General features: G+C 65.6%; 52 protein-coding genes (2 of these 52 only partly in view). 19 read left to right on the top strand and 33 right to left on the bottom strand.

Annotation, left to right across the window (positions count from 1 at the left end; translation table 11 throughout):
• The 7 genes from G467_RS15730 to G467_RS0106635 all read right to left on the bottom strand — a co-directional run.
• Positions 1-32: the start of a DUF4340 domain-containing protein gene (locus G467_RS15730; protein ID WP_162140743.1), read on the bottom strand. It extends 973 nt beyond the left edge of the window; the window shows 32 of its 1005 coding nt (coding positions 1-32); its start codon is at positions 30-32; the stop codon falls past the left edge of the window.
• 21 nt (positions 33-53) lie between these two features.
• Positions 54-1934, bottom strand: coding sequence for a GldG family protein (locus G467_RS0106610; RefSeq protein WP_022968946.1), 1881 nt, complete (start codon positions 1932-1934; stop codon positions 54-56).
• A gap of 4 nt (positions 1935-1938) precedes the next feature.
• Positions 1939-2673 carry an ABC transporter permease gene (locus tag G467_RS0106615; protein ID WP_022968947.1) on the bottom strand — a complete coding sequence of 245 codons (735 nt, stop codon included), beginning with the start codon at positions 2671-2673 and terminating at the stop codon, positions 1939-1941.
• Positions 2670-3599 carry an ABC transporter ATP-binding protein gene (locus G467_RS0106620; RefSeq protein WP_022968948.1) on the bottom strand — a complete coding sequence of 310 codons (930 nt, stop codon included), beginning with the start codon at positions 3597-3599 and terminating at the stop codon, positions 2670-2672. Before G467_RS0106620 ends, G467_RS0106615 begins: the two co-directional genes overlap by 4 nt.
• Positions 3600-3762: 163 nt before the next feature.
• On the bottom strand, positions 3763-4830 hold the full coding sequence (locus tag G467_RS0106625) for an SRPBCC family protein (RefSeq protein ID WP_022968949.1): 1068 nt from the start codon (positions 4828-4830) through the stop codon (positions 3763-3765).
• 251 nt (positions 4831-5081) lie between these two features.
• Positions 5082-5723 (bottom strand): response regulator, encoded by a 642-nt coding sequence (locus tag G467_RS0106630; protein ID WP_022968950.1) that lies wholly within the window; start codon positions 5721-5723, stop codon positions 5082-5084.
• The gene (locus tag G467_RS0106635; RefSeq protein ID WP_022968951.1) at positions 5720-6889 is read right to left on the bottom strand and encodes a sensor histidine kinase; all 1170 of its coding nucleotides are present in this window, start codon (positions 6887-6889) and stop codon (positions 5720-5722) included. Before G467_RS0106635 ends, G467_RS0106630 begins: the two co-directional genes overlap by 4 nt.
• Before the next feature lie 170 nt (positions 6890-7059).
• Here G467_RS0106635 and G467_RS0106640 point away from each other — a divergent pair, with 170 nt between their 5' ends.
• From G467_RS0106640 to G467_RS0106680, 9 genes are all read left to right on the top strand, one after another.
• On the top strand, positions 7060-7656 hold the full coding sequence (locus G467_RS0106640; protein ID WP_022968952.1) for a GNAT family N-acetyltransferase: 597 nt from the start codon (positions 7060-7062) through the stop codon (positions 7654-7656).
• 2 nt (positions 7657-7658) lie between these two features.
• Positions 7659-8435, top strand: a complete 777-nt coding sequence (gene minC, locus G467_RS0106645; protein ID WP_022968953.1) for a septum site-determining protein MinC — start codon at positions 7659-7661, stop codon at positions 8433-8435.
• 42 nt (positions 8436-8477) lie between these two features.
• Complete coding sequence (gene minD / locus G467_RS0106650) at positions 8478-9287, top strand: septum site-determining protein MinD (RefSeq protein ID WP_022968954.1); 810 nt, start codon at positions 8478-8480, stop codon at positions 9285-9287.
• A gap of 3 nt (positions 9288-9290) precedes the next feature.
• Positions 9291-9560, top strand: a complete 270-nt coding sequence (gene minE, locus G467_RS0106655) for a cell division topological specificity factor MinE (RefSeq protein ID WP_022968955.1) — start codon at positions 9291-9293, stop codon at positions 9558-9560.
• Positions 9560-10024, top strand: a complete 465-nt coding sequence (locus G467_RS0106660) for a hypothetical protein (RefSeq protein ID WP_026802439.1) — start codon at positions 9560-9562, stop codon at positions 10022-10024. The genes minE and G467_RS0106660 overlap by 1 nt, the downstream gene beginning before the upstream one ends.
• A gap of 50 nt (positions 10025-10074) precedes the next feature.
• Complete coding sequence (locus G467_RS0106665) at positions 10075-12036, top strand: M2 family metallopeptidase (RefSeq protein WP_022968957.1); 1962 nt, start codon at positions 10075-10077, stop codon at positions 12034-12036.
• A gap of 89 nt (positions 12037-12125) precedes the next feature.
• Positions 12126-12584 (top strand): GNAT family N-acetyltransferase, encoded by a 459-nt coding sequence (locus G467_RS15735; protein WP_022968958.1) that lies wholly within the window; start codon positions 12126-12128, stop codon positions 12582-12584.
• Between the two features lie 64 nt (positions 12585-12648).
• Positions 12649-13734, top strand: coding sequence for an aromatic ring-hydroxylating oxygenase subunit alpha (locus G467_RS0106675; protein WP_022968959.1), 1086 nt, complete (start codon positions 12649-12651; stop codon positions 13732-13734).
• Positions 13731-15008: an amino acid permease gene (locus G467_RS0106680; protein ID WP_022968960.1), complete on the top strand. Its 1278-nt coding sequence runs from the start codon at positions 13731-13733 to the stop codon at positions 15006-15008. The genes G467_RS0106675 and G467_RS0106680 overlap by 4 nt, the downstream gene beginning before the upstream one ends.
• Positions 15009-15041: 33 nt before the next feature.
• Here G467_RS0106680 and G467_RS0106685 read toward each other — a convergent pair whose 3' ends face one another.
• Complete coding sequence (locus tag G467_RS0106685) at positions 15042-16298, bottom strand: multidrug effflux MFS transporter (RefSeq protein ID WP_022968961.1); 1257 nt, start codon at positions 16296-16298, stop codon at positions 15042-15044.
• Between the two features lie 79 nt (positions 16299-16377).
• Here G467_RS0106685 and G467_RS15740 point away from each other — a divergent pair, with 79 nt between their 5' ends.
• Entirely contained in the window at positions 16378-18180 is a 1803-nt protein-coding gene (locus G467_RS15740; RefSeq protein ID WP_022968962.1) for an ABCB family ABC transporter ATP-binding protein/permease, read from the top strand.
• Here the strand turns inward: G467_RS15740 and G467_RS18025 are convergent, their stop codons facing one another.
• Entirely contained in the window at positions 18181-18333 is a 153-nt protein-coding gene (locus tag G467_RS18025; RefSeq protein ID WP_022968963.1) for a hypothetical protein, read from the bottom strand. It lies immediately after the preceding gene.
• A gap of 204 nt (positions 18334-18537) precedes the next feature.
• Here G467_RS18025 and G467_RS17405 point away from each other — a divergent pair, with 204 nt between their 5' ends.
• Positions 18538-19995 (top strand): GGDEF domain-containing protein, encoded by a 1458-nt coding sequence (locus tag G467_RS17405; protein ID WP_081644592.1) that lies wholly within the window; start codon positions 18538-18540, stop codon positions 19993-19995.
• 42 nt (positions 19996-20037) lie between these two features.
• The gene (gene parC / locus G467_RS0106705) at positions 20038-22287 is read left to right on the top strand and encodes a DNA topoisomerase IV subunit A (protein WP_022968965.1); all 2250 of its coding nucleotides are present in this window, start codon (positions 20038-20040) and stop codon (positions 22285-22287) included.
• 381 nt (positions 22288-22668) lie between these two features.
• Here the strand turns inward: parC and asnB are convergent, their stop codons facing one another.
• Positions 22669-24339: an asparagine synthase B gene (asnB, locus tag G467_RS0106710; RefSeq protein ID WP_022968966.1), complete on the bottom strand. Its 1671-nt coding sequence runs from the start codon at positions 24337-24339 to the stop codon at positions 22669-22671.
• Between the two features lie 300 nt (positions 24340-24639).
• Between asnB and G467_RS0106720 the strand changes: the two genes are divergently transcribed.
• Complete coding sequence (locus G467_RS0106720; protein ID WP_022968968.1) at positions 24640-27027, top strand: penicillin acylase family protein; 2388 nt, start codon at positions 24640-24642, stop codon at positions 27025-27027.
• 65 nt (positions 27028-27092) lie between these two features.
• On the opposite strand, the gene dapE is transcribed toward G467_RS0106720, so the two are convergent.
• The 5 genes from dapE to map form a co-directional block, all read right to left on the bottom strand.
• The gene (gene dapE, locus G467_RS0106725) at positions 27093-28235 is read right to left on the bottom strand and encodes a succinyl-diaminopimelate desuccinylase (RefSeq protein WP_022968969.1); all 1143 of its coding nucleotides are present in this window, start codon (positions 28233-28235) and stop codon (positions 27093-27095) included.
• A gap of 141 nt (positions 28236-28376) precedes the next feature.
• Positions 28377-28736: a Spx/MgsR family RNA polymerase-binding regulatory protein gene (locus G467_RS0106730; RefSeq protein ID WP_026802440.1), complete on the bottom strand. Its 360-nt coding sequence runs from the start codon at positions 28734-28736 to the stop codon at positions 28377-28379.
• A 2-nt stretch (positions 28737-28738) separates the two neighbouring features.
• Positions 28739-29650 (bottom strand): 2,3,4,5-tetrahydropyridine-2,6-dicarboxylate N-succinyltransferase, encoded by a 912-nt coding sequence (gene dapD / locus G467_RS15750; protein WP_425386827.1) that lies wholly within the window; start codon positions 29648-29650, stop codon positions 28739-28741.
• Complete coding sequence (gene glnD, locus G467_RS0106740; RefSeq protein ID WP_425386828.1) at positions 29568-32198, bottom strand: [protein-PII] uridylyltransferase; 2631 nt, start codon at positions 32196-32198, stop codon at positions 29568-29570. The genes dapD and glnD overlap by 83 nt, the downstream gene beginning before the upstream one ends.
• A gap of 2 nt (positions 32199-32200) precedes the next feature.
• Positions 32201-32977, bottom strand: coding sequence for a type I methionyl aminopeptidase (gene map / locus G467_RS0106745; RefSeq protein ID WP_022968973.1), 777 nt, complete (start codon positions 32975-32977; stop codon positions 32201-32203).
• Between the two features lie 230 nt (positions 32978-33207).
• On the opposite strand from map, the gene rpsB reads away from it, so the two are divergent.
• Both rpsB and tsf read left to right on the top strand, forming a co-directional pair.
• Entirely contained in the window at positions 33208-34053 is an 846-nt protein-coding gene (gene rpsB, locus G467_RS0106750) for a 30S ribosomal protein S2 (protein ID WP_022968974.1), read from the top strand.
• 121 nt (positions 34054-34174) lie between these two features.
• Positions 34175-35050 carry a translation elongation factor Ts gene (gene tsf / locus G467_RS0106755; protein ID WP_022968975.1) on the top strand — a complete coding sequence of 292 codons (876 nt, stop codon included), beginning with the start codon at positions 34175-34177 and terminating at the stop codon, positions 35048-35050.
• Positions 35051-35127: 77 nt separating this feature from the next.
• Here tsf and G467_RS0106760 read toward each other — a convergent pair whose 3' ends face one another.
• The 5 genes from G467_RS0106760 to surE all read right to left on the bottom strand — a co-directional run bounded on the left by G467_RS0106760 (position 35128) and on the right by surE (position 38949).
• On the bottom strand, positions 35128-35823 hold the full coding sequence (locus tag G467_RS0106760; RefSeq protein ID WP_022968976.1) for an AIM24 family protein: 696 nt from the start codon (positions 35821-35823) through the stop codon (positions 35128-35130).
• 77 nt (positions 35824-35900) lie between these two features.
• Positions 35901-36872, bottom strand: a complete 972-nt coding sequence (locus tag G467_RS18455; protein ID WP_022968977.1) for a peptidoglycan DD-metalloendopeptidase family protein — start codon at positions 36870-36872, stop codon at positions 35901-35903.
• A gap of 33 nt (positions 36873-36905) precedes the next feature.
• Positions 36906-37499: a YqaA family protein gene (locus G467_RS0106770; RefSeq protein ID WP_022968978.1), complete on the bottom strand. Its 594-nt coding sequence runs from the start codon at positions 37497-37499 to the stop codon at positions 36906-36908.
• Entirely contained in the window at positions 37496-38173 is a 678-nt protein-coding gene (locus G467_RS0106775) for a protein-L-isoaspartate(D-aspartate) O-methyltransferase (protein WP_022968979.1), read from the bottom strand. The genes G467_RS0106770 and G467_RS0106775 overlap by 4 nt, the downstream gene beginning before the upstream one ends.
• The gene (surE, locus tag G467_RS0106780; protein ID WP_022968980.1) at positions 38170-38949 is read right to left on the bottom strand and encodes a 5'/3'-nucleotidase SurE; all 780 of its coding nucleotides are present in this window, start codon (positions 38947-38949) and stop codon (positions 38170-38172) included. Before surE ends, G467_RS0106775 begins: the two co-directional genes overlap by 4 nt.
• A gap of 87 nt (positions 38950-39036) precedes the next feature.
• Here surE and G467_RS0106785 point away from each other — a divergent pair, with 87 nt between their 5' ends.
• Both G467_RS0106785 and G467_RS0106790 read left to right on the top strand, forming a co-directional pair.
• Entirely contained in the window at positions 39037-39576 is a 540-nt protein-coding gene (locus G467_RS0106785; RefSeq protein ID WP_022968981.1) for a Smr/MutS family protein, read from the top strand.
• Positions 39573-40022, top strand: coding sequence for a hypothetical protein (locus G467_RS0106790; protein WP_022968982.1), 450 nt, complete (start codon positions 39573-39575; stop codon positions 40020-40022). The genes G467_RS0106785 and G467_RS0106790 overlap by 4 nt, the downstream gene beginning before the upstream one ends.
• An 11-nt stretch (positions 40023-40033) precedes the next feature.
• Here G467_RS0106790 and truD read toward each other — a convergent pair whose 3' ends face one another.
• From truD to G467_RS0106830, 8 genes are read right to left on the bottom strand one after another with little or no spacing between them, the layout of a single operon-like run.
• Complete coding sequence (gene truD, locus G467_RS0106795; RefSeq protein ID WP_022968983.1) at positions 40034-41053, bottom strand: tRNA pseudouridine(13) synthase TruD; 1020 nt, start codon at positions 41051-41053, stop codon at positions 40034-40036.
• Positions 41050-41523 carry a 2-C-methyl-D-erythritol 2,4-cyclodiphosphate synthase gene (ispF, locus tag G467_RS0106800; protein ID WP_022968984.1) on the bottom strand — a complete coding sequence of 158 codons (474 nt, stop codon included), beginning with the start codon at positions 41521-41523 and terminating at the stop codon, positions 41050-41052. Before ispF ends, truD begins: the two co-directional genes overlap by 4 nt.
• 38 nt (positions 41524-41561) lie before the next feature.
• The gene (gene ispD, locus G467_RS0106805; RefSeq protein ID WP_022968985.1) at positions 41562-42248 is read right to left on the bottom strand and encodes a 2-C-methyl-D-erythritol 4-phosphate cytidylyltransferase; all 687 of its coding nucleotides are present in this window, start codon (positions 42246-42248) and stop codon (positions 41562-41564) included.
• On the bottom strand, positions 42245-42577 hold the full coding sequence (gene ftsB, locus G467_RS0106810) for a cell division protein FtsB (protein WP_026802442.1): 333 nt from the start codon (positions 42575-42577) through the stop codon (positions 42245-42247). Before ftsB ends, ispD begins: the two co-directional genes overlap by 4 nt.
• A gap of 13 nt (positions 42578-42590) precedes the next feature.
• A complete protein-coding gene (gene eno, locus G467_RS0106815; RefSeq protein ID WP_022968987.1) occupies positions 42591-43877 on the bottom strand; it encodes a phosphopyruvate hydratase in 1287 nt (428 codons plus the stop codon).
• Positions 43874-44491 carry a hypothetical protein gene (locus G467_RS0106820; RefSeq protein WP_022968988.1) on the bottom strand — a complete coding sequence of 206 codons (618 nt, stop codon included), beginning with the start codon at positions 44489-44491 and terminating at the stop codon, positions 43874-43876. Before G467_RS0106820 ends, eno begins: the two co-directional genes overlap by 4 nt.
• 22 nt (positions 44492-44513) lie before the next feature.
• The gene (gene kdsA, locus G467_RS0106825; protein WP_022968989.1) at positions 44514-45347 is read right to left on the bottom strand and encodes a 3-deoxy-8-phosphooctulonate synthase; all 834 of its coding nucleotides are present in this window, start codon (positions 45345-45347) and stop codon (positions 44514-44516) included.
• Positions 45344-47002, bottom strand: a complete 1659-nt coding sequence (locus G467_RS0106830) for a CTP synthase (protein ID WP_022968990.1) — start codon at positions 47000-47002, stop codon at positions 45344-45346. Before G467_RS0106830 ends, kdsA begins: the two co-directional genes overlap by 4 nt.
• 129 nt (positions 47003-47131) lie before the next feature.
• Here G467_RS0106830 and parE point away from each other — a divergent pair, with 129 nt between their 5' ends.
• Both parE and G467_RS0106840 read left to right on the top strand, forming a co-directional pair.
• Positions 47132-49021 carry a DNA topoisomerase IV subunit B gene (gene parE, locus G467_RS0106835; RefSeq protein ID WP_022968991.1) on the top strand — a complete coding sequence of 630 codons (1890 nt, stop codon included), beginning with the start codon at positions 47132-47134 and terminating at the stop codon, positions 49019-49021.
• A gap of 66 nt (positions 49022-49087) precedes the next feature.
• Complete coding sequence (locus tag G467_RS0106840) at positions 49088-51028, top strand: alpha/beta hydrolase family protein (protein ID WP_022968992.1); 1941 nt, start codon at positions 49088-49090, stop codon at positions 51026-51028.
• Positions 51029-51109: 81 nt separating this feature from the next.
• Here the strand turns inward: G467_RS0106840 and hutG are convergent, their stop codons facing one another.
• The 5 genes from hutG to G467_RS17410 all read right to left on the bottom strand — a co-directional run.
• The gene (gene hutG / locus G467_RS0106845) at positions 51110-51895 is read right to left on the bottom strand and encodes an N-formylglutamate deformylase (RefSeq protein ID WP_022968993.1); all 786 of its coding nucleotides are present in this window, start codon (positions 51893-51895) and stop codon (positions 51110-51112) included.
• A gap of 8 nt (positions 51896-51903) precedes the next feature.
• Entirely contained in the window at positions 51904-53160 is a 1257-nt protein-coding gene (locus G467_RS0106850; protein WP_022968994.1) for an NAD(P)/FAD-dependent oxidoreductase, read from the bottom strand.
• Positions 53161-53199: 39 nt separating this feature from the next.
• On the bottom strand, positions 53200-54501 hold the full coding sequence (locus tag G467_RS0106855) for a DUF418 domain-containing protein (protein WP_022968995.1): 1302 nt from the start codon (positions 54499-54501) through the stop codon (positions 53200-53202).
• An 86-nt stretch (positions 54502-54587) separates the two neighbouring features.
• The gene (locus G467_RS15755; RefSeq protein ID WP_022968996.1) at positions 54588-56297 is read right to left on the bottom strand and encodes a DUF418 domain-containing protein; all 1710 of its coding nucleotides are present in this window, start codon (positions 56295-56297) and stop codon (positions 54588-54590) included.
• A 163-nt stretch (positions 56298-56460) separates the two neighbouring features.
• Positions 56461-57671 carry the 3' portion of a DUF418 domain-containing protein gene (locus tag G467_RS17410; protein ID WP_022968997.1) on the bottom strand. 241 nt of this gene lie beyond the right edge of the window, so only the last 1211 of its 1452 coding nucleotides appear in the window; the start codon falls outside the window, past its right edge — the gene reads right to left on this strand; the stop codon is at positions 56461-56463.

Raw genomic sequence — 57671 nt, forward strand, 5'->3', positions numbered from 1 at the left:
CCAGCAAGCAACGCCGCAAACAAGCAACCCACCCGTTGCCCCAAGGCCATCGGCTAAGCGCCGCCGCTGCGACGCTGTTGCCGGCGGCGCAAAGCGATCAGTCCCGCCACCACCACGACCAGCAAGGGCATGCCGAGGATATTGATGAGCTTGAGGCGACGGCCGAGGCTCTCGATATCGGCATTGAGCTGGTGCTGCACATCGCGCAGCTCGCGACGCGTGGTCAGTTTCTGTTCCTGCAATTTCAGCAGGTCGGCCTGCTGTTCGCGGGTGAGTTTCGGCGCTGGTTCGCCGGGCGCCGCCGGCTGCAACTGCGCAAGCTTTTGTTCGAGCTCGTCAAGCTGCTGACGCAGCTGCTTTTCCTTGGCCTGGTAGCGCTGTTCGGCGGCGCCACGGATCGCGTCGACGCGTTCGAACGGCCGATTGGCCGAGGCACGCGTGCGCACCGCGATCAGGTCCGCATTGCCGACCAGATTGTCGACGGTGTTGTAGACGAAGTCGGCATTGTTCGCGAACGGATTGAAGATCTGCTGGCCCATGAAATCCTGTACCTGGACCCAGAGCCGATCGCTGAGCAGGTCGGTGTCAGCGACGATCACGATGTTGACCGGCTGCTTGCTGGCGACGAGCTGTCCCGCGGCACGGCGCGCGGGGAATGCTGTTTTCAGCACACCGCTCAGACGGGCCGCGATCACCCGCACTTCCTGACCGTCCTCCTTGAAGCCTTCGGCCAACGAGCCCGGATCGGCGACCGCGGCGCGCACGGCGGCGGCATCGGCCAATCGCGACGAGGACGAACTCTGCACCAGCGCTTCCATCTTCAGCGGCGAATCGGCGGCGACGCTCAAGGCGCCCGCGCTCGACAGGTTCAGCGTTTCGATGCCGGCGGTGATCACGTCGTGGGCATTGAAGGCCGTCTTGCGCAGCCCGAGCAGGGCCGGATTGCGCACGGGCGGCTGGTTCGGATCCGGCTGCACCTGCAGGGAATTCTGCGGCGCTTCCAGCACGACCTTGCCCGGGTCGTATTGCACGCCCCAGGCCTGGAAAAGCGTGTGCAGGTCCGAGGACACCGGCTGGGTCTGACCGCTCAGGTCGATGCGCGTACCGGCCGGATCGGCCTCGGCAACCGGATCGACGAACACCAGCAGATGACCGCCGCGCAACACGTACTGATCGATCGCATACAGCGTGTCGTCGGAAAGATTCTTCGGATGGATCAGCATCAACAGATCGACGTCCGGACCGATCGACGTCGGCTCCGGCTGCAGGCGACGCAACTCGAACAGTTCCACCAGTTGCCGGTCGAGCACCCAGCCCATCGTCGGCTGGTTGGTCAGTGGATCGAGACCCGGACCGGTCGGCAGATCGCTGAGCACAGCGACGACCGGCTTCTTGTCGATCGCCAGGGTCGAGATGAGTTTGGCCAGATCGTATTCGAGGAAAGCTTCCTTGTCGGGCTGGATGAACGGCATCGTGGTCTCGCCGTCCGTGCTGTTGGTGCCCACTAACCCGAAATACAGCGTGTCGCCGGACGCCCCGAGCGGCACGCCCTGCAGACCATGCGCGGCCGCGTTTTCCTCGTCCTTGGAGAACGGCTCGGGATCGATGACCTGCAAGGTGACCTTGCCGTGCGAGCGCGCCGCGACTTCCTCAAGCAACTCGCGCACGCGCTGGGCATACACACGGAATTGCGGCAGGTCGCGCGCGGCCTTGTCGGAGTAGTACAGCTGCAGCTTCACCGGCTCCTCGATGCGGTCGAGGATGCGCCGGGTGCCGTCCGACAGCGTGTACTGGCGGTGCTCGGTCAGGTCGATGCGGGCGCCACGCAGGAACATCGCCGACAGCGTGACCAAGGCGAGAAATGCGAGCGCGAGCAGCGGCAAGGCGTAGACCGGAGCGCTGCGACGATTGAACAGGCGGTTGAGCAAGGTCATGGTGTCAATCCGCTTTCTTGATATCGATGACCAGCACGGTCGCCAGCAGCCAGGCGCCGATGCCCAGGCCGAAGAAGGCCACGTCGCGCAGGTCGAGCACGCCGCGCTGGATCGCCTGGAAATGCGTGAGGAAACTCAGGCCGCTGATCGCGTCGACGACCGGTTGCGAGAACATCGCGCGCACACCGTCGAGCGCAAGCGGAAACCCGGCGAGCAAGAGCAGCAGGCAGACCACGACCGTGAGAATAAAAGCGACGACCTGGCTGCGCGTCACCGCCGAGAGGCAGCCGCCGATCGCGAGCATCGCGCCGGCCATGAGCCAGCTGCCCAGATAACTGGCGATGATCACGCCGTTGTCCGGATTGCCCAGCCAGTTGACCGTCACCCAGATCGGAAAGGTCAGCGCGAGCGCGAAGCCCAGGAAGAGCCACGCCGCAAGGAACTTGCCCAGCACCGCCTGCCACAGAGTCACCGGCTGGGTCAGCAACAACTCCAGCGTGCCGGTCTTGCGCTCCTCGGCCCACAGGCGCATCGCCACCGCCGGCACCAGCAAAAGATACAGCCAGGGATGGAAGCGGAAGAACAACTGCAGGTCGGCCTGCCCCACTTCGTAGAAATCGCCGAGGTAGAAGGTGAAGGCACCCGCGAGCATCAGGAAGATCACGATGAACACAGCCGCGAGCGGCGTGGCGAAATAGCTGGCGAGTTCGCGCTGGAGAATGGCGATGACCGGGCTCATGCCTTTGCCTCCGGCGTGGTGATGCGGCGAAACACTTCGTCGAGCCGGCCGTGTTCGAGGCGCAGGCCGCGATAGACGACGTTGCGCTGGCGCAGACGATCGGCGACAGCATCGACAAGCTTGGCCTGGCCTTGCGGGAAGACATACAGACGCTGTTCGCGTTCGTCCTGTTCGAACCCGCTGACGCCGGGCATGCCGTCCAGCGCGGCGCGGGCGGCGATGCTGTCGTCGGCGTTCAGGGACACGGCATTGTGGAATCGCGAGCGCGCCAGCAAGGCAGCCGGCGTCGCATCGGCGAGGATCTTGCCGTGGGCGATGATGATCGCGCGCGTGCAGACCGCTTCGACTTCCTCGAGGATATGCGTGGACAGGAGCAGCGTGCGCTCACGCGCGAGTTCGCTGATCAGTCCGCGCACTTCATGCTTCTGGTTCGGATCCAGGCCATCGGTGGGCTCGTCGAGGATCAGCGCCGCCGGATCGTGCACGATCGCTGCCGCCAGACCGACGCGGCGCTTGAACCCCTTCGACAGGGTCTCGATCGACTGCGCGAGCACGCCGTCGAGGTTCAGACGCGCGATGACGAAGTCCAGGCGCTGACGACGCAGCGGCCCGCGCAGGCCGCGCAGGTCGGCGATGAAATCCAGGAACCGCTTCGGCGTCATTTCCGCGTAGCCGGGGGCGCCTTCGGGCAGGTAGCCCAGCGCGCGTCGCGCCGCGAGCGCATCGGATTGCACGTCGTGTCCGCAGACCCGTGCGGTGCCTTCGGTGGGCGCGAGAAATCCCGCGATCATCTTCATCGTGGTCGACTTGCCGGCGCCGTTCGGGCCCAGGAAACCGAGCACCTCGCCCGGTTCGGCCTTGAAACTGACACCGTCCACGGCGACGAGCCGGCCGTAACGTTTGCGCAGGGCGGTTGCCTCGATCATCGATAGTCCCGGGGAAAACCTGCTGGAGAGGATGGCGGGAAACGCCGTAAAAAAATACCGCGGAGAAACCGGTGAAGTTCCTGCGCGGCGATCGGCGGGGCCCACAACGCAAGAGCGGGCCATTGGCCCGCTCCGCGTGTTGCTGCTGTGTCCCGAACGGTCATTACTTGACCGGCCAGTACACCTTGAACTGTGCATCTTCCGCGAGCATCGTGGTGATGCCGCCGATGTAGTCCTCGAACGGACGGTCCTGCGTGTCGGAACCATGGGCCATCGCCCAGGCACGCAACACGTCGCGCTCGCGCGGCAGGCCCGGGGCCGGACCGACGTAGGTCGTCGTGGCGACGCGGCGAGCCGGAATCTGCTCGTACACGACCGTGCTTTCCAGCGTGACATTGAGCTTCTCGCCAACCGGCGCGTCGGCGGGCGCATCGGCCTTGCGGACCGGCTGCACGACGTCGAAACCGTAGGTGTCGCCGGTGAACTCGTTGGTGACAATGCGCAGTGGACCGGCAGCGACCAGACCATTCGCGGTCATGACCTTGTTGATCCACTGGACCTGGCTGGACATCGCCTGGGCGATTTCGTCGTTGCTGCGCTTGGAGGCGGTCGTCACGACGAGCACGTCCTGAGCCGGCAGGTCCTCGAACGCGAACGGGGTCGCGTGGCTGGAATAGTCGAACTTGGGCACGGTCGCCAGGAAAGTGGTGAACTTGTCCAGGCCGCGCTTGATGTCGTCGCCGACGTTGCGCGTGACGTACAGGCCGGCGTAGCGGCCGAGCAAGTCCCAACCGTAATCGACGGTGTACTGCTGGGTGATCTTGACATTCTTGTTGCCCTGGCCGGTGCGCTCGAGCTTGAAGGTCATGAACTTGTCGCTGCCGCGGGCGTCGTTGGTCAGCTTGTACTTGATGCGCTCGCCGGGAACGCTTTCGACGATCTCCCAGCTGCCCTGACCGATGATCTTGTCGCGGGAGTTGTAGTTGAACTTGGCGCCCACGCCTTCAGCCGGACCCGACAGGCTGGTCTGCATGCGCGGGTCATGGCGCAGCAGCGGATTCCAGTCCTTGAAACGGGTGAAACCGTTGAGCAGGTCGGTGACCGTGCCCATCGGGCGGTTGGTCTCGGTGCTGAAGCTGAAGGTACGTTTGGCCGGCAGGAACAGGCCGATAACCACGAACAGCGCGGCAACAATCAGCAGGGAAATCAGGAACTCGATAACTCGGGTCATTCGGGGTCTCTCCGGGAACGGCCTGCACCGGGGGCACTTGCCCCGCCGCAGGAACGGGAGAGGATAGCAGGTCGGAACCGGGCCCGGCAGGGGCCTGTTCACAGTCTGGGAAACTGCCCGGCGGACCGCCGCAAACCTTTGCGCGACGGGGTCGCAGACGCGATCGGACGGCGCCGGCCACAGCGCGGCCCGGGCCGCGGGACCGCCGCGGGCTCGGTGTCCGGCGGACCGTCACGGCCCGCCGCGAGATATCAGACCAGCTTGAGCTCGAAAGCCTTGAGCACCGCGCGCGTACGATCGCGCACGCCGAGCTTGGACAGGATGTTGGACACGTGATTCTTCACCGTGCCCTCGGCCACGCCGAGCGAATTGGCGATTTCCTTGTTCGAGAAGCCGCCGGCCATCAGGCGCAGGATTTCGGTTTCCCGGTCGGTCAGCGGATCGGGCTGTTCGAGGCTGACGAAATCGTTGTTCAGACCTTCCAGGCCCGACAGCAGACGCTGGGTCACCGCCGGCTGCACCAGGGAGCCGCCGTCAGCCACGGTCTGGATCGCCGACACCAGCTGGTCCAGGGAGACGTCCTTGAGCAGGTAACCGCGCGCACCGGCCTTGATGCCGGCCAGCACCAACTGGTCGTCGTCGAAGGTGGTCAGGATGATCGTCGGCGGCAGTTGCCCGAGCGCGGCCAGGGCCTGCAGGGCTTCCAGTCCGGACATCACGGGCATGCGCATGTCCATGAGCACCACGTCGGGCTTGATCTGCGGGATCAGCTCGACGGCTTGGCGACCATCGCCGGCTTCGGCGATGACCTCGATGTTCTCGGCCAGCTCCAGCAGCGAGCGCACACCCTGGCGCACCAGGGTTTGGTCATCGACCAGGCAGACACGGATCATGGGGCAACCTCCAGGGGTAAGCGGATGTCCAGGGCGAATCCCTGCCCGGGCGACGTGATGATATCGACCTTGCCGCCACAGGCAGCGAGGCGTTCGCGCATGCCATTGAGCCCGTTGCCGGGTTTGGCCTGCGCGCTGCCGCGACCATCGTCGCGGGCCGACAGACGGATCATGCCCGGCTCGAGCTCGACCCGCAGCCACAAATGGCTGGCGCCGGCATGGCGGACGGCATTGGTGACGATTTCCTGCGTGCAGCGCAACAGCACCTGCGCGCATTCGGGGTCTTCGACCTGCAGATGCTCGGGCAGGTTGAGCACCACATCGAGCGCCGGCACGCCTTCCACCAGGGTGCGCAGGGCGACGCCGAGATCGATGCCGCGCTCCTCGCGCATCTCGCTGACCGCTTCGCGCACATCGGTCAGCAGCAGCTTGGCCAGGGTATGGCTTTGCTTGACGTGGTCGTGGGCGCGGCCCTCGGTGAGGTGGCCGGCGACTTCCAGGTTCAGGCTCAGGGCGGTGAGATGGTGGCCGAGCAAATCGTGCAGTTCCCGGGAGATGCGCAGGCGTTCGCTCATGCGCGAACTTTCCGCGAGCAGCGCGCGGGTGGCGCGCAGTTCCGAATTCAGGCGGCGCTGGTCTTCGCGGGCTTGCGCCTGCTGCTTGGCGACCAGGCCGGTGATGAAGGTGAAGCTGGAATAGCCGGCATAGAACATCGCCTGCAGGGCCGCCGCCATCGGCGTGAACCCGCCGATGCCCTCGAAGACCGGCACCAGGGCGACATGCTGCAACACCAGCCAGGCGACGCCGATCCACAGCGGCATCAGCCAGGGAATCACGCCCGACACGACCATCAGCAGGATGCTGCCGAGGCCGGTGCCGGTGAGCTTGCTCACTGCGATCGCGGAGATCGTCAGCGCGCCGAGCAGGAGGATGTCGTACCAATGCGTCCGGCGTACACCGAAACCTCGCGTGACCAGCCAGTACGCGGCGCCGAAAATGAAATACGCGATCGTCGCGCCGAGCATGTCCGGCGCCGGCCCCACCAGTTCCTCGGCGTCGCTGACCGGGAAGTACAGGGTATTCAACACCAGCGGAATGCCGACGACGGCCCAGGTGAACAGGCCGGCGTATCGGAGCAGCTGCGTGTGGGACAGGCGCGTGAGCATGCCCCATCTTAGGCGACCCGGGACCGGGGCATGCAGCCCGAAAGTCACGGATAACCCCCCGTTAACCTCGTGCGGACCGGTCGCAGCAGGCCGGAGGCCATGCGATAATCGCGCATTGATTGTGGCCGCGCCGGTTTGGCGCGCCCCCGACCCCGGGAGTCAGCAGGACAATGTCGATCATCATCCGCGACGTGCGCGAGCACGAGCTGGATTTGGTTCTAGCGCTCAACAATGCGGCAGGCCCCGGCATCCTGCCGATGGATGCCGCCAAGCTCCGCTTCTTCTGGGAAAACGCCGATTACTTCCGCGTCGCGGAGAAAGACGGTCTGATGGCCGGCTTCCTGGTCGCGCTGTCGCACCAGGCCCCGCACGACAGCAGCAACTTCCTGTGGTTCCGCGAGCGTTACCCGCAGTTCCTGTATGTCGACCGCATCGTCATCGCCAGCAGCCGCCGTGGCGCGGGCGTGGGTCGCGTGTTCTACGGCGACGTGCAGAGCTTCGCGGAAATGCGCGTGCCGCAGCTTGCGGCCGAGGTGTTCATGGAAGGCAGCAGCCACCCGGCCCTGCTCTTCCACGGCAGCTTCGGTTTCCGCGAGGTCGGCCAGCACGTGATGCCCGACCACGGTCTGCGCGCGTGCATGCTGGTCAAGGAACTGTGCAGCTATCCGTACGTGCAACAGACCTACGGCAACGCACTGCCTGACGTGTCCTGGCTGTCCGCCCGCACCGTTCCCGGCCGCAAGGCACATCTGGCGACCGGAACCTGAGCATGTCGGCAACGCTTCCCGATTACGAACAGGCCGGCGAACTGAAGATCGGCCAGGTGGGCATCGCCAACCTCCGCATCCGTCACCTCGATGTCGCCAAACTCTCGGCCGAGATGAGCGAACGCGTGCGCAGCGCGCCCAAGCTCTTCGACCGCGCGGCGGTGATCCTGGATTTCGGCGGATTGTCGGAAACGCCGTCGGCGACCACCGTCAACGCGCTCGTCGCCGGCCTCAAGTCCGCCGGCGTGCTGCCGGTCGCGATCGCCTACGGCACGCCGGAAATCGAAGCGCTGTCGCGCGATGTCGGTCTGCCGCTGCTGGCGAAATTCCGCGCGTCCTACGAACGCGTGGAGGCCGGCGAACCGGCGCCCGCGCCACCCCCGAGCAAGAAGCAAGCCGCCGCGGAAGCCGCTCCGCCGGCAAAACCCGCTGCTGCCGCCGCGAAATCCGAACCCGGCCTCGTGCACACGATGCCGGTGCGCTCAGGCCAGCAGGTGTATGCGCAGGGGCGCGACCTCACGGTCTGCGCCACGGTCGGCGCTGGCGCGGAAGTCATCTCCGATGGTTCCATCCATATCTACGGCGCACTGCGCGGGCGCGCGCTCGCCGGCGCCGGCGGCGTCGCAACGGCGCGCATCTTCTGCCGCGAATTCCACGCCGAACTGGTCGCCGTCGCCGGCGTCTACAAGGTGCTGGACGAAATACCCAAGAATCTGCACGGCAAGCCCGTGCAGATCTGGCTTGAAAACGAACAGCTGCGTATCGAAGAGCTGGCCTGAAAACAATAATTCGAATCGAAACGACAGGAACGGAGAACAACATTGGCTGAAATCATCGTAGTGACCTCGGGCAAGGGCGGCGTCGGCAAGACCACCACCAGCGCCAGCCTCGCATGCGGCCTGGCGAAAGCCGGCAAGAAAACCGCCGTCATCGACTTCGACGTCGGCCTGCGCAATCTCGATTTGATCATGGGCTGCGAGCGCCGCGTGGTGTACGACTTCGTCAACGTCGTGCACGGCGAGGCCTCGATCAAGCAGGCCCTGATCAAGGACAAGCGCTTCGAGAATCTCTACGTGCTCGCCGCTTCGCAGACGCGCGACAAAGACGCGCTGACCACCGAAGGCGTCGAGAAAGTGCTCAAGGACCTCGCCGACGACGGTTTCGACTTCATTGTCTGCGACTCCCCGGCCGGCATCGAGAAAGGCGCCTTCCTGGCGATGTATTTCGCCGACCGCGCCGTCGTCGTGGTCAATCCGGAAGTGTCCTCGGTGCGCGACTCCGACCGCATCCTCGGCCTGCTCGCCTCCAAGACCAAGCGCGCCGAGAACGGCGAGCGCGTCAAGGAACATCTGCTTCTGACCCGCTACAGCCCCGAGCGCGTCGAGAAGGGCGACATGCTCTCGATCGCCGACGTCGAGGAAATCCTCGGCCTGAAGGTCATCGGCGTGATTCCCGAATCGCCCGAAGTGCTGCAGTCGTCGAACTCCGGCGTGCCGGTGATCCTCGACGACGCCTCCAACGCCGGCATGGCCTACGTCGACGCGGTCGCCCGCATCCTCGGCGAGGACAAGCCCCTGCGCTTCGTCACTGTCGAGAAGAAGGGTTTCTTCTCCAAGATGTTCGGGGGCTGAGCCATGGGCATCTTCGATTTCCTGAGTCAGCGCAGCAAGAACACCGCCAACGTCGCCAAGGATCGTTTGCGCATCATCATCGAGCAGGGTCGCCGCGAACGCGGTGCGCCGGATTATCTGCCGATGCTGCAGCGCGAACTGCTGGAAGTGATCAAGAAGTACATCAACGTCGATATCGAAGCCGTCAAGGTCGACCTGCACAAGGATGGCGAACACGAGCTGCTCGATATCTCGGTGACCTTGCCGGAAAAAGGCACCGCGGCCGCGGGTTGATCCTCACGCTCGCCGACACCGGATTCGATGCCCCGCGCGCCCTGCTCGCGGGCTACGGTCTGTCCCTGATCGAGATTCCTGCCGGCGAAGCGATTCCCGGCAGCTTCTGGGGCGAGGTCGAAGCCGGCCTGATCGGTACCGACGTGTTCGCACGCGCCGACACGCCCGTGCACTCGCTGCTGCACGAGGCCGGACACCTGATCGTCATGCCGGCCGAACGCCGCGCCCACGTGCACACCGACGCAACCGATTCGGTCGCCGAGGAAGACGCGACCTGCTATCTGCAAATCCTGCTCGCCGACCGTCTGCCCGGGGTCGGCCGCGAACGCCTCATGGCCGACATGGATGCCTGGGGCTACACCTTCCGTCTGGGTTCGGCCCGTGCCTGGTTCGAACACGACGCCGAAGACGCGCGGGCGTTTCTCGAATCGCGCGGACTGCTGCCTCTCACTTGCGCGCTGTAGGCCGCGGGGACTAGCCTTCGGGCTCCCTGACCCGCTCCGGAGCCCGCCTCGTGAAACCCCAACGCGCCCTGCTCGCGCTCGCCGTCGCCGCCAGCCTCATCGCCGTCGCCGGCTGCAACCAGTCCGGCGGTGGCACCGCCACGACCGGCTCCGATCACGCCAACGAAACCGCCGACCAGTTCGTCGCGCGCGTCAACAAAGAGATGCGCGCCGACTACATCGAGAGCACGGCGGCTCAGTGGCTTTCGGAAACCTACATCAACGACGACTCGCAGGTCCTCGCCTCGAAGGCGAATGAACGCGCGCTGGTGAAGCTCGGCGAATACGTCGAGGAAGCCAAGCGATTCGACGGCCAGCAGCTGTCGCCTGACACGGCGCGCTCGCTGCAACTGCTGCGCCTGGGCATCACCGTGCCGCCGCCGAAGAATGCCGAGCACCTCGCTGAACTCACCCAGCTCGGCACCAAGCTCAACGGCGAATACGGCGCCGGCAAGTTCTGTCCCGACGCGAACAATCCCGCGACCTGCCAGGACATCGGCCAGATCGAAGACGTGCTCGCCGACACCGCGCACAAGTCCTACGACGAGCAACTGCGGGCCTGGGAAGGCTGGCACACGATTTCGGTGCCGATGCGCCAGGACTACCGGCGCTTCGTCGAGCTGAGCAACGAAGGCGCGCGCGACCAGGGCTTCGCCAACACCGGCGAGCTGTGGCGCAGCGGCTACGACATGAAGCCGGCGGACTTCCAGGCCGAGACCGATCGCCTCTGGGGCCAGGTCAAGCCGCTGTACGACCAGCTGCAGTGCTACACCAAGAACAAGCTCGTCGAGAAATACGGCGAACAGGGCGAAGTCCGCGGCATGATTCCCGCGCATCTGACCGGCAACCTGTGGCAGCAGGACTGGAGCAACCTGTGGCCACTGCTGCAGCCGTACGACGGCGTGGCCAAGCTCGACATTACCGCCGCCCTGCAGAAGCAGCGCAATGAGAAGTACGTCGCGCTGGTCGCGGAATTCATCAAGGCCAACGGCCATGATCCGTCCGCCAACGACAGCATCGAAATCGGCCGCGCTGCCGACCTGGCCCAGGCCAAGGCGATGGTGCGCGAGGCAGAAAGTTTCTACGTCAGCCTCGGCATGCCCAAGCTGCCCGACTCGTTCTGGGACAAGGCGCAGTTTATCCAGCCGCGCGATCGCGACGTGGTCTGCCATGCCAGCGCCTGGCCGATGACCATGGACGGCGATGTGCGCATCAAGATGTGCATCAAGCCCGACGAAGATTCCTACACCACGATCTATCACGAGCTCGGCCACGTCTATTACTACCTGGCCTACCAGAAGTCGCCGGCGCTGTTCCAGAACGGCGCGAACGACGGCTTCCACGAAGCCATCGGCGACACCATCGTGCTGTCGATGACACCCGAATATCTCAATTCGCTCGGCCTGGTCGACAAGCCCACCGTCAGCAACGAAGCCGTGATCAACGACCAGATGCGCATGGCGCTGGCCAAGGTCTCGTTCCTGCCGTTCGGCCTGATGATCGATCGCTGGCGCTGGGGCGTTTTCGATGGCTCGATCAAACCCGAAAACTACAACCAGGCTTGGTGGGACCTGAAGGCCAAGTACCAGGGCGTGGCACCGGCGACGGCGCGCGGCGAGAACTTCTTCGACCCGGGTGCGAAGTATCACGTGCCGGGCAACACGCCGTACACGCGTTATTTCCTTTCGCACATCCTGCAGTTCCAGTTCTACAAGTCGCTGTGCGATGCCTCGGGCTTCAAGGGTCCGCTGTACCAGTGCAGCTTCTTCAAGAGCCCGGAAGCCGGTCAGCGCTACTCGGCGATGCTCGCCAAGGGCGCGAGCCAGCCGTGGCAGCAGACGATGAAGGAACTCACCGGCAGCGAGCAGCTCGACGGCTCGGCCGTGCTGGAATATTTCGCGCCGCTCAAGAGCTGGCTGGAAACGCAGAACAAGGGCAAGACCTGTGGCTGGGAACCGCCGAAGGGCGTTTGAGTCCGCGGAGGTTTCGGAGAGGGCCGGCACATGCCGGCCCTTTTCTTTGCTGCGATGATCGCGTTCTCACCGCCGAAGACTTCGCCGCCATGACCGACCTGCGCATCGAATCCGCCGACCCGTCGATGCTCGACGCACTCTGCCCGCTGTTCCAGGGCTATTTGCGCTTCTACGGCAAGTCGGCGGACGACGCGGCGGTGCGAGCGTTCCTGCAGGCGCGTCTGGAACGTGGTGAATCCACGATCTTTCTCGCGCGCGACGGCGAGCATGCGCTCGGCTTCGTACAGTTGTATCCGGCGTTCGCGAGCCTGTCGCTCGCGCCGAGCTGGATCCTCAACGATCTCTACGTCGCGCCCGCCGCGCGTGGACAGGGTGTGGCGGAAGCCTTGATGCAGGCAGCGCGCGATCTCGCACGGGCCGACGGCGCGGCCGAAATCTTCCTGCAGACCGCCCACGACAACCTGTCCGCACAGCGCCTGTACGAGCGACTGGGCTACCGTCACGACCTGGATTTCCGCGTCTACACCCTCGATCCCCGGGTGGACTGACGGCGCACTTCCCGCCGGTCCGCCGGCGCGCAATACTCCGGCATCGCCCCGCCGGTCCGCCGCCATGACCCAACTACTCAATCCCAAAACCCTGGTTCCGCAGCCGCTGAGCCACGCGCTCGCCCTGCCCGCCCGCTATTACACCGATGCCGGCATGCCGGCGCTCGACGTGCGCGCGGTGTTCGCGCACAGCTGGCAGCTGGTCAGCCACGAATCGCAGCTGCGCGACGCCGGCGATCACATCGTCGGCGAAATCGCCGGCCTGCCGATCGTCGTCATCCGCGATACCGAAGGTCGCCTGCGCGCCTACCACAACGTCTGCCGCCATCGCGCCGGTCCGCTGGCCCTGTGCGACGGCAAGGGCGCGAAAGCCTTGCGCTGCAAATATCACGGCTGGACCTACACGCTGGACGGCGTGTTGCGCAGCGCGCCAGAAATGGGCCAGACCGAGGATTTCGAACCGTCGTCGATCCGCCTGCCGGAACTGCGCGTCGACACCTGGCATGGCCTGGTCTTCGTCGGCGCCGAAGGGGCGCCGCCGTTCGCGGAGTTCGTGCACGGCATGGACGGCCCGCTGCGTTCGCTGTCGCCGCAGAACTATGTTTTCCACCAACGCTTCAGCTACGAGGTCGCCTGCAACTGGAAGGTGTATTGCGACAACTACCTCGAGGGCTATCACGTCCCGCATATCCATCCGGGCTTGAACAGCCTGCTCGACTACCGGCAGTACGTCACCGAGGCCGGCGACTGGTTCTCCTACCAGTACAGCCCGCTGTCGAGCGACGATGCGCTGTACGGCAGCGGCGATGCGCTGTACTACTTCATCTATCCCAACGCGATGCTCAACCTCCTGCCCGGCCGGCTGCAGGCCAATCGCGTCGTGCCGCTGGGCGTGGACCGCTGCCGCGTCGAATTCGATTACTACTACACCGACGACAGCAGTCCCGAAGCCTTGGCGCGCCGTGTCGCCGACCATGATTTCGCGCATCAGGTGCAGGACGAGGACATCGGCATCTGCGAACACGTGCAGCGCGGTCTGGCCTCGGGGTCCTACGAGGCCGGTCGCCTGAATCCGCTGCGCGAAAATGCCCTGCATCACTATCACGAGCTTCTTCGCCGCGCGTATCGCGACGCGGCGGCCGGCGAATGAGTACCGCGCGGCCTCTGGGCCTGTGGACGGCGATCGCCCTCGTCGTCGGCAGCATGATCGGATCGGGCGTGTTCCTGCTGCCGGCCACTCTGGCGCCCTTCGGCGCGGCGAGTTTGCTCGGCTGGGGGCTAACCCTGATCGGCGCGCTGTTGCTGGCGCTGGTGTATTCCTGGCTCGCCCGCGTCATTCCCGCCGACGGCGGCGCCTATGCCTATGCGCGCCAGGCGTTTGGCGAACAAACCGGTTTCCTCGTCGCCTGGAGCTACTGGATCTGCATGTGGTGCGGCAATGCCGCGCTCTCGGTCGCGTTCGCCGGCAGCCTCGGCGCGGTGTGGCCGGCGGCGACAGCGACGCCGATGCGCGGCGCCGTCTGCGCCCTGGTCGCGTTGTGGATCTGCACTGGCGTCAATCTCGCCGGCATCCGCGAAGCCGGTCGCCTGCAACTGGTGACGACCTTGCTCAAGCTCGTGCCGCTGGTGCTGTTCGGCCTGCTCGGGCTGGGCTATGTGCAGTCGAGTTCGTATCACCCCTTCAATCCGAGCGCACAGCCGCTGATGAGCGTGACCACGGCGGTCGCCGCGCTGACCTTGTGGGCATTTCTGGGACTGGAAGCGGCGACGATTCCCGCAGGCGCGATCCGCGATCCCGAGCGCACGGTGCCGCGTGCGACGGTGATCGGCATGCTGATCGCCGGGCTCGCGACGATGCTCGCCTGCACGGTCGTGCTCGGTCTGCTACCGGCGGACGTCTTGCAGCACTCGGCCGCACCGATGGCCGATGCGGCGAGCCGGCTCTGGGGTCCGTGGGCCGGTGTCGGCATCGGCGTGGTTGCGACGATTTCCTGCTTCGGCGCGCTCAACGGCTGGGTGCTGCTGCAGGCGCAGGTACCGCTGGCCGCCGCGCGCGACGGCGTGTTCCCGCCGTTCTTCGCGAAGGAAGATGCGCGCGGCACGCCCTGGATCGGCCTGCTGCTGAGCACCTCGCTCGCGACCGCCCTGGTCATCGCCAACTACAACGCTTCGCTGGTGAAACTGTTCGCGTTTTCGATCCTGCTTTCGACCGCCGCGGCGCTGCTGCCGTATGCGGTCAGTGCCGCCGCGTGGCTGAAGATGAACTCGGACGCCGGCCTCGGCCGAAAGTTGATCGCCGCCGGCGCGCTGATCTACAGCCTCTGGGCCCTGATCGGCACCGGCACCGAGTCTTTGATCTGGGGCGCGGGACTGTTGCTTGCCGGGTTGCCGATCTATCTGTGGCAGCGGCGTAGCGGAAGCTGAGCCTCGGGCAGTCTGCAGACTGCTCGGCGCACATCACATCTCGTCGGTCGGTTCCAGGCTCGCTGCGTCCTGGCTGGCTTCCGGCAGCTGCGCCTTGTCGGTGTGCGCCAGGTACCAGCGCCACATGCCGTAAGCAACCGCGGTGAACACTGCCGAACCCAGCGCCAGATGCAGTCCGCTGTCGCTGAGCATCGGCGAGAGCACGCCGGCGATCAGCGCATTCGACAACAGGCCGACGAAGGCCTGCATCGACGAAGCACCGCCGCGCTGGTTCGGATACATGTCGAGAATGGCGATGGTCAGGATCGGAAATACCAGCGCGATGCCGAACGCGCTCAGCACCGTGGGCAGCACGGCCCAAGGCAGATGCAGGGTCGGCGACAGCCCGCTGTAGACGATGTTGAACAGTGCCGAAAGCCCGCAGAACGCGAAGCCGATATTGGCCAGACGCACGCCGCTGATCTTGCCGGCGGCGCGACCGCTGAAGAACGCGCCGATGACCATGCCCGCGATCGTCGGCACGAAGAAATAGCCGAACTGCTGCTCGTTGAGCTTGAGCAGGTCCAGCACGAAGGCCGGCGCCGAAGTGATGTACAGGAACAGCGCACCGAAATTTGCCGTGCCGGCATAGGCGAGCAGGCGGAATTTCCGGTTGCCGATGATCTCGCGATAGCCGTTCGCGAGAAACTTCACGTTCATCGGCAGGCGCTTCTCCACCGGATGGCTTTCCGGCAGCGCCAGCGCGCTGACCAGCAGCAGCAAGGCGCTGAACCCCGACAAGAACCAGAAGATCGCCTGCCAGTTGCTCCAGCCCAGGATCCAGCCGCCGATGATCGGCGCGATCGCCGGCGCGACGCCGAAGATCATCGAGATATTGCTCATCAGGCGCTGGGCATCGTGGCCGTCGAGGGCATCGCGCACGATCGCGCGGCCCACGATCAGGCCCACGCCCGCCGACAGGCCCTGCAGCACGCGGAAGAACAGGATCTGCGGCATCGTCGTCGACAGCGCGCAACCGACGGACGCGAAGGTGAAAATCAGGATGCCGGTCAGGATCACCGGCTTGCGCCCGAGCGCGTCCGACAGCGGGCCGTGGAACAGGGACATGCCCGCATAACCGAGCAGGTACATGCTGATCGTCTGCTGCATGGCGACCTTGTCGACCTGCAGCGCGCCCTGCATCACCGCGAACGCGGGGAAGATCGTGTCGATCGAGAACGGGCCCAGCATTGCCAGCGCGCCGAGAATGAAGGCCAGACGAGCCTTGGAGATGCGCAGATGGGAAATCATGCCGTCATTCTAGCAGCGGCCCCGCCCAGCGCCCGGCGCCCCGGCTTGTCCCGGCGCGAAACCGCCCCATACTGACGCGATGAGCACGCCCGTCCCCGACCTGTCGATCGCCCGTCCCGAAGGCGACAAGCCCACCTCGCTGATCCTGTCGCGACTGGCCCCGTTCCTCAAGCCCTACAGCGGCCGCATCGCCATCGCGATGGCTTGCCTGCTGTTCGCGAAAGTCGCGGGTCTGGCCGTGCCGATGGTGCTCAAGCGGCTCATCGACACGCTGGGCATCACCCCGACGCCGGCCCTGATCCCGGTCGCCCTGCTGCTCGCCTACGGCGCGGCGCGCCTGTCCGAGCGCGTGTTCACCGAAATGCGCCAGATCGTGTTCGCGCGCGTGATGGCACGCAGCTCGCGCATGGTGATGCTGTCGGTCTTCCGGCATCTGCATTCGCTGTCGCTGCGTTTCCATCTCAACCGGCGCACCGGCGGCGTCACCCGCGATGTCGAACGCGGCGGCTCGGCGATTTCCGATCTGCTCGACTGGACGCTATACACGATCATTCCAACGCTCATCGAAGTGACCCTGGTCACGGCGGTGCTGGTGTTCCTGTACGACATCTATTTCGCCCTGATCACCCTGGTCGTGCTGATCGCCTACATCGCGTGGACGGTCGCGGTGACCGAGTGGCGCACCAAGTTCTATCGCGCTTCGGTTGAAGCCGACACGCGCGCGAGCGCGAGTGCGGTCGACTCGCTGCTCAACTACGAGACGGTGAAGTACTTCAACAACGAAAACCACGAGGCCGCCCGCTACGACACGAGCCTGCAGCAGATGGAGGAAGCGAACGTCAAGAGCTACAAGACGCTCGCCGTGCTCAACGTCGGCCAGAGCGCGATCGTCGCAATCGGCGTGACGGCGCTGATGTGGAAAGCCGCGCATGGCGTCGTCGTCGGCAAGCTCAGCGTCGGCGACCTGGTGCTGGTCAACGCCTACCTGCTGCAGATGGCGATGCCGCTGAATTACCTGGGCATGATGTACCGCGAGGTCAAACAGGCGCTGACCAATATCGAACGCCTGTGGGGTCTGCTCGACGAACAGCAGGAAGTGCGCGACAAGGCCGAAGCCCGTGCTCTGCAGACCACGCAGCCGCGCCTGGCCTTCGAAGACGTTCGCTTCAGCTACGACACGCGCCGGGAAATCCTGCACGGCATCCGCTTTGAAGTGCCGCCGGGTCATACGGTGGCCGTGGTCGGTCATTCCGGCAGCGGCAAGTCGACGCTCGCGCGCCTGCTCTACCGCTTCTACGACGTGGACAGCGGCGCGATCACCATCGACGGTCAGGACCTGCGCGCGCTGACGCAGGACTCCGTACGCGGCGCGATCGGCATCGTTCCGCAGGACACGGTGCTGTTCAACGACAGCATCCGCTACAACATCCGCTACGGCCGCCCATCGGCGAGCGACGAGGAAGTCGAGGACGCGGCGCGCGCCGCGCATATCCACCGGTTCATCGAATCCCTGCCCGACGGCTACGACAGCGAAGTCGGCGAACGCGGGCTGAAATTGTCCGGCGGCGAGAAACAGCGCGTGGCGATCGCGCGGGCCCTGCTGAAGAATCCGGCGATCCTGATTTTCGACGAAGCGACATCGGCGCTGGACTCGGCGAGCGAAAAAGCGATCCAGGCCGAGCTCGACCGCATCGCGATCGGTCGCACGACCCTGGTCATCGCACACCGTCTGTCGACGGTCATGGACGCCGATGAAATCCTGGTCATGGACGCGGGCAATATCGTCGAACGCGGCAACCACGCTGCGCTGATCGCCCGCAACGGACATTACGCGGCGATGTGGCGCCTGCAGCAGCAGGCGAGCGAAGCCGCGCCGACCTGATCACACCGGCAAGGGCAGGCCCAGATAGGGCGCGGCCAGCCAGTACAGGCCGCCGATCACCAGCGCCCACATCGCCAGCTTGAACATGAAGCCGACGACCTTGATCGCGAGATAGATGCCGACGATCACCACGAGAATTGCGATCCAGCTCATTCGTTCTTTTCCGTACGTGCGCGTGGCCTGCAGTCTAGCCCAAGAAGGCAGCCGCTCCGGCCGGCAGCGACAGAGTGCGACGCAAGCGACGTGAGGCTCGTCAAAACGCGTGTTCTGGCGGTCTGGAAAGGCCGCAAAGACGCTAGAATCGGTCCGGCCGGCGCACCGACATCCGGCCGTCGCCCACTCCCCCGGACCCGCCGTATGACCGATGCCCGCCCGCCGATTCAGCCGTCCACGTTCGCCGCCTGGTCATGGGCAGTAGTGCTGGTGCTGCTGCTGGCCGCGAATACGGCCTGGGCGGCCCAGCGGCAACTCGATCGCCCGCCCCCGCCGCCGCCAGGCAGCCCAGTCGAATCTGGTCGCCCGCCGCCGCCCCCACCGCCGGGCGGTTGGAATACGGCTCCACCTCCCGAACAGACTCCGCCCGCACAGATCACCCCGCCGGCGCCCGTTGCCGTCGAACCGGCCGCGCCGGACGCTTCGCCCGTGGTCGCGGGCAGCGTCGCGGATCTGGAAAACAAGCTCGCCGATGCCCGCCGCAGCAACAACACGGCCGACATCAGCGCCGCGCTGATCCGCCTGGCCGATGCACAGTTGCAGGCCGGGCAGGCAAGCCGCGCCCTGCCCTTGCTGGAAGAAGCCGTCACGCTGTCGAGCCGCTACAACGACGATCGCCAAGGTCGCGAGGCGGCCCTGCTGATGGCCAAGGCCTATTTGGCCCAGGACGACGCCGGCATGGCGGACACCTGGAACAAACGTGCCGAACAATTCCGCGAACGCATCGAACGCCAGATCGCGCCGCGCCCGGAAGCATCGGGTGACGCGACAGCCACGCCAGCGACGGGCGCACCCGCTGTGGTCGCGCCACCGACGAACGGCGTCGACGGTGCCGAGCAACCCGCCGCGGCGCCGAGCCAGGCACGCTGGTTGTGGTTGTTGTTGCCCGTGTGCCTGCTGCTGATCTGGGCCTGGCTGCGCAGCCAGCGCAAGGCCGACGACCTGCGCAATGAAACCGAACGCCTCGCCCGCCACCAGAAACATCTGCGCAATGCGCACCAGACCTTGCAGCAGCAGGCCGAACACCTGCGCCAGACCGCGACGCAGGACGCGCTCACCGGCGCCCTGACCCGCCAGGCTTTCGCCAACGATTTGTCCGAACTGCTGCATCACGCGCAGCACTACGGCAAACCGGTCGCGTTCTTCCTGTTCGATCTCGATCATTTCAAATCGGTCAACGACACCTACGGCCATCTCGCCGGCGATATCGCGCTGAAAATGGTCGCGGGCGTGGTGCGCGAGAATCTCGACAGCCAGGATCTGTTCGGCCGTTTCGGCGGCGACGAATTCCTGATCGCCTGCATGGATGGCGACGCCGCCACCGCGCCTTTGCTCGCCGAAAAGATTCGCGCCTCGGTGCGCAAACACGCCGTCGACGGCCATGAATCGCTGCACGACATCAGCATCAGTGTTGGCATCGCGATCGCCGACCCCGAGCAGGGCTACGATCTCGCCACGCTGTTCACCCACGCCGACACCGCGCTGTATGCGGCCAAACGCGCCGGGCGCAATTGCGTCCGTCTCGCCGATGCCGGACTGGCCACACCGCCGAGTAGCGAATTCCCCTTGCGCAGCCTGGCTGCCACCCCCAACGACGCCTGATCCCGCGCCCGCGCGCCGGACCCGCCAACCCCCACGGACCCCATGACCGAACCTGCACGCCCCAGCTTCCACGGCTTTGAACAGATTCCGCTGCGCGAATACGCCGAACGCGCGTATCTCGACTACTCGATGTACGTCGTGCTCGACCGCGCCCTGCCTTTCCTCGGCGACGGCCTCAAGCCGGTGCAACGCCGCATCATCTACGCGATGAGCGAGCTGGGCCTGGGTGCGACGGCGAAACCGAAGAAATCCGCCCGCACCGTCGGCGATGTCATCGGCAAGTTCCACCCGCATGGCGACAGCGCCTGCTACGAAGCGTTGGTGCTCATGGCACAGCCGTTTTCGTACCGCTATCCGCTGATCGAGGGCCAGGGCAATTTTGGTTCGACCGACGATCCGAAATCGTTCGCCGCGATGCGCTACACCGAATCCAAGCTCACGCCGATCGCCGAAGTCCTGCTCGGCGAACTGACCCAGGGCACGGTCGACTGGAGCCCCAACTTCGACGGCACGCTGGAAGAGCCGAGCTGGCTGCCGGCGCGCCTACCGCATCTGCTGCTCAATGGCACGACCGGCATCGCGGTCGGCATGGCGACCGACGTGCCGCCGCACAATCTCAACGAAGTCGTCAGCGCCTGCGTGCGCCTGCTCGACGACCCCGACGCGAGCGTGCGCGACCTGTGCGAACACGTGCGCGGCCCGGACTATCCAACCAGTGCGGAAATCATCACGCCTGCGGCTGACCTCGCGGCGATCTACGAGACCGGCGGCGGCAGCGTGCGTGCGCGCGCGACCTACCTGCGCGAACACAACAACATCGTGCTGACCGCGCTGCCCTACCAGGTGTCGCCGTCGAAAATCATGGAGCAGATCGCGCAGCAGATGCGCGCCAAGAAACTGCCCTGGCTCGAAGACCTGCGCGACGAATCCGATCACGAGAACCCGGTGCGCCTGGTGCTGGTGCCGCGTTCGAACCGTGTCGACGTCGAAGCCCTCATGGGGCATCTGTTCGCGACGACCGACCTGGAAAAGAGTTTCCGTGTCAATTTCAACATCATCGGTCTCGACGGTCGTCCGCAGGTCAAGAACCTCAAGACGATGCTGACCGAGTGGCTGGTGTTCCGCACCGAGACCGTGCGCAAGCGCCTCAAGCACCGCCTCGAGAAAGTCGAACGCCGTCTGCACCTGCTCGATGGCTTGCTGGTCGCCTTCCTCAATCTCGACGAAGTCATCCGCATCATCCGCAGCGAAGACGAGCCCAAGCCGGCATTGATGGCGCGTTTCGGACTGTCCGAAGACCAGGCCGAGTACATCCTCGAGACCAAGCTCAAGCAGCTGGCGCGCCTGGAAGAGATGAAGATCCGCGGCGAACAGGACGAGCTCGCCAAGGAACGCGACAAGATCGCGGCGATCCTCGCCTCGAACGCCAAGCTCAAGAAGCAGGTCAAGGACGAGCTGCTGGCCGACGCCAAGAAGTTCGGCGATGCGCGCCGTTCGCCGCTGGTGCAACGCGGTGCGGCTCAGGCGATCAGCGAGAACGAGCTGGTGCCCAGCGAACCGGTCACGGTGGTGCTCTCGGCGAAAGGCTGGATCCGCGCGGCGAAGGGTCACGAGGTCGATGCCGCGTCGCTCAGCTATCGCGACGGCGACAAGCTGCTGCAGGCCGTGCGTGGCCGCAGCACGCAACAGGTCGCCTTTCTCGATTCGAGCGGCCGCAGTTATTCCAGCCTGGCGCATACGCTGCCGTCGGCGCGTGGCAATGGCGAGCCGCTGTCGGGACGGTTCTCGCCGCCGGCCGGCGCGCAGTTCACGGGGCTGGCGGTCGGCGAGAACGACACGCGCTTCCTGGTGTCGTCGAGCTGGGGCTATGGCTTCGTCACGCGCTTTGAAAACTTCACCGGCCGCAACAAGGCCGGCAAGCAGCTGATCAACGCCGACGACGCCGCGGACATCCTGGCGCCGGCGCTGGTGACCGATGCGCAGACGGACTGGATCGTGTCGATCACCAACAGCGGCCATCTGCTGGCGTTCCCGATCACCGAGCTGCCGGAACTCGACAAGGGCAAGGGCAACAAGCTAATCCAGATTCCGCCGGCGAAGCTGAAATCGGGCGAGGAAAAAGTCATCGCGGTCGCGAGCGTGCGTCAGGGCGGCGAGCTGACGCTGTATTGCGGCCAGCGCAAGCTGGTGCTTGGCTGGCGCGACCTGCAAGCCTACGAAGGCGCCCGCGCCTCACGCGGCAACGCCCTGCCCCGCGGCTTCCAGCGCGTGGATTCCGTCGAAGCGACGTAGCCAATTCTCTGCCGAGCAGGAAATCTCGTTTCCGCCCCCGCGCCCCCGACCCACCCGGAATGACGGTGCCGGTTCGGGTCGGGCGTCCTGCCCTTCACGAACCGTCGCAGGCCATCCCTGGCCTGCTCACATCATTCCGGGTAAGTCGGGGGCGCTCTGCGAAGGTTTCGAAACGGGATGGAAGAGCTTTTGATCTTCGCAACGCCGCCTCGCGATCTCAGAGTGTCGCCGGTGACGATGGGATGCCACCGTGAGCAGGCCAAGGATGGCCTGCGGTCGGTGAGTGGGTACAGGAGGTACCCCCGAACCGACACGGTGGCACCCGTCGGCGCCGGCGGCGCGGGTGCGACAGCGAGACTCTCAGCAACGGTGGCCAAGACCTCACGTCGCGGAAAGATGCACGCCCGCCACCGCGCGGCCCGAGGGATCGGCAGCGTTCTTGAATGCCGCGTCCCACTCGATCGCTGCTGCGGTTGAACAAGCGATCGACGGGCCGCCCGGAACGGTCGCTGCGCAGGCATCGCTCGGGAACGCGACAGCGAACAATCGGCGATACATCAGCGCTTCCTTCGTCATCGGCGGGTTGTGCGGGAACTGCTCGGCCGCGACGGCCAACTCGGCCTCGTCGATCGTGGCCTCCGCATGCGCCTTCAGCGAATCGATCCAACCGTAGCCGACGCCGTCGCTGAACTGTTCTTTTTGCCGCCACAGGATGCGGTCGGGCAGCGCGCCGTCGAAGGCCTGGCGCAGCACGGCCTTTTCGATGCGCCCCGCGCGTACCCGCTTGTGCTCGGCGTCCATCGACATCGCTACGTCGAGGAATTCCAGATCCAGGAAGGGCACCCGCGCTTCCACGCCCCAGGCAGCCATCGCCTTGTTCGCCCGGTTGCAGTCGTACAGATGCAGCGCGTCGAGCTTGCGCACCGTTTCCTCGTGGAAGGCTTCCGCGGACGGCGCCTTGTGAAAGTACAGGTAGCCGCCGAAGATCTCGTCCGCACCCTCGCCCGACAGCACCATCTTCACTCCCATCGCCTTGATGCGTCGCGCCATGAGATACATCGGCGTGGACGCGCGGATGGAAGTGACGTCATAGGTTTCGATATGGCGGATGACGTCGGGCAAGGCATCCAGCCCCTCCTGGATGGTGAACTTGAACTCGTGATGGCTTGTGCCCAGTGAATCGGCCGCGACCCGCGCGGCGGCCAGATCGGGCGACCCTTCCAGGCCGATCGCGAACGAATGCAGGCGCGGCCACCAGGCTTCCTCGCGATCGTCGGTCTCGATGCGATGGCGCGCGAACTGCGCCGCACAGGCCGCGACCAGCGAAGAATCCAGTCCGCCCGACAGCAACACGCCATACGGCACGTCGGTCATCAGCTGCCGATGCACGGCCGACTCCAGCGCCGAGCGCAGCGATTTCGGTCCGACCTCGACACCGCGCGTTGCCTCGTAGTCGCGCCAGTCGCGCGACCAGTAGCGGACCGGCGTGCCGACGCGGCTATCGAGATAGTGGCCCGGCGGGAACACCGCGATATCGTCGCAGACGCCGACCAGCGCCTTCATCTCCGAGGCGACATGCAGACGACCTTGGGCATCGTGGCCGGTGTACAGCGGACACACGCCCAGGGGATCGCGCGCGATCAGATAGCGCTTTTCCACCGCGTCCCACAGCGCGAACGCGAAGATGCCATTGAGCTCGCCGAGGAAGTCCGCGCCTTTCTCGCGATACAGGGCGTTGATGACCTCGCAGTCCGAATCAGTCTGGAACGCATAGCGCGCGTGCAGCTCCTGGCGCAATTCGCGATGGTTGTAGATCTCGCCGTTGACCGCGAGCGCCAGCCCGCCGTCCTCCGAACGCAGCGGCTGCGCGCCCGAGGCGACGCCGACGATGGCCAGGCGCTCGTGCACGAGCAGCGCATGCTCGTCCACGTAGACGCCGCTCCAGTCCGGGCCACGATGGCGCTGGCGCGCGCTCTGGGCCAGGGCCTGCGGCCGCAAGGCGGCGAGATCGGTGTCGGCACCGAGGGCGAATATTCCAAGAATCGAGCACATTGCGTTTTCTCCGGGATGAAAAAGAAAACGGCCCGCACTTTTCAGTGCGGGCCGTTGGGATTGGGGCTGTGGAATCTTGTACGCCTAATCGCCGACCCGCCTGAGCGTCCGGTTATTGTTATTGGCGTTATTGGTGTTCAGGCACGCGTCGGCCGGGACCGCGAGGGTCCGGAGGTCGAGGGCGGCAGTGGCCTGAAGGGTGTGCATGGCCCGATTGAAGCCCAATGCGGCCCGATGCGCAAGTGGCACCGGGGCGCCATGGCAATCCGCTAGGATTCGCCTGTCCCTCCGGAGCCCGCCATGTCCCGACTGCCGCGCCTGCTGCTGCGCCTGACCTTGCTGCTGTTGCTGCTGGCCGCGCTCGCGCTCGGCGTCGGTTGGTGGACCTTCCGCGGCAGCCTGGCGACCCTCGACGGCGAGCTGTCCCTGCCCGGCCTGTCGGCCCCGGTGCGCATCGAACGCGACGCGCTCGGCGTCGTCACCATCGACGCCGCCAACGAAACCGACGCCGCCCGCGCGCTCGGCTACGTGCATGGCCAGGAACGATTCTTCGAAATGGACCTCATGCGTCGCTCGGCCGCGGGTGAATTGTCGGAACTGTTCGGCGCGATCGCTATCGAGAAAGACAAGTCGATCCGCGTGCACCGACTGCGCGCACGCGTGATGGAAAACATGGACGCTGTCGTCGGCGACAAGATGCCCGTGCTGCAGGCCTACACCGAGGGCGTCAACGCGGGCCTGCATGGCCTGCGCCAGCAGCCTTGGCCTTACACGCTCATTGGCGTCGCGCCGCGCGACTGGCAACCGGCGGACACCGCGCTGGCCGGCTATGCGATGTTCTTCGATCTGCAGGACGAATCGAACTCGCGCGAACTCGCCTTGTGGAAGATCAAGCAGGTCGTGCCCGATGCCCTGTACCGCTTGATGGCTTTCGATGGCACGGAATGGGATGCCCCGTTGATCGGACCCTCGCATGGCAATGTGCCTCTGCCGCTGCCGAGCGCGTTGGACCTGCACCAGCTGCCGACCCCGGTCGAAGACAAAGACCATGCGGAATCCGAGCCGGCCGCACCGGGCAGCAATAATTTCGCCGTCGCCGGCGCGCTGACCCAGGACGGTCGCGCGATCGTCGCCGACGACATGCATCTGGGTCTGCGCGCGCCGAATATCTGGTTCCGCGCACGCCTGCAGTATCCGGATCCGAAAGCACCCGGCGGCAAGGTCGATGTCAGCGGTTTCACCCTGCCCGGCATTCCGGCGGTCATCGTCGGCAGCAATACGCATGTCGCCTGGGGTTTCACCAACAGCTACGGCGACTGGCTGGACTTCTATCGCGTGGACTGGGCCGATGCGGGCAAGACGCGCTACCGCGTGCCTGAAGGCCAGGCGGTTTTGCGCACGGCGCATGAACCGATCCGGGTGAAGGATGCGCCGACGGTCGACTTCGTCGTGCGCGAAACCCGCTGGGGTCCCATCGTCGAAGACGCGAAGGACGGCAGTGCGCTGGCCTTGCGCTGGACGGCGCATTTGCCCGGCTCGCTCAACTTGGGTCTGACGGAGTTGGCGCGTGCCGGCGATCTCGACAGCGGTTTGGCCATCGCCGATGGCATCGGCATGCCGGCGCAGAATCTGGTCATTGGCGACAGCAAGGGTCGCATCGCCTGGCGACTGACCGCGCAGATGCCGATGCGAACCGGCCAATGCGATCCGACGGCGCCGCAGGTGGTCAGCGCGCCCTGCCGCTGGAGCGGCTGGTTGGCGCCGACCGAGAATCCGAGCCTCGTCGATCCAGTCGACCATCGCCTGTGGACGGCGAATGCGCGCACGGTCGACGGTGCCGCCTTGGCCCTAGTCGGCGACGGCGGCTACGCGAACGGCGCCCGCGCACGCCAGATCCGCGACGATCTGTTCGCGAAGGACCGTTTCACCGAAAAAGACCTCATGGCGATCCAGCTGGACGATCGCACGCTGTTCCTCGAACGCTGGTGGATGCAAATGCGCGTGCAGGCGCAGGCCTCGGACGATCCGGCGTGGAAGCAGATCGAGGCCGCGACGCGTGCCTGGGACGAGCACGCCTCCGCCGATGCGGTGAGCTATCGCATCACGCGCGCCTGGCGGCTGGCGGTGATCGAGCGCATCCGGCACGGCCTGATGGCGCCGGCGATGGTAAAGCTGGGCCCGGATTTCGTGATGCCCGATCTGCCGCAGATCGAGGGTGTCGCCTGGGAGCTGGTGTCGTTGCGGCCGAAGCATCTGCTGCCACGCAAGTACGACAGCTGGGATGCGCTGCTGCTCGACGCCGCGCGCGACGTCACCGCCGATCTGTCCCGACACGGTCCGCTTGATCGGCAGACCTGGGGTGCACGCAACACCGCGAACATCTGCCATCCGCTGGCACGGGCGCTGCCCGGTTTCGCGAAACCGCTGCTGTGCATGCCGGCCGACCCATTGCCAGGCGACATGAACATGCCGCGCGTCGCGTCGCCGGATTTTGGCGCGTCCGAACGCATGGTCGTGTCACCCGGTCACGAAGCCGACGGCATCATCCACATGCCCGGCGGCCAGAGCGGGCACCCGCTGTCGCCGTTCTGGGGCGCGGGACACGCGGCCTGGGTGCGCGGCGAACCGACACCGTTCTTGCCGGGCAAGGCGACGCACACGATGACGTTGGCGCCTGCCAAAAAATAATGTGGGAGCGACCTTGGTCGCGATCGCTTCCGCGTCAAATTCGACGGTCGCGACCAAGGTCGCTCCTACATCGGCAGCAGGAGCTTCTCGGCGATTTCGCGGTACAGGGCCGGCAGACGCTGCAGGTCTTCGACCGAAACGCATTCGTCGACTTTGTGGATGCTCGCGTTGATCGGACCCATCTCGATCACTTCGGCACCGAGCGGCGCGATGAAACGCGCGTCCGAGGTGCCGCCGCCGGTGTTCTCGTCGGGCGTGACACCGCAACGTTCGACCATGACTTCGCGCGCGGCGCAGCGCAGCGCGCCTTCGCGCGTGAGGAAGGGCTCGCCGCCGCGATGCCAGCGGATCGCGTATTCGAGGCCGTGGCGGTCGAGCACCGCATGCACTTCGCGCTCCAGCGCCTCGGCTTTCCAGCCGGGGTTGTAGCGGAAGTTGAACACCACCTCGCAGTCGCCGGGAATCACATTGTTCGCGCCGGTGCCGGCGTGGATGTTCGAGATCTGGAAGCTCGAGGCCGGGAATTCGGCATAACCCTCGTCCCAGCGCCGGCCACACAATTCCGCGAGGGCGGGCATCGCCTGGTGGATCGGATTGCGCGCACGTTCGGGATAGGCGACGTGGCCCTGGATACCCTTGACGATTAGCGTGCCCGACAGCGTGCCGCGGCGACCGACGCGCAGCAGGTCGCCCAGTTGCTTGATCGAGGACGGCTCACCGGTCACGCAATAGTCGATCTTCCGTCCGGTCGCACGGAAATGCTCGGCGACCTTGCGCACGCCGTCGACGGCATCGCCTTCCTCGTCCGAGGTCAGCAAGATGGCGATCGTGCCGGGGTGAGCGGGATGCGCAGCAACAAATTCTTCGGCGGCGACGACGAAGGCCGCCACGCTGCCCTTCATGTCGGCAGCACCACGACCGTAGAGCAGGCCATCGCGGATCGCAGGCACGAACGGGTCGCTGGTCCATTCTTCGACCGGACCGGTCGGCACGACATCGGTGTGGCCGAGGAAGACGAGCACCGGCGACCCTTCGCCATGCGTGGCCCAGAGATTTTTCACCGGGCCGAACGGCAGGTTCTCGATGCGGAATCCCGCGTCGGCGAGTTTTGCGGCGATCAGGTCCTGGCAGCCCTGGTCGTCGGGTGTGACGGACGGGCGCGCGATGAGGTCGCGGGTGAAATCGAGGACGTTGGTTTTCGTGGTCATGGGCTTACTTTACCTGCGATTGGCAGCGGCGCGGCCCTCACCCCGGCCCTCTCCCCTCGCGGGAGAGGGAGTCGGCGGCTGCAGCGAATATCCTTCTCCCCACCGGGGAGAAGGTGGCCGCAGGCCGGATGAGGGGCCGCCTTACTTCGAAATCCCGAACCGCGCCTTGAACCCATTGTCGGTAAACCCCTGCGTGACCACGCCATCGTCCGTGACCACGACCGGCCGCTTGATCAGCGCCGGATACTCTTTCAGCAGCAAGGTCCATTCCGGATCGCTCTGCGGCGACTTGCGCATCTCCGGCAGCGTGCGCCAGGTCGTCGACGCGCGGTTGATCAGCTTGTCCCAGCCTCCCACCTGCTTCGCCCAGTCCTTCAGCGTTTCCGGCGTCTGCCGATCGTTCCGGTAATCGACGAACTGATACTCGACGCCGAATCGCGTCAACCAGTTGCGCGCTTTCTTGCAGGTATCGCAGTTGTCGAGGCCGTAGATCGTCGTCACGCTCATTCCACCGCGCCGCGCAGCAGTTCGTTCACCGACGTCTTGGAGCGCGTCTTCTCGTCGACCTGCTTGACGATGACCGCGCAATACAGCGAGTACTTGCCATCGGCCGACGGCAGCGAGCCGGAAACGACGACGCTGCCGGCCGGCACGCGTCCGTACGAGACCTCGCCGGTCGCGCGGTTGTAAATGCGCGTGCTCTGGCCGATGAACACACCCATGCCAATGACGCTGCCGCGTTCGACGATGACGCCTTCGACGACTTCCGAACGCGCGCCGATGAAACAGTTGTCTTCGATGATCGTCGGCGCCGCCTGCAGCGGTTCGAGCACGCCGCCGATGCCAGCGCCGCCGGAAATGTGGCAGTGCGCACCGACCTGCGCGCAGGAACCGACCGTCGCCCAGGTATCGACCATCGTGCCGACGCCGACGTGCGCGCCGATATTGACGAAGCTGGGCATGAGCACGACATCCTTGCCGATGTGCGCGCCGCGACGCACCACCGTACCGGCGACCACGCGGGCGCCCAGTTCGCGGAAGTCGTTTTCGTCGAAGCCCTCGAAGCGCGTCGGCACCTTGTCCCAGTAAGGACCCGGCGCGCCTTCGACGAGCTGCATGTCGTTGCAGCGGAAATACAACAGCACGGCCTTCTTGGCCCACTCGTTGACCTGCCAGCCGCCGCCGGCAATCGGCTCGGCGACGCGCAGCTTGCCCGACTCGAGCAAGGCCACGACTTCTTCGACCGCCGGCCGCGTCGAACCGTCGATCTCGCTGGCGGTCAGGCTGGCGCGACGCTCGAACGCGTCCTCGATGGTCGCGCGCAAGGTGGCGTTAGCGGGCGGATGCGGATTTGCCATGGATTTGCTCTCCTTCGACGCAGGCCACGAGGGCGCTGCGCAATGTTTCCAATGAATGGGGGTCGGTCACCGCGCGGTCATTCTCGTCGGTGAGCAGGAAAAAATCTTCCACGCGCTCGCCGAACGTGGCGATACGCGCATCATGCACGCGCAGACGATGCGTACGCAGCACCTGGGCGATGTCCGCGAGCAGGCCGGGCCGATCGGTGCAGACCAGACTCAGGCGCGTGCGGTCGCCGGCATCGACGGCATCGAAATCCACGCGCACCGGCACGCGGAAATGCCGCAGCTGGCGCGGCATCGCCCGTCGCGCCGGCTTGACCTGGGCCGGATCGCGCAGGGCGCCGTGCAGGGTCTGCGCGATGCGCACCGGATCGGGCGTATGGGCGCTCGCGAGCACCTGGAAATTATCCAACGCGAACCCGTCGGTGGAACTGAGGATGCGCGCATCGAGCACGCTCAGGCCCAAACGATCGAGCGTGGCGACCAGGGCGGCAAACAGGCCGTCGCGGTCGTGCGTGCGCACGAAGACCTCGTAGCTGCCGGGACTGTCGTGCCCGCGCACGAGCACCTGCGACGACTGCGCGGCGTGCGCAAGAATCCCCTTCGTCTGCCAGACCAGCTGTTCGGGGCGATAGCGCAGGAAGGCCGCTTCGGGGAAGGTCGTCCACACACCCTGCACCGCCGCCTCATCGAAGCCCTCGTCGAGCAGCTTGGCCAAGGCCATGTTGCGCGTGTCGGCGATGATGTCGTCGGCATTGAGCGGATGCTCCAGGCCACGGCGCAAGGCGTAGCGCGTGGCCGTGTACAGGTCGGCGAGCAGACGGTCCTTCCAGGCATTCCACAGCTTGGGACTGGTGCCGGCGATGTCGGCACAGGTCAGCAGATACAGGTAATCGAGATGCTCGCGGTCGGCGACGCGGGTGGCGAAACGCGTGACGACGTCGGGATCGGAAATGTCCTGGCGCTGCGCAGTCACCGACATCAGCAGGTGTTCGCGCACCAGCCACACCAGCAGCTCGGTGTCGGCGCTGGGCAGCTCGTGCGCGTCGGCGAATACGCGCACGTCTTCGGCGCCGAGCTGCGAATGGTCGCCGCCGCGGCCCTTGGCGATGTCGTGGAACAGTCCGGACACCAGCAACAGGAAAGGCTTGCGCAAGCGCGGCACGACTTCGTGCGGCAACGAAAAGCCCTCGACCGGGCCGGCCAGGAAACCGTCCATGAAACGCAACACGGTCAGCGTGTGTTGATCGACCGTATAGACATGGAACAGGTCGTACTGCATGCGCCCGGACACCTTGCCGAACTCGGGCAGATAGCGCGCCAGCACGCCCAGCCGCGCCATGCGCTTGAGCGTGATCACGGCCTTGGGACCGGACAGCATCGCGATGAACTGCGCACGCACTTCCGGCGATTGCTCGCGGTAAGGCTTGAATGTGGGCAGCGATTCGGCAAGCGCACGCGCCGTTTCCGAATGCAGGCCGCGCGCGGTGTCCAGACGCGTCCAGACCGAGAACAGATGCAGCACCGTCGCCATGTCGCCGGCAAGACGGCCGGCATCGGTCATCGCGAGATAGCCGTGGCGCAACACGTACCCGGGCTCGACCTCGATGATCTTGGTCTCACCCGACAGCTGTTCCTCGAACCGCTGCAGCAGGCGATCGTTGATGCGCAACGTGGTCGCGGCGGCGCGGAAGAAGCCCTGCATCATCTGCTCGACGGCGAGGTTGTCGTCCTCGTCCTTCAGACCCATCAAGGCCGCGAGCGTTTTCTGGTGATCGAAGACCAGACGCTCTTCCCGGCGCGGCGCGATCAGATGCAGGCCGAAGCGCAGTTTGGCGATGATCCGCCACTCGCGCTCGAGCGTCGCGCACTCGTCGCCGCCGAGCAGGCCCAGCGGCACCAGCGCCTGCAGGCCCGGCACGCCGTACAGGCGCATGCCCATCCAGGTGACGGTATGCAGGTCGCGCAGTCCGCCCGGACCTTCCTTGAGGTTGGGTTCGAGGTTGTCGGCGGTGTCGTTGTAGCGGGCGTGGCGCGCACGCTGTTCTTCGCGCTTGGCTTCAAAGTATTTTTTCGGCGGCCAGAGTTTTTTCGGCGCAAGCGCGGCGATCAGCTCGGTGCGCGCCGCATCGTCGCCGGCGAGCGTGCGCAGTTCCATGAGCGAGGTCAGCGTGGCGATGTCGTTCTTCGCGGCGTCGACGCATTCGCGCACCGAGCGCACGGCATGGCTCGCCGCCAGGCCGACGTCCCAGAGCAGGGCGAACAGGCGCGACATCGCGGCCACATGCTTTTTCTGGATTTTCGGCTCCGCCAGCACCAGCAGGTCGATATCCGAGAGCGGATACAGCTCGCCGCGGCCGTAACCACCGGTCGCGAGCAGGCTCATCGGTTCGCGCGCATCGACGCAGCGATGCCAGGCGGACACTACGAAGGCATCGGTGAGCGCGCATTGCCGCGCGATCAGGCGCTCGACGCCCTCGCCGGCCGCGTAGGCCTGCTGCAAACGTGCGCGGTGTTCGGCCAGAGCGGCCTTGGCGGTATCGCGCCAGGCCTGATCATCGGCGGCCTGGGCCAGGGAGGCCGCCAGCGGATCGGCGGCCAGGCTCACAGGTCGTTGTCGTCGCCGGGGACGCGGGTCAGGATTTCCACGCCGTCCTCGGTGACCAGCACGGTGTGCTCCCACTGCGCCGACAGTGAACGATCCTTGGTCACCACGGTCCAGCCATCGGGCATCAGGCGGGTGTGGCGCGCGCCTTCGTTGATCATCGGCTCGATCGTGAAGGTCATGCCCCGCTGCAGACGCAGGCCTTCGCCCGCCGTGCCGTAGTGCAGGACCTGCGGGTCCTCGTGATAGATGCGGCCGATGCCGTGACCGCAGTACTCGCGCACGACCGAAAAGCGCTGGGCCTCGGCGTATTTCTGAATGGCGTTGCCGATATCGCCCAGGGTCGCGCCGGGCTTGACCACGCGGATGCCCTCGAACATGGCCTGGCGGGTCACGTCGACGAGGCGCTTGGCGATCACCGAGGCGTTGCCGACCACGTACATCCGGCTGGTATCGCCGTGGAAACCGTCCTTGATGACGGTTACGTCGATATTGATGATGTCCCCGTCCTTCAGGACCTTGGCCTCGCTGGGGATGCCATGGCAGATGACGTTGTTGACCGAGGTGCAGACCGTCGCCGGGAAGCCCTTGTAGCCGACGTTGGCCGGGATGGCCTGCTGCACGTTGACGATATGATCGTGGCAGATGCGGTCGAGTTCGGCGGTGGACACCCCCGCTTTGACGTGCGGGGCGACCACTTGCAGGACTTCGGCGGCCAGGCGGCCGGCCACACGCATCTTGGCGACGTCTTCGGGGGTCTTGATCGTTACTTTCATGGTCGGATTATCCAACAGTTGCAATGGTTTAGGCCAGCCTTTACAATCCCGCGGCTTCAAAACGCCCACGCCGAGCGTCATCGGTGAATCCACACACCTGGCTATTCCCCGCCCCGGGGTGCCCAGACCGACAGGTCCGGGTTCGTGGCGGCGGCCAGGTGGAGGCCCAACCCCGGAACCATCACGCCGTCAGATATGCGGCCGGTTCCCTATTTCGAAAGGTCAGTCCCATGCCCCAAGTCACCATGCGCCAGATGCTGGAAGCCGGCGTTCATTTCGGCCACCAGACCCGCTACTGGAATCCCAAGATGGGCCCGTACATCTTCGGCGCCCGCGGCAAGATCCACATCATCAACCTCGAGAAGACGCTCCCGCTGTTCACGGACGCGATGAACTTCGTCTCGGGCCTTGCGCAGAAGCGCGGCACCATCCTGTTCGTCGGCACCAAGCGCTCCGCGCGCGACGTGGTCAAGGAAGAGGCCGAGCGTTGCGGCATGCCGTACATGAGCATGCGCTGGCTCGGCGGCACCCTGACCAACTTCCGCACCGTGAAGCAGTCGGTTTCGCGCCTGAAGGAACTCGAGCTCGCTGAGACCGACGGCACCTTCCAGAAGATGGTCAAGCACGAAGTGCTCGGCCTGCGTCGCGAGCGCGACAAGCTGGACGCGTCGCTGGGCGGCATCAAGGACATGAACCGTCTGCCCGACGCGCTGTTCGTGATCGACATCGGCCACGAGAACATCGCCGTGCAGGAAGCCAAGAAGCTCGGCATTCCGGTCATCGCCGTCGTCGACACCAACTACGACCCGAGCCTGGTCGACTACCCGATCCCGGGCAACGACGACGCCATCCGCGCCGTGCAGCTGTATGTGCGCGCCGCTGCCGACGCCGTGCTCGAAGGCAAGGCTGCCGCGCCGGCCGCCGCCAGCCGCGACGACGAGTTCGTCGAGCTCGACGCTGAAGGCAACCCGGTCGGCAAGGCCGACAAGAAAGACGCCCCGCGTCGCGCCCCCGCCAAGAAGGGCGCCCCGCGCCGTGACGGCGATCGCGCTGCTCCGCGCGGCGACCGCAAGTAAGACCTGCTGCTTCGCGACGGGAGCGGTCACGCTCCCGTCGCTGTTGTCGAGCAAGCTTCCCCTCTCCCCGCGCGGCGGATCCGTCCGCCGCGCCGTCATATCCGAAACACCGAGGTAATCCATGGAAATCACCGCTGGTTTGGTCAAAGAACTGCGCGAGCGCACCGGCGCCGGCATGATGGAATGCAAGAAGGCGCTCAAAGAGAACAACGGCGACCTCGACGCGTCCGGCGAGTGGCTGCGCAAGCAGGGCCTGGCCAAGGCCGACAAGAAGGCCGACCGCGTCGCCGCCGAAGGCCGCATCGTGGCCGCGTCGGAAGGTGGCAAGGCCGTGCTGGTCGAGATCAACTCCGAAACCGATTTCGTGGCCAAGGACGACAACTTCCTCGCCTTCGCCAATGCCGTGGCTGCGGCCGCGCTGTCTTCGGGCGCCGCTGACGCGGAAGCACTGAAGTCGGCCAAGCTCGCGACCGGCCAGACCGTCGAAGAAGCCCGCGCCGCCGTCATCGCCAAGGTCGGCGAGAACGTGCAGGTGCGTCGCCTGGTTCGCGTCGACAGCGCCAACGTCGTTGCAGCCTATGTGCACGGCGGCCGCATCGGCGTGCTCGTCGAGAGCAAGGGTGGCGATGTCGATTTCGCGCGCGGCGTGGCGATGCATGTCGCCGCGATGAACCCGCCGTACAACAAGGCCGCCGACGTGCCGGCCGAGTTCCTGGCGAAGGAAAAGGAAATCGAGCTCGCCAAGATGTCGGAAAAGGACAAGGCCAAGCCGGCCGAGATCCTCGAGAAGATCATCGGCGGCAAGGTGGCCAAGATCGTCAACGAAGTCACCCTGTACGGCCAGCCGTTCGTGCTGAACACCGATCAGAGTGTCGAAGCCGCCGCGAAAGCCGCCGGCGCCGACGTGGTCGGTTTCCAGCGCCTGGCGGTCGGCGAAGGCATCGAGAAGGTCGTGGAAGACTACGCCGCGGAAGTGGCGAAGGCGATGCAGGTCTGATCACCTGCACTGCCGGTTAGAAACAAGAAACCCGCGAGCAATCGCGGGTTTTTTGTTGCCCAAGCCTCACGCCGCCATCAATGCGTCTTCTGAAAATACACTTCCTCGTACGGCTGCACGACCACCCAGCCCTCACCCTTGAACTTGAGCTGCACGCTCTCGCCGGAACCGCGGCCCAGCAGCGTGCCCAGCGACATGTCGACCACGACTTCCGGCGACAGGCCACCCGACCACGCGACAGTTGCGTTCGGATCGGTGAACACCGGGCCGGTCTGCGCCGACACCGGCAAGGTCAGCGGCTCGTAGTGCGAGGTGATCGCGACGATGCCGTTGCCGTGCAGTTTCATGTTGAACAGACCGCCCGACATCATGCCGGCCATGCGTCGCATCATCGTGATGTCGGACTGGATGCCGTCCTCGTAAGCGAGCACGTCGTTGCCGTTGACGAAAATCGTGTCGCCGGCCAGACGCAGCAGGGTGATCTTCTTGCCGGCATCGGCGACATACACGCGCCCCTGCCCTTCCATCTTCATCATCTGCATGCCTTCGCCGCTGATCGCCTTCTTCAGCAGATTGCCCAGGCCCTGTTCCATGATGCCCTGGCGCACGAACTTCACGCCGCCCTGGTAGGCGACCATCGAGCCGGCCTTGGCCCAGACGCGACCGTTGAGTTTGACCTCGAGCAGGTGCGAACTCTCGAGCTCGAAAGCATCGCCGCTGAGATCTTTCTGCACGGAGGCAGCGAGGAATTCCTGGACGGATTTGATGGGCATGGCTGGTCCTTGCTTTTGATCGAAAAGAATTCGGCAGTGGCTATTGATCGCGTGCTGCGAACCGCTTTTCCGGTCGGCTACGGCTTCGGCAAAAACTGCAGCGGATCCACCGGCTTGCCGTTGCGGCGGATCTCGAAGTGCAGCATGTCGCGGACGGCGCCAGTGCGGCCCATTTCAGCGATGGCGTCGCCGGCCTTGACCTTGGTGCCTTCGGCGACCAGTCGGCGGCGGTTGTGCGCGTACGCGGACAGCCATTCGTCGGAGTGCTTGATGATGATCAGCTCGCCGTAACCCACCAGTCCCGCGCCGGAATACACGACCACGCCATCGGCCGAGGCATACACGGTCTGTCCGGATTTGCCGGCGATGTTGATGCCCTGCTGCGTCTGATCGCCGGCTACGTAACGACCGATGATCTGGCCCTGCGTGGGCCAGCGCCATTTCGGCGCGCCAGCGATGACCACGGGCGGTGGATCCGCACTGGTCGGCGGTGCCGTCGTGGTCCCCGGCGACGGCACAGGCACGACTGGCGGCGTGGGCACCGGCACCGGTGCCGTCACCACGGGCGGTGTCGGCACGGGCACGGACGGCGTCGTCGCGGGCGCGGGCTTGGGCGGTGTCGTCACCACGGGCGTCGCCGGCTTTGGCGGTGTCGCAACCGGCGGCGTAGCGACAGGCGCGGTGACCACGGGCTCGGGCAACAACTCGCCTTCTGGTGGGCGCAGATGCAGGCGCTGGCCGGACTGGATCGCGAAAGGCTCGCCGATGCGATTCCACGCGGCGACATCCTTGAACTTCAGGCCGAAGCGCGTGGAGATGCCGTACAAGGTCTCACCCGGCTTGACGATATAGGTCTCGTCGCGCGGGATCGGCTGCACTTCCGGACGCGGCGGCGGCCCGTCTTCCGAGATCGGCGCCGGCCGGGACGTGCGCGGCGGCGGCGCGTCCTGGTCGGGATAGTACTGGCGCACGACACGCGCGCTCGTGCACGCCGACAGCGTCATCGCCATCAGCAGGAGCGTCAGCAGGTGCGTGGTCTTGTGGGGCATGCGGAGGGATTCAAACATAAAGCGGCGACAATCTCACGCGCCGTGGCCGCGCAAGTACAGCCAGGCGATGAGGCCGGCGAACAACAGTAGGGCGATCCAGCCCACCGGCTCGATGTGCTTGCGCAGCGCCGCCTCGGCCTTTTCGCCCCCCAGACGGATCGCACCGGCGACCAGGAATACGCGCTTGCCGCGACCGATGACTGCGCCGGCGAAAAACGGCAGCAAAGGCATGCCGACGGCGCCCGAGGCGAGCGTGAAAATCTTGAACGGGATCGGCGTGAAGCCGGCGATCAGCAGCAGCCAGAATCCATTTGCCGCCGCCTGTTGCTTGATGCTGTCGAATTGCGCGGCATAGCCCATCTTCTCGATGAAAGGCATCGCCCACTCGATGGCGTAGTAGCCGATCGCATAACCCACGAACATGCCCAGCACCGAACCGAGCAGGCTGAGCGCGGCAAACCAGAAGCCGCGCTTGGGCTGTGCCAGGCACATCGGCGCGAGCATGAGTTCGGGCATGACCGGGAAGAACACCGCTTCGGCGAAACTCAGGCCGAACAGCAGCCACTGTGCGTGGCGATGACGGGCCCAAACGATGGCGCGGTCGTAAAGCGGCTGAAAGATTTTCAAATGATCCCCGATACCAGCGGCACGAAAACGACGTTGCCCAGATCTTCCTCGACCAGACCCTGGTCGGTCTTGCGCTTGCGCAGAAGTTTCTGCGTCGCGCTGCCGCCGACCGGCGCGATCAGCGTGCCGCCATCCGCGAGTTGGTCCATCAGGCTGCGATCGAGGTGCGCGCCGGCTGCGGTGACGATAATCGCGTCGAAAGGACCGTGCTCAGGCCACCCAAGACGGCCGTCGTCGTGTTTGGTGCGCAGATTGAGTCCGAGATTGCGGAAACGCCGACGCGCGATGCGCAGCAGCTCCTCGATGCGCTCGACCGTGTAAACCTCCAGGCCCAGCGTCGCGAGCACCGCACCCTGATAACCCGACCCGGTGCCGATCTCGAGCACTTTCTTCGGCGCGCCGTGTTCGAGCAGCGCCTCGGTCATGCGTGCGACCACCCAGGGCTGGGAAATCGTCTGGCCATTGCCGATCGGCAGCGCGGTGTCTTCATAAGCACGCGAGGCCAGCGCCTCGTCGATGAACAGATGCCGCGGCAGACTGCGCAGCGCGCTGAGCACACGCTCGTCGCGAATCCCGCCTTCGCTGCGCAGACGATCGACCATGCGGTCGCGCGCGCGTTGCGAGGTCATGCCCTGCCCCGCCGATTCCGGTTTGAGATGGAAGCGCGGCGTCATGCGGAATGCTTCAGTTCGGCCGACAGGCCGCCGACCCAGCTCGCGACCGTTTCCAGCGCCTGGTAGCGCGTGAGGTCGACGTGGATCGGCGTGATCGAAATGAATCCGGTGCGCACGGCGTGGAAATCGGTGCCGGGACCGGCATCCTGCGCTTCGCCCGGCGGACCAATCCACCAGATCGGACGGCCGCGCGGATCGTTCTGCGCAATGCAGGGCGCGGCGCGGTGCCGATGCCCCAGGCGTGTGACTTCGAAGCCCTTGATCTCATTCCAGGGCAGGTCCGGCACATTGACGTTGAGTATCGTGTCGGCCGGCAGCGGGTCCGACATCAGCCGGCGCGTGATCTCGACCGCCGCGCGTGCGGCGCTCTCAAAATGTTTGGCCTGATGATCGATCGTCGACAAGGACATCGCGATCGCCGGCAGGCCCAGGCAACGGCCTTCCATCGCGGCGGCGACGGTGCCCGAATAGATCACGTCGTCTCCGAGATTGGAGGTGTTGTTGATGCCCGACAGCACGATGTCCGGATCGGCGGCGAGCATGCCGGCGAGCGCGAGATGCACGCAGTCGGTCGGCGTACCTGCGACGCTGTAGACCTCGTTGCCCAGGGGCTTGGCGCGCAGCGGCTGGTCGAGGGTCAGCGAATTGCTTGCGCCGGAACGGTCCCGGTCCGGCGCCACCACGGTGACTTCATGGCCGGCCTGGCGCAGGGCCTCGGCCAGGTGCTTGATGCCCGGGGCATCCACGCCGTCGTCGTTGCTGACCAGTACGCGCATCGATCTTCCTGTGTGAAGCCGAATCATAGCGGATGCCTCCCCCGCCGGGCAGCTTGCCTTCGTCGTCGCGGCGGTTAGTCTTGGCCGATGAAGCGCAAGCCGCCGACGATCAGCCCCGAGGATTCCGAACTCTTCCGCGACGCCATCGGCGATGTGCGGCGGATCGAAGCGGAGCCGGCGGCCCCCGCGCGTCCGGGTCCACCCCCGGAGCCCCGGCGCCTGCGCATCGACGAGGAAGAAGCCCTGCGCGAATCGCGCCGGGCGCCGGCCGACCTCGCGCTCGATGCCGCCGACCTGCTGTCCTATTGCCGCCCGGGACTGCCCGAACGCGTGTTCAGGCAGCTCAAGCGCGGCGAATACAGCATCCAGGACGAGATCGACCTGCACCACCTGCGCGCCGCCGACGCCGAAGCCCTGCTCAAGCAGTTCCTCAATGCCGCGCGCCGCGGCCACCACCCTTGCGTGCGCATCGTGCATGGCAAGGGGCTGCGCTCGGAAGGCGCGCCGGTGCTCAAGTCCCTGGTCGATCGCGTCCTGCGCCATCGTGGCGACGTGCTGGCCTTCGCCTCGGCACCGCTGAACCAGGGTGGGTCCGGCGCGGTGCTCGTTCTCCTGGATGAGCGGTGACCGCGATGCATCCCTGGCGACCGGATCGCGCCGATGCGAACGAATGGCGACGCCCGTGGAAACTGCTCAGCCTGGCGATCGGGATGGGCTGGTTGCTGTACGGCGCGTTGAACTATTCCTTCGGCGACTGGGACGTCGGCATAAGCCTGCTCATGGGCGGCCTGTCCTATCTGCTCGCGCCCTGGAGCCTGCGCAGCCTGGTCCTGTGCTGGCGCGAACGCCCGCGCGACTGGCCTCTACGTTCGGGCATGGCCCTGTTCTACGGCTGGCTGACCGTCGACGGCGTGTACATGCTCTATCACACCGCACTCGGCCATCCGACACTGCGCGCGGAAAACGCGCGGACGTCGGCCGCGCTGTTCGCCTTGTGCGGCGCGCTCTGGTTCTATCGCGGCAGCCTGCGCGAACTGGTCGCGGAATTGCGGAACGTGCGTCGGCAAGGCTAAAGCCGTCGCCTCTACCCTGCGGGCTGCGCGACCTCGCCGAGTTCGGCGAGCACTTCGGTCGCATACGAACCGGGCGACAGCGTGAAAGCGAGTTGCAGTACGTCGGCTTCCAACCAGCGCCAATCGAGCGCATTCACGCGCACGCGCAAGGCGCGGCGCTCCTGCTTCATGCCGGCCGCTTCCAGACCGGCCCGCAGGTCGGCGAATGGCGCGACGGTGATTTCCTCCAGCGCGCGCACGGCGGCCTGCGGCCGCAGATCGCCGGTGCCCCACATCGGCCCGGTCGGGTGGATGTCCTGGCGTTCGACACGCTCGCGCAACGTCTCGGTCGCCGGCTCGGGCCCGAACACGCTCTGCGTGCCGTCGAGCATCCACACCTCGCCCTCGTCGCCGGCATTCCAGGTACCGGCCGCGATGCGTGCGGCGAGCACGGCATTGAACAGCTCCGAACGCGCTGCCGACAGATAGATCGAGCGCTGGTCACGGTGCACACGCTCCCCCGCGAACATCCGGCGCGCCGCCTCGACATTGTCGCCGTCGCGCCCGAAACGCTGCTCGCCGAAATAGTTCGGAATGCCGTGTGCGGCGATCTGCGTCAGCCGCTGCTCGATCGCGACGCGTTCGCCCGCGGCCTGCCGCAGCGTGAGCGTGAACCGGTTGCCGGCCAGGGCACCGCGCGGCAGCTTGCGGTTGTGCCATTGGTGATCGAGCACGCGCAGCTCATCTGTGGCCAGCAGGGCCACATCGGGAGAAACGCGCTTGGGGAAATGCACCGAGAAACGCTGGCGCGTGAGTGCATGGCGATCCTTGAGGCCGGCGTAGCCGACGCCCATCTCCGGAATGCCGGCCCAGCGCGCGATCTGCTTGGCCGCGAACGCAGTATTCATGCCGCGCTTTTCGATCGTCAGCAGCAGGTGCTCGCCCTGCCCGCTCGCTTCGAAAGACGGGAGCTCCTCGACCAGAAAATCTTCCGGCGTGGAGCGGAAATCGGCCCGCAGTACCGCCTCGCCATAGGCGCGCGGACCGCTCACGCCTTCACCAGCAACACCACCGCCTGGGCCGCGATGCCTTCGCCGCGACCGGTGAAGCCGAGTTTTTCGGTCGTCGTCGCCTTGATGCTGATGCGATCGATGCCCACGCCCAGATCCTCGGCCATCGCCGCGCGCATCGCCTCGGCATGCGGACCGATCTTCGGCCGTTCGCAGATGACGGTCAGGTCGGCATTGCCCAGGGCGTAGCCGTGCTGATCGACGAGCAGCGCGCAATGGCGCAGGAACTGGCGGCTGTCCGCGGCCTTCCAGCGCGCGTCGGACGGTGGAAAATGTTGGCCGATGTCGCCGAGCGCAAGCGCCCCAAGCAGGGCATCGCAAAGCGCGTGGATGGCGACGTCGCCGTCGGAATGCGCCACCAGCCCTTGCTCGTGCGCGATACGCACGCCACCGAGCATCACATGGTCGCCCTCGCCGAAGGCGTGGACGTCGAACCCCTGGCCGATGCGCATTGCAGTCACGAGATGGCTTCCTTGATGGAACGGACCGGTCAGACGACGCGCTTGAGGATGAATTCGGCAAGCGCGAGATCGGCCGGCGTAGTGACCTTGATATTGTCTTCGGAACCTTCGACCAGGCGCGGCTTCAGGCCCAGTCGCTCCATGGCCATCGCCTCGTCGGTTACCACGGCACCGGCGCTGAGCGCGGCGCGCAAGGCCCTCGTCAGACCGCCGCGACGAAACATCTGCGGGGTCAGCGCGCGCCACAGGTGTTCGCGCGCTTCGGTCAGATGACTGCGCGACTGCACATCGGCGCGCTTGATCGTGTCGCGTACGGGTGCGGCGAGAATCGCACCGACCGGATCGGCCTGGCCCATCGCGATCAGGCGCGTCAGGTCGACGCCGCGCAGACAGGGACGCGCCGCGTCGTGCACCAGCACCCACTGGTCTTCGCTCACCGTCGCCGGCAAGGCCTGCAGGGCCGACAACACCGAATCGGCGCGTTCGGCACCGCCGATGCAGGTATAGATCGGCTTGCCTTCCATTTCCCGCCAGCCGGCCCAGTAGGGATCGTCGGGCGACAACGCGATGACGATGCCGTCGACCTCCGGATGCCCGAGCAGTGCGCGCAGACTGTGCTCGATCAGCGTGCGACCGGCGACTTCGAGGTACTGCTTGGGCGTCTCGCTGCCGAAACGCGTGCCGCGGCCCGCCGCCGGCATCACGGCCCAGGTCATTGGACCGGGTCCGTGGTCGCGGGGGTGGCGCTCGCGGCCGGCTTGGCCGATTCGGGTTCGACGACGCGGTAGAAGGTCTCGCCTGGTTTGACCATGCCCAGTTCGCTACGTGCGCGTTCCTCGACAGCGCTTTCGCCGGACTTGAGGTCTTCGACTTCCGCCGACAGCGCATCGTTGCGCTGCTGCAGGCGCGCGTTTTCGGCGCGCTGGTCGCTGACCGTCTGACGCAGCTCCTTGGCCTCGAACCAGCCGCCGTCACCGAACCACAGTTTCGACTGCAGCGCGAGCAACAGGGCCATCAAGGCCAGCAAGGGCCACCATCGGCGCAGGGTCGGACTCACGTCAGCGCTTGAGGCTCACGAAGGCATCGCGACCGGCATAGCGCGCTTTCGCGCCCAGGGCCTCTTCGATGCGCAGCAGCTGGTTGTACTTGGCCACGCGATCGGAACGGCACAGCGAGCCGGTCTTGATCTGCGTGGCGGTCGTGGCGACGGCGATGTCGGCAATCGTCGTGTCCTCGGTCTCGCCGGAACGGTGCGACACGATCGCGGCATAGCGATGCGCATCCGCCATCGCAATCGCTTCGAGGGTTTCGGTCAGCGTGCCGATCTGATTGACCTTGATCAGGATCGCGTTGGCGACGTGCTTGTCGATGCCCTCGCGGAATATCTTCGGATTGGTGACGAACAGATCGTCGCCAACCAGCTGCACGTCCTTGCCGATACGGTCGGTCAGCAGCTTCCAGCCGGTCCAATCGTCTTCGGCCATGCCGTCTTCGATCGTCACGATCGGATACTGCTTGGCCCACCCGGCGAGGAAATCGACGAACTGCTCCGAGCTCAGGCGCTTGCCTTCGCCGGTGAGGTTGTACTTGCCGTTCTCGAAGAATTCGGTGCTGGCGACGTCCAGGCCCAGCAGGATGTCTTCGCCGGCGGTGTAGCCGACCTTGCCGATCGCCTCGAGAATGGTTTCCAGCGCTTCCTCGTTCGACCGCAGGTCCGGTGCAAAACCGCCTTCATCACCGACCGCCGTGCTCAGGCCACGGCCCTTGAGCACGGACTTGAGCGAATGGAAAATTTCCGTGCCGGCGCGCAGCGATTCGGCGAAGGTATCGAAGCCGACCGGCAACACCATGAATTCCTGCATGTCGACGTTGTTGTCAGCATGGGCGCCGCCGTTGATGATGTTCATCATCGGTACCGGCAGCACCGCCGCGCGGTCGCCGGCGAGATGCGCCCAGAGCGGCTGCTGCTTGGAGGCTGCGACCGCATGCGCGTTCGCGAGCGAGACGCCGAGCAAGGCATTCGCGCCGAGGCGGCCCTTGTTGTCGGTGCCGTCGAGATTGATCAGGCGGTTGTCCAGGCCTTTCTGGTCGGCGGCGTCGAAGCCCTTGAGCGCGTCGGCGATCGTCGTGTTGACGTTCGCGACGGCCTTCTTCACGCCCTTGCCCAGATAGCGCGTCTTGTCGCCATCGCGCAGCTCCACCGCTTCCTTCGAACCGGTCGAGGCACCCGAGGGAACCGCCGCGCGGCCGACATGGCCGGAGCTCAGCGTGACTTCCGCTTCGAGCGTGGGATTGCCGCGACTGTCGAGGATCTCTCGGGCATGGATGCGGGTGATGGCGGTCATTTCGGTTCGACTCCGGCGATATGTTTCAACTCGGGGCTGGCGGCGCAGGCACCGTCGGTCCCCAGACTCAGGTAATAGTAAAAAGCGGCATTGGCCCGGAACAGCGACAGCTTGTTGCCCGGATCGGTGCTGGTATAGCCATGCAGGGACATCAAGGCAGCCTGTGCGCGCTTTTCCTTCGACTGCTTGACGTCGGCGAGCACCGGCACCTGACGCTCTTTCGGCACATCGGCCAGCGCCTTGGCGATCAGCGCGTCGCCCTGGCCGGCCTTGATCACGCTGCGGGCGACCGCGAGAAAATCCGGACTGCCGTCGCGCATGATCACCGGGTTGACGCACTCCGACAGCGTGACGGTCTCGTACGAGGCCTCGGAAGACTCGATGACCTCGAGCATCGCGCGGTCACGGTTGCCGGCGTTGTAGCGCTCGTAAAGGCGCGCAATCACGCCGCGGCGCGTGCCGTTGGCGGCGACGAACTCGATGACCTTGTTCTGATAGGCGAGCACGTCCTGACTGGGCAGCGGCGCTTTCGGCGCCGCCGGTGCGTTCGCTGCGCGATCGGACGGGGAGCATGCCGCCAGCAGAAGCAGCGACAGGGTCAACGCGGCACGCATCAGTCGGAACTCTCGCCGATGCTCATAACTGGGACTCGAGGAAGCCGTTCTTCTTGGTGATCTGGTCGAGCGCCATCAGCGTTTCCAGCAAGGCCGCCATTTTCCCCAGCGGCCAGGCATTCGGGCCATCGGAAAGCGCCTTGTCCGGATCCGGATGCGTTTCCATGAAGATGCCGGCGATGCCCACGGCCATCGCCGCACGCGACAGCACCGGCACGAACTCGCGCTGACCGCCGGACTTGCCGTCCATGCCGCCGGGCAACTGCACCGAGTGCGTCGCATCGAACACAACCGGGCAACCGGTGTCGCGCATGACGCTCAGCGAGCGCATGTCGGACACGAGGTTGTTGTACCCGAAGCTCGCGCCACGCTCGCAGGCCATGATCTGCGTGTTGCCCGTGGCCTGCGCCTTGGCGGTGACGTGCTTCATTTCCCAGGGCGACAGGAACTGCCCTTTCTTGATGTTCACCGGACGGCCCGCGGACGCGACCTTCTGGATGAAATCGGTCTGCCGGCACAGGAATGCCGGCGTCTGCAGCACGTCGACGACCGACGCGACTTCGTCCATCGGCGTGTATTCGTGCACGTCGGTCAGCACCGGCACGCCGAGCTGACGCTTCACTTCCGATAGGACCTTCAGGCCTTCGGCCAGGCCCGGCCCCCGGAAACTCGTGCCCGAGGTGCGATTGGCCTTGTCGAAACTGGATTTGAAGATGAAGGGAATGCCGAGCTTGCCGGTGATTTCCTTGAGCTTGCCGGCGACATCGAGCTGCAGCTGCATCGACTCGATTACGCAGGGACCGGCGATCAGGAAAAACGGCCGGTCGAGGCCGACCTCGAAGTCGCAGAGCTTCATGCACTCACCTCTTTCAACAGGCGCCCGCCGGCCTTGTGCTCGCGTGCGGCACGGATGAAGCCGATGAACAGCGGATGGCCGTCGCGCGGCGTGGACAGGAATTCCGGATGCGCCTGGCAGGCCACGAACCAGGGATGGTCGGGCAACTCGATCATTTCCACGAGCAGGTCGTCCATCGACTTCGCGGAAATAACCAGGCCGGCGTCCTCGATCTGGGTGCGGTAGCGATTGTTGAATTCGTAGCGATGGCGGTGACGTTCGGCGACGACATCCTTGCCGTACATCTCGCGCGCTTTCGTCCCGTGCTTGAGACGGCATTCCTGCAGACCCAGACGCATCGTGCCGCCGAGATCGGATTCCTCGGAACGCCGCTCGACTTCACCGGTGGCCGTGCGCCATTCGGTGATCAGGCCGATCACCGGATGTTCGCAGCGACGATCGTTCTCGGTCGTGTTGGCACCGGTGAGACCAGCGATATGGCGCGCGACATCGACCACCGCCGCCTGCATGCCGTAGCAGATGCCGAAATACGGGATGCGGTTCTCGCGCGCGTGTTTCGCGGTCAGCACCTTGCCTTCGAAACCGCGATCGCCGAAACCGCCGGGCACCAGGATCGCGTCGACGCCGGACAGCGCAGCCGCGCCCTCGTACTCGACCTGCTCCGATTCCAGCCATTTCAGGCGCACCTTGGTGCGCTGGCGCAGACCGCCGTGGCGCAGGGCCTCGCCCAGCGATTTGTAGGCATCCTGGTGATCGACGTACTTACCCACCACCGCGATGGTGACCTCATCGACCGGATGCTCGACGGCGTCGACGACCGCTTCCCATTCGGAAAGATCGGCCGGCTTGACCTGCGATTCCAGACGCAGACGCTCGACGACGATCTCGTCGAGGTGCTGGGAATGCAGCCACAGCGGCAGCTTGTAGATGTTGTCGACGTCCACGCAGCTGATGACCGCTTTCTCGTGCACGTTGGTGAACAGTGCGATCTTGCGGCGCTCGCCGTCCGGAAGCGGTTTTTCGCTGCGGCACAGCAGGATGTCGGGCTGGATGCCGATCGATCGCAGTTCCTTGACCGAGTGCTGCGTCGGCTTGGTCTTGAGTTCGCCGGCCGCCGCGATATAGGGCACCAGGGTCAGGTGCATGAAGATCGCCTGGTCCGGACCGCGTTCGGTGCGGATCTGGCGGATCGCCTCGAGGAAGGGCAAGGACTCGATGTCGCCAACGGTACCGCCGATTTCGACCAGACCGACGTCGAAACCTTCGGTCGCGGCATCGATGCAGCGCTTGATTTCATCCGTGATGTGCGGAATGACCTGGACGGTGCCGCCCAGGTAGTCGCCGCGGCGTTCCTTGCGGATGACTTCTTCGTAGATGCGGCCGGTGGTGACCGAGTTCTTGCGGGTCAGGCGGGTGCGCACGAAGCGTTCGTAGTGGCCCAGGTCCAGGTCGGTCTCGGCGCCGTCGTCGGTGACGTAGACCTCGCCGTGCTGGAAGGGAGACATCGTGCCCGGATCCACGTTGATGTAGGGATCGAGCTTCATCATGGTGATCCGGAGCCCGCGGGCCTCCAGGATGGCCGCGAGGGACGCGGCGGCAATGCCCTTGCCAAGCGAGGACACCACGCCACCAGTTACAAAAATTAGACGCGTCATAAATTTTGGGGGCGCTGGAAAGCCCCATTCTACCGGCTCGGAGCCCCGACCGCACCCTTTGCGGCGCGGCTTGACCCCAACCCGCCCCGGCCCGCATCCTGCCTGCCTTCACGCAAGCCCTTGAGCCACATGAGCAGTCGCTACAACGCCGCCGACATCGAAGTCCTTTCCGGGCTGGACCCGGTCAAACGCCGCCCCGGCATGTACACCGACACCACCCGGCCCAACCATCTGGCGCAGGAAGTGGTCGACAACTCGATCGACGAGGCCCTGGCCGGGCATGCGAAAACGGTGGAAGTCACCGTCTTCGCCGACGGCAGCTGCGAAGTGTCGGACGATGGTCGCGGCATGCCGGTCGACGTGCATCCCGAGGAAAAGATTCCCGGCGTCGAACTGATCCTCACGCGCCTGCATGCCGGCGGCAAGTTCAGCAACAAGAACTACACCTTCTCCGGCGGCCTGCACGGCGTCGGCGTCAGCGTGGTGAATGCGCTGTCGAAGAAGGTCGAGGTGTTCATCAAGCGCGACGGCAACGAATACCGCATGGAATTCCGCGACGGTTTCCGCTCCTCGCCGCTCGAGGTCATCGGCGCGGTCGGCAAGCGCAACACCGGCACCCGCGTGCATTTCTGGCCGGACACCAAATATTTCGACACGCCGAAGATCCACGTCAAATCGCTGCGCCATCTGTTGCGCGCCAAGGCCGTGCTCTGCCCGGGCCTGACCGTGAAGCTGTTCGACGAGGCGACCGGCGAACGCAACGAGTGGTTCTTCGAGAACGGCCTGCGCGACTACCTGCAGTGCGAGCTCAACGGCCGCGAGATGCTGCCGCCGGATCTGTTCACCGGCAACCTGACCAAGGAAAGCGAAGTCGTCGACTGGGCCGTGTCTTGGCTGCCGGACGGCGAACTGGTGCAGGAAAGCTACGTCAACCTGATCCCGACCGCGCAAGGCGGCACGCACGTCAACGGCCTGCGTTCGGGCCTGACCGATGCGCTGCGCGAGTTCTGCGACTTCCGCAACCTGCTGCCGCGCGGCGTGAAGCTGGCGCCGGAAGACGTCTGGGACCGCGTGAGCTATGTGCTGTCGCTCAAGCTCACCGACCCGCAGTTCAGCGGCCAGACCAAGGAACGCCTAAGCTCGCGCCAGGCGGCGGCGTTCATCGAAGGCGCCACGCACGATGCGTTTTCGCTGTGGCTCAACCAGCACGTCGAAATGGGCACGCAGATCGCCCAGATCGCGATCGACCGCGCCGCGGCCCGTCTGAAAACCGAAAAGCAGATCGTCCGCAAGAAGATCACCCAGGGCCCCGCCCTGCCCGGCAAGCTCGCCGACTGCATCTCGCAGGACCTGGGTCGCACGGAAATCTTCCTCGTCGAAGGCGACTCCGCCGGCGGCAGCGCCCGCCAGGCGCGCGACAAGGAATTCCAGGCGATCCTGCCGCTGCGCGGCAAAATCCTCAACACCTGGGAAGTGGAAAGCTCGGGCGTGCTCGCGTCCAACGAAGTGCACGATCTCGCGGTCGCCATCGGCTGCGATCCGGGCACCGAGAACATCGAGGGCCTGCGCTACGGCAAGGTCATCATCCTTGCCGACGCCGATTCCGACGGTCTGCACATCGCCACCCTGCTCTCAGCGCTGTTCCTCCGCCATTTCCCCTCGCTTGTGCGCGCCGGCCACATCTTCGTGGCGATGCCACCGCTGTTCCGCGTCGACGTGGGCAAGCAGGTGTTCTATGCCCTGGACGAGGAAGAGAAACGCATCCTGCTCGAGCGCATCGAGAAGGAAAAAATTCGCGGCCAAGTCTCGGTGACGCGCTTCAAGGGCCTCGGCGAGATGAATCCTTCGCAGCTGCGCGAATCGACCATCCATCCAAACACCCGCCGCCTTGTGCAGCTGACCGTGGACGACCCGGTCCTGACCCGCGGGCTCATGGACATGCTGCTGGGCAAGAAGCGCGCGGGCGACCGCAAGACCTGGCTGGAAGCCAAGGGCGACCTCGCGTCCCTGGAAATCTGACGCGGATCGCTGAAAGTTCGCCTGGATTTGTTAATCTGCGGGGCGCAAATTCCCGTGGAGAACCCGATGACCCAGCAATGGACCCGAGCCCTGACCGCCGCTTCGTTGGCGCTCATCGCGACCGGAAGCCTCGCCCAGACCCCGAAACTGCCGGCGGAAACCTTCGCCAAGCATTCGGAATATCTGTCGGCCGAGCTCTCGCCCAACGGTGACTACGTCGCCGCGATCACCTCCGAGGGCGAGAAGCTCTCGCTGTCCCTGATCCACCTCGACGGTGGATTCGAGACCAAGATGGTTCGCCTTGGGCCCAAGGAAGCGGTCTCCAACACGACCTGGACTTCGGACAACCGCATCGTCATCGCCAAGGCCAGCCAGGGCGGCTACCTCGGCGACCTGCCGCGCGCGAACGGCGAACTGATGGCGACCAATGCCGACGCCGAGAAATCGCTGTACCTGTACGGCTACAACAATGCCCGCGGCCGCGATCAGGGCTTCGGTCAGGTCATCCATGTCATCGACGACGCGCCGGGCGAAGTGCTGGTCTCGGTCAGCGAATACCAGTCGCGTGCGTCCGAGCGCGAGACGGTCATCCTGCGCATGAACACGATCACCGGCTCGCGCCGCGAGATCGAGCGCATGAATTTCGCCGGCGGCGTCATGGCCGACCACAACGCGGTGCCGCGCTTCATTCTCGCCAACGACGAAAAAGACGAGCCGGAGATCCACTACCGCAAGTCGGCCAGCGACAAGGGCTGGGCGATGCTGCCCAAGACCATCGCCGGCTACAGCTTCAGCCCGCTGTACTTCGAAAAAGACAACAACATCGTCATCGCCGCGATCAGCGATCACAAGGAGCCCGACGCGCTGTACCGCGTCGACCTCGCCCAGGGCACCCGCACCAAGCTGATCGGCAACCCCGATTTCGAGATCGGCGGCATGCTCTATGCCGGCTTCGACCGCCGCCCGTTCGGCGTGTTCTACAACACCGGCAAGCCGTCGGTGCAGTACCTGGATCCGAACTCGGAATGGGCGCAGCTGCATGCCGCGCTCATGAAGCAGTTCCCCGGCGAAATGCTCAACTTCACCAGCTTCAGCAAGAACGACCGCAAGCTGATCTTCACCGTCTACAGCGACCGTCACCCGGGTGCGTACTACCTGTTCGATCGCGACGCCAAGAAGATCAAGCTGCTGTTCGAAGCACAGAGCTGGGTCGATCCCAAGCTCATGGCCAGCCGTCGTCCGGTCGAATTCCAGGCCAAGGACGGCACCAAGCTCTATGGCGTGCTGACCGTGCCGAACGGCGTGCAGGGCCCGCAGCCGATGGTCGTGTTGCCGCACGGCGGCCCCTACGACATCAAGGATGACTGGTCCTACGATGCCGATGCGCAGTTCCTGGCCAACCGCGGTTATGCGGTGCTGCAGGTCAACTTCCGCGGCTCCGGCGGCCGCGGCGTCAATTTCGTCGAAAGCGGCTACCGCCAGTGGGGCAAGCTGATCCAGGACGACATTGCGGACGGCGCCAAATGGGCGATTGCGCAGAACATCGCCGACGGCAAGCGCGTCTGCATTTATGGCGCGAGCTTCGGTGGCTATTCCGCGCTGATGAATCCGATCCGCTATCCGGACCTTTACCGCTGCGCGATCGGCTACGTCGGCGTCTACGACTTGTCGACCGAGTGGAAAGCCGGCGACACCAACGACACCGTGCAGGGCCGTCGTTTCCTCGAGCGCGTGATCGGTCATGATCCGGCCGAACTCGACGCACAGTCCCCGGCCAAGCACGCCGATGCGCTCACCCTGCCGGTCATGCTGATCCACGGCAAGGACGACTGGCGCGTTCCGATGGAACAGTTCGACGCCCTTTCCACGGCGTTGAAGGGCCACGGCATCGGTTTCGAATCGATCGTCAAGAACGGCGAAGGTCACGGCTACTACAAGCTGGAAAATCGCGTCGAGGTCTACGACCGAATCGACGCCTTCCTGCAGCGTTACAACGCACCGAAGTAATCTCGCGCTTCCCGCGATGCATGAAAAACGCCCCGGACTCCGGGGCGTTTTTTTGTCCGCCGTTTCCGAAAAAACGGGTGGTCAGTCCGACCCGCGCAATGCCGCGGTCAACAGGCGGAAGATCAGTTCCTGGGTGGCTTGCGCGAGGTCCGGCGCATAAGTCACCGTGTCCTCGTCCATATACGTCGTCTGCGCAAGTTCCAGCTGCACCGCCTCGATGCCGAGCGCCGGCGCGCCGTAGTGACGCGTGATGTAGCCGCCCTTGAAGCGTCCGTTCACGACCCAGGATTTCTCCGACTGCGCGGTCAGCACCGCCTGCATACGCCGCTGCGTCGCTTCGCTGCAGCTTGCGCCATTGGCGGTGCCGAGATTGAAATCGGGCAAGCGACCCTCGAACAGGAACGGCACCTGCGACCGGATCGAATGTCCTTCCCACAGCAGCACGCGGCCGTGTTCGCCGTGCAGGCGCGCGATCTCGCCGGCCAGGGCATCGTGGTACGGACGCCAGTACAACTGCACGCGCTCGGCGATTTCCTCCGGCGTCGGCAGGCCGCCCTCGCGATACACCGCTTCGCCGCTGAACTGCACGGTCGGACACAGGCCGGTGGTGTTCTGGCCCGGATACAGCGAGACATCGTCGGGCGAACGATTCAGATCGACGACGTAACGCGAATACCGCGGCACCAGGATCGAGGCCCCCATCGCCCGAGCGAAGTCGTACAGGCGACTGACGAACCAGTCGGTATCGGGCACGCTGCGAGCGCTGCCGGTGAGGCGCGCGGCGATCTCGGGCGGCAGTTGCGTGCCGTCGTGCGGCAGGCTGATGAGCAAGGGGGCGGTGCCGCGATGCAGGGTGTAGATGTCCATGGACGGGCCTAGATGGCGAAACGCAGGGGCGAACTGGGCGACGGATCGACGATCGGCGTGCGTTGGCAGATCAGGTCGGCGAGCAGATGGCCGGTCGCGGTGCTCATGCTCACGCCGAGCATGCCGTGGCCGGTGGCGAGCCACAGATTCTCATGCCCGGGCGCGCGACCGAGGATCGGCAGGTCGTCCCAGACCATCGGGCGCCAGCCATACCATTCTTCGCGCTTCTCGGCGCCGACTGGCTCGCGCAGGTAGTCGCGCGCGCCACGTTCGAGCGCGTCCAGACGCGTGCGGTTGAGCGTGCTGTCGTAGCCGGAGAACTCCATCGTGCTGCCGAGACGGAACCCGCTATCCCAGGCCGTGACGCAGACGCTGCGCTCGCGCAACACGATCGGCACGCGCGGCGCCAACGCCGGACGCGAATAGGTGATCGAATAGCCCTTGCCCGGCTGCATCGGCAGACGCAGTCCCAGTTGCTTCAACAGCAGCGGCGACCAGGGGCCGAACGCCGCCAGCACCTGCGCACCCCGCCGCGGGCCCTGCGAGGTCTGCACGGCCCGGAGCCGTCCGCCGTCGCGCTCGAATCCGACGACTTCGACGCCCTCTTCGATGACGCCGCCCTGCGCGCGCACGCAACGTGCGAGTTCGGCGACGTAACGATCCGGGCGCAGATGCGCATCGTTCGGAAAATGGATGCCGCCGGCCATGCCCGGCAGCAGGGCCGGTTCTGCGGCCGCGAGTGCGGCGCCGTCCAGCACCTGCGCGGCGATGCCGAAATCGCCAAGCACCGACAGCTCGTCGCAGGCGCGCTCGAAGGCGCGCGCATCGCGATACACGTAGCGCAGCCCGGATTCGGCGAATTCGCAATCGAGCTGCTGCGTCGCGACCAGATCGGCGAGCAGATTCCGTGAGGTTTCCAGCAGCGACGATCGCGCACGCGCCGCGCGATGCCAGTCGGTGGGATTGCAGCGCGTGGCGAAGTGCACCAGCCAGCTTGCCAGGGCCCAGTCCAGGCGCGGCGGGATATACAGGGGCGCATCGGGCGTGAGCATCCACTTCAGCCCTTTCGCGACCATGCCCGGCGCGGCGAGCGGCGGGGCGTGGCTGGGCGTGATCGTGCCGCAGTTGCCGTGCGAGGTGGCGGCACCGGTACGGCCGCGCTCGAGCACGCGTACCGAACGGCCCGCCTGCAGCAGATAGTGCGCACAGGCCAGGCCGATCACGCCGCCGCCGAGGATCAGCACATCCGAATCGTGTTCCGTCATGCCGCCATTGTAGGGGCGGTCCGCGTTTCGGTCAGTGCTTCAGGCGACCGCGACCTCGCGGCGCAGCGCCGGCCACTGCCAGTACGTGATGGCGCGCCACAGCCATTCCATCGGCCCGTATTTGAAACGCGACAGCCACCAGCGGCTGAACACCAGTTGCAGGGCATAGATCGCCAGCACCAGCCCGACCTGTCCGGCGCGACCGACCTGTCCCCAGAGCCCGAGGCCGTAGTGGAGAAACAGTAAGGTACCGAGCACTGACTGCGTCAGATAATTGGTCAGCGCCATGCGCCCGGCCGGCGCCAGCCATGCGCGCAACCCATCGCCGGCCGGCCCCTGCAGTGCGAGGACCAAGGTCGCGCCGTACGCCAGGGCCAGCATCAGTCCCGAGGTCAGATAGCAGACCATCATCACCGCCGCCGACAGTCCGAACTGCGGCACTTCCAGCACGGTGCCCTGGCTGATGCTGATCGCCATCAGGGCGAAGCCCAGCGGCAAGCCGATATTGCGAAAGCGTCGCAAGGCCGGCAGGTGATTTTCCGGCCGGGACACGACGCCGCTGCGTATCAGCGCCGCGCCGATCAGGAACACGCCCAGCAACAGGAACAGGAAAAACGGCAGCGTCCCCAGTTGTTCGACCGTGTCGATCACGCGCTGCCCGACGGCATCGGCGTAGCTGCCCTGGCTGTAGGCCAGCTGCGCCTGCTCGCGCATCTGCGCATGTTCGGCGATCTGCTTGCCGCGCTCGGCCACGGCGGCCGGATCGGCGGGCGCCAGCGAGCCCAAGGTGCCGAACACCAGCATCATCAGCAGCGGAAAGGTGTACAGACCCAGGCCCCAGCGCGCGAGTCTGGCGGCTGGCATCGGTTCGGGTTCCGCACCGCCGTGCCGCCAGCGCAGAAAAGCGTGCCGCAGCGAGCGCAGCACCAGCAGCGCGAATGCCCCGATCGCATAGCTCACCAGAATGTCGCCCGACCAGATCAACAGCGCATGCACGCTGCCGATCAGAAGCAGGCCCAAGCTGCGGCGCAGATAGGCGGGCACGAAAGCCCGTCCCGCCCGCGAGGCACGCTCGATCATCACCGCGAAGCCCATGCCGAAAAGCGTCGAGAACAGCGTCCAGAATTTGCATTGGACGAAGAAGTAGACGAAGGCGTCGGCTGCGTAGTCCAGACCGTGCATGGTCGGGTCGATGCCCGCGCGACCGATGTCCTGCAAGGGTCGGCTGAAGAATTCGACATTCATCAGGAAGATGCCGAGCAAGGCGAATCCGCGGACGACGTCCATGGCGTCGATGCGATCGGCCCCGGTCACCGGACCTAGTTTTCCGGATTGATCCATGTCCCTGCCCCGTGCCTGGTTGGCCTCGGGGCATCATTTCCCATGCCTGTCCGCGCCGCAAGTCGGGCACGGACGGCGCGGCCGACTCAGTCGACGGCGACGCGGCGCATCGCAGGCAGTTGCCAGTAGGTGATCGCGCGCCACAGCCATTCCATCGGGCCGTAGCGGAATTTCGACAGCCACCAGTGGCTGAAAGCGATCTGCAGCGCGAACACGGTGAACACGAACACCACCTGCCACGCGCGACCGATGCCCCAATAGCCCAGGCCGTAGCCGTAGAACACGGTCGTACCGATGAGCGACTGCGTGAGGTAATTGGTCAGCGCCATGCGCCCGGCCGGCGCGAGCAGGCGGACGTTCGAGAAAATGCCGCGGCTGTGCAGCATCACCACCATCAGGCCGACATAGCCCAGACAGGCCGGCAGATTGCCGATCAGCGTCATGCCCATCGCCGTCTGATACATGCCCTGCGGCAGGTCCGGACTGTTGCCGGTCGCGATCGCACTGCCGATCAGCCCCAGACCGCAGCCGATCGGAATGCCGAACAGCGCGAGTTTGCGGAACAAGGGCAAATGCGCGGCCGTGTTTTCCATGATGCCCGAGCGCACGAACCAGGCGCCGAGCAGGAACATGCCGACGATGACGATCGCGAAACCGGCCTCGCCTGCGGCATGCTCAGCGAATTCGCCGGCGCGCAGTTTCACCGCCGAAACATAACTGCCCTCGGTGAGAATCTTCCGCTCTTCCGCGATCTGTTCGGCCTGTTCCTTCAGGCGCTTTTCGCGCGCAGCCTTTTTCTCGGCGCGTTCGGCGGCGGCTTTCTTGTCGGCGTCCGCCTGTTCCTTGCTGACCGGGGCCTTCGCCGCCGTCGAGTCGCTGGCGCTCGCGCTGATCGCCGGTTTCGCGGCGGCATCGACATCGGCAGGCTTGGGACCCAGCCATTGCGCGAGGCCGAACGAGGTCATCATGACGAACGGAAACAGATACATGCCGACGCCGAGACTGCGTTTGCGCTGGCTGATCGGGTCGTGGAATTTCGCGGAGAGCACGCCGAAAAGCGTGAGCACCGAAGCAAAGATGGTCAGCGGAATGCGTGCCTGTGCGGGCGGTCCGATGCCCAACCAGGCCAATGCAGCGACGATAGCCACCAGCAAGGCGATCGTCAGCATGATGGCCGAGAACACCGGCACTTTGCCGCCGCTCGGCAGCTGCAGGCCGCGCTCATTGCGCAGGAACAGGGCCGCCGCGCCCATCAGCGCCAGACTCGCTGCCACCTGGAACACCGGATCGCCGCCGGGGATGAATCCGATGCCGATCAGCGCCACGAGACCGGCGAGTATCCAGTACCAGCGCCCGTAGATCACGATGAGCAGCGCCGTCGCGCCCACGGCGTAACTGAAGAGGATGTCGCCGCCCCAGATGAAGATGTGGTGGATCGTGCCAAAGGCCGCGAGTGCTGCGATGCGTCGCAGATAGGGGCGTAGGAAATTGCGTTCTGCGCGTTCGGCACGCGTGAGCATGACCGCGAAGCCCATGCCAAACAGCAGCGAGAACATCGTCCAGAACTTGCCCTGCACGAAGTTGTAGATCAGCCAGCCGGCCAGCCAGTTCAGACCGGTCGCCGTCGCCGGCAGACCTTCGCCGAGCGCGGCGAGCGGTCGATTGAAGAACTCGATGTTCATCAGGAAGATGCCGACCAGGGCAAATCCCCGGACGACGTCGAGCGCCTGGATGCGCTCATTGCTGGCGACCGGCGCAAGCACGGTCCCGGCGGCGGAGGTGGCGGAATCTGACATGGTGGTCCCCTGACGATGACTGCCACGATAGGCGGGCCGCCAAGCCGAGCCATGTGGCAAAGGTCCCTGGGACCTCAGACAGGGTCGGCGCTGGCGTCACGTACCAAAGAAAACGCCAGCGACCCTTCGGCCGCTGGCGTTCTTGGTTTCCGCGACCCGGCGATCAGTCGCCGGCGCGACGCAGCATCGGCGGCAGCTGCCAGTAGGTGATCGCACGCCACAGCCATTCCATCGGGCCGTAGCGGAACTTCGCCAGCCAGAAATAGCTGAAGATCAGTTGCAGCGAGAACACCACCGCCACGAACAGCACCTGACCCGCGCGCCCCACCTGGCCGTAGTGGCCCAGACCGTAGCCGGAGAAATACCAGGTGCCGATCAGCGACGCGCAGAGATAGTTGGTCAGCGCCATCTGACCGGCGAACCGCAGCGGCGACAGCACCTTCTCGCCGATACTGGTGCCGAGCAGGCAAATCAGCGTCGAGAAATAGCCGATGCACATCGGCAGCATCGCCCACTGGAACAGGATGCCGGTGATCATCGAGGTGAGGTTGCGGTCGGGACTCGGCGTCGACGACGGATGCAGCAGCACGCTCGTCAAGGTCATGGCCAGGCCCAGAGGCAGGGTCCACGAGGCCAGTCGCCGGAACATGGGCAGATGCCGGCGCCAGTCCGCCATCACGCCTGAGCGCACGAACCAGAAACCGATGAGGAACATCGGCAGGGCCAGCATGCTCAGACCCGCGGAACGCGGGAGTTCTTCCATGTACTTCTCGCCTCGGAAGACCACCGACTCGGCATAGGTGCCCGTGGTGAAGATGCGGGTTTCTTCGGCTGCGTCCTTGGCACGCTCGGCCATGCGCTCGTCGAACTGTTCGTGCCGTTTCTGCACGTCCTGCGCCGTTTCCTTCGGCATGAGCTGTGGTGCGGCGCTCATGACAACCCAGCCGAGCAGGCCCAGGGCGAAGAAGACCGAATACAGGCTCGCGCCCCACTTGTAGTAACGGCTGAGCGACGCGTTCTTGCGATTGAGGAAGAACATCAGCAAGGCGACGACCAGCAGGACAAACGCGGTCATTCCCGCCGCCTGCATCAGCGACTCATGACCGGTCAACTGCATAGCGACACCCGCCACGGCGACCGACACGAACACGCCCGCCCAGATCTTCCAGCTCCGGCTGGTGATCAGCAGCAAGGCGAAAGCAGTGACGGCGTAGTCGTGCAGGATGTCGCCGGTCCAGATCAGCACGAAATGCGCCGATCCAAACAGCAGCAGGCCCGCGATGCGGCGCAGGTACGGCGTCATGAACGCGCGATCGGCGCGTTCGGCACGCGTGAGCATCACTGCAAAGCCCATGCCGAACAGCAGCGAGAACA

This window comes from Arenimonas oryziterrae DSM 21050 = YC6267 (assembly GCF_000420545.1).
GTDB classification, from domain to species: domain Bacteria; phylum Pseudomonadota; class Gammaproteobacteria; order Xanthomonadales; family Xanthomonadaceae; genus Arenimonas; species Arenimonas oryziterrae.

Coding starts and splice junctions, on each gene's coding strand:
- G467_RS0106610 (WP_022968946.1), bottom strand. CDS start 1,934: ATGACCTTGCTCAACCGCCTGTTCAATCGTCGCAGCGCTCCGGTCTAC.
- G467_RS0106615 (WP_022968947.1), bottom strand. CDS start 2,673: ATGAGCCCGGTCATCGCCATTCTCCAGCGCGAACTCGCCAGCTATTTC.
- G467_RS0106620 (WP_022968948.1), bottom strand. CDS start 3,599: ATGATCGAGGCAACCGCCCTGCGCAAACGTTACGGCCGGCTCGTCGCC.
- G467_RS0106625 (WP_022968949.1), bottom strand. CDS start 4,830: ATGACCCGAGTTATCGAGTTCCTGATTTCCCTGCTGATTGTTGCCGCG.
- G467_RS0106630 (WP_022968950.1), bottom strand. CDS start 5,723: ATGATCCGTGTCTGCCTGGTCGATGACCAAACCCTGGTGCGCCAGGGT.
- G467_RS0106635 (WP_022968951.1), bottom strand. CDS start 6,889: ATGCTCACGCGCCTGTCCCACACGCAGCTGCTCCGATACGCCGGCCTG.
- G467_RS0106640 (WP_022968952.1), top strand. CDS start 7,060: ATGTCGATCATCATCCGCGACGTGCGCGAGCACGAGCTGGATTTGGTT.
- minC (WP_022968953.1), top strand. CDS start 7,659: ATGTCGGCAACGCTTCCCGATTACGAACAGGCCGGCGAACTGAAGATC.
- minE (WP_022968955.1), top strand. CDS start 9,291: ATGGGCATCTTCGATTTCCTGAGTCAGCGCAGCAAGAACACCGCCAAC.
- G467_RS15735 (WP_022968958.1), top strand. CDS start 12,126: ATGACCGACCTGCGCATCGAATCCGCCGACCCGTCGATGCTCGACGCA.
- G467_RS0106675 (WP_022968959.1), top strand. CDS start 12,649: ATGACCCAACTACTCAATCCCAAAACCCTGGTTCCGCAGCCGCTGAGC.
- G467_RS0106680 (WP_022968960.1), top strand. CDS start 13,731: ATGAGTACCGCGCGGCCTCTGGGCCTGTGGACGGCGATCGCCCTCGTC.
- G467_RS0106685 (WP_022968961.1), bottom strand. CDS start 16,298: ATGATTTCCCATCTGCGCATCTCCAAGGCTCGTCTGGCCTTCATTCTC.
- G467_RS15740 (WP_022968962.1), top strand. CDS start 16,378: ATGAGCACGCCCGTCCCCGACCTGTCGATCGCCCGTCCCGAAGGCGAC.
- G467_RS18025 (WP_022968963.1), bottom strand. CDS start 18,333: ATGAGCTGGATCGCAATTCTCGTGGTGATCGTCGGCATCTATCTCGCG.
- G467_RS17405 (WP_081644592.1), top strand. CDS start 18,538: ATGACCGATGCCCGCCCGCCGATTCAGCCGTCCACGTTCGCCGCCTGG.
- parC (WP_022968965.1), top strand. CDS start 20,038: ATGACCGAACCTGCACGCCCCAGCTTCCACGGCTTTGAACAGATTCCG.
- asnB (WP_022968966.1), bottom strand. CDS start 24,339: ATGTGCTCGATTCTTGGAATATTCGCCCTCGGTGCCGACACCGATCTC.
- G467_RS0106720 (WP_022968968.1), top strand. CDS start 24,640: ATGTCCCGACTGCCGCGCCTGCTGCTGCGCCTGACCTTGCTGCTGTTG.
- dapE (WP_022968969.1), bottom strand. CDS start 28,235: ATGACCACGAAAACCAACGTCCTCGATTTCACCCGCGACCTCATCGCG.
- map (WP_022968973.1), bottom strand. CDS start 32,977: ATGAAAGTAACGATCAAGACCCCCGAAGACGTCGCCAAGATGCGTGTG.
- rpsB (WP_022968974.1), top strand. CDS start 33,208: ATGCCCCAAGTCACCATGCGCCAGATGCTGGAAGCCGGCGTTCATTTC.
- tsf (WP_022968975.1), top strand. CDS start 34,175: ATGGAAATCACCGCTGGTTTGGTCAAAGAACTGCGCGAGCGCACCGGC.
- G467_RS0106760 (WP_022968976.1), bottom strand. CDS start 35,823: ATGCCCATCAAATCCGTCCAGGAATTCCTCGCTGCCTCCGTGCAGAAA.
- G467_RS18455 (WP_022968977.1), bottom strand. CDS start 36,872: ATGCCCCACAAGACCACGCACCTGCTGACGCTCCTGCTGATGGCGATG.
- G467_RS0106775 (WP_022968979.1), bottom strand. CDS start 38,173: ATGACGCCGCGCTTCCATCTCAAACCGGAATCGGCGGGGCAGGGCATG.
- surE (WP_022968980.1), bottom strand. CDS start 38,949: ATGCGCGTACTGGTCAGCAACGACGACGGCGTGGATGCCCCGGGCATC.
- G467_RS0106785 (WP_022968981.1), top strand. CDS start 39,037: ATGAAGCGCAAGCCGCCGACGATCAGCCCCGAGGATTCCGAACTCTTC.
- ispF (WP_022968984.1), bottom strand. CDS start 41,523: ATGCGCATCGGCCAGGGGTTCGACGTCCACGCCTTCGGCGAGGGCGAC.
- ispD (WP_022968985.1), bottom strand. CDS start 42,248: ATGACCTGGGCCGTGATGCCGGCGGCGGGCCGCGGCACGCGTTTCGGC.
- eno (WP_022968987.1), bottom strand. CDS start 43,877: ATGACCGCCATCACCCGCATCCATGCCCGAGAGATCCTCGACAGTCGC.
- G467_RS0106820 (WP_022968988.1), bottom strand. CDS start 44,491: ATGCGTGCCGCGTTGACCCTGTCGCTGCTTCTGCTGGCGGCATGCTCC.
- kdsA (WP_022968989.1), bottom strand. CDS start 45,347: ATGAAGCTCTGCGACTTCGAGGTCGGCCTCGACCGGCCGTTTTTCCTG.
- G467_RS0106830 (WP_022968990.1), bottom strand. CDS start 47,002: ATGACGCGTCTAATTTTTGTAACTGGTGGCGTGGTGTCCTCGCTTGGC.
- parE (WP_022968991.1), top strand. CDS start 47,132: ATGAGCAGTCGCTACAACGCCGCCGACATCGAAGTCCTTTCCGGGCTG.
- G467_RS0106840 (WP_022968992.1), top strand. CDS start 49,088: ATGACCCAGCAATGGACCCGAGCCCTGACCGCCGCTTCGTTGGCGCTC.
- hutG (WP_022968993.1), bottom strand. CDS start 51,895: ATGGACATCTACACCCTGCATCGCGGCACCGCCCCCTTGCTCATCAGC.
- G467_RS0106850 (WP_022968994.1), bottom strand. CDS start 53,160: ATGACGGAACACGATTCGGATGTGCTGATCCTCGGCGGCGGCGTGATC.
- G467_RS0106855 (WP_022968995.1), bottom strand. CDS start 54,501: ATGGATCAATCCGGAAAACTAGGTCCGGTGACCGGGGCCGATCGCATC.
- G467_RS15755 (WP_022968996.1), bottom strand. CDS start 56,297: ATGTCAGATTCCGCCACCTCCGCCGCCGGGACCGTGCTTGCGCCGGTC.